The sequence below is a fragment of the Massilia aquatica genome (assembly GCF_011682045.1).
Lineage (GTDB): Bacteria > Pseudomonadota > Gammaproteobacteria > Burkholderiales > Burkholderiaceae_D > Telluria_A > Telluria_A aquatica.
The window spans coordinates 285,804-334,504 of sequence record NZ_VVIW01000006.1 but is presented as its reverse complement, the minus strand read 5'-3'; the positions used below and the strand labels follow the sequence as shown (position 1 = coordinate 334,504).

Annotated in this window: 46 protein-coding genes (1 of these 46 only partly in view); 28 read left to right on the top strand and 18 right to left on the bottom strand. The window is 64.4% G+C overall.

The window, feature by feature from the left end; all coding sequences use genetic code 11:
• Positions 1 to 87: 87 nt before the first annotated feature.
• Complete coding sequence (locus F1609_RS13940) at positions 88 to 978, bottom strand: LysR family transcriptional regulator (RefSeq protein WP_167077010.1); 891 nt, start codon at positions 976 to 978, stop codon at positions 88 to 90.
• Positions 979 to 1,083: 105 nt separating this feature from the next.
• Between F1609_RS13940 and F1609_RS13935 the strand changes: the two genes are divergently transcribed.
• On the top strand, positions 1,084 to 2,298 hold the full coding sequence (locus F1609_RS13935) for an MFS transporter (RefSeq protein WP_167077009.1): 1,215 nt from the start codon (positions 1,084 to 1,086) through the stop codon (positions 2,296 to 2,298).
• Positions 2,299 to 2,325: 27 nt separating this feature from the next.
• On the opposite strand, the gene F1609_RS13930 is transcribed toward F1609_RS13935, so the two are convergent.
• Positions 2,326 to 3,129, bottom strand: coding sequence for a leucine-rich repeat domain-containing protein (locus F1609_RS13930; RefSeq protein WP_167077008.1), 804 nt, complete (start codon positions 3,127 to 3,129; stop codon positions 2,326 to 2,328).
• A gap of 40 nt (positions 3,130 to 3,169) precedes the next feature.
• Positions 3,170 to 4,414 (bottom strand): CaiB/BaiF CoA transferase family protein, encoded by a 1,245-nt coding sequence (locus F1609_RS13925; RefSeq protein ID WP_229421874.1) that lies wholly within the window; start codon positions 4,412 to 4,414, stop codon positions 3,170 to 3,172.
• A gap of 238 nt (positions 4,415 to 4,652) precedes the next feature.
• Between F1609_RS13925 and garD the strand changes: the two genes are divergently transcribed.
• From garD to F1609_RS13910, 3 genes are read left to right on the top strand one after another with little or no spacing between them, the layout of a single operon-like run.
• The gene (gene garD, locus F1609_RS13920; RefSeq protein ID WP_167077007.1) at positions 4,653 to 6,203 is read left to right on the top strand and encodes a galactarate dehydratase; all 1,551 of its coding nucleotides are present in this window, start codon (positions 4,653 to 4,655) and stop codon (positions 6,201 to 6,203) included.
• A 2-nt stretch (positions 6,204 to 6,205) separates the two neighbouring features.
• Positions 6,206 to 7,012 (top strand): NAD-dependent epimerase/dehydratase family protein, encoded by an 807-nt coding sequence (locus tag F1609_RS13915; RefSeq protein WP_167077006.1) that lies wholly within the window; start codon positions 6,206 to 6,208, stop codon positions 7,010 to 7,012.
• Positions 7,005 to 7,889, top strand: a complete 885-nt coding sequence (locus tag F1609_RS13910; RefSeq protein ID WP_370661627.1) for an aldose 1-epimerase — start codon at positions 7,005 to 7,007, stop codon at positions 7,887 to 7,889. The genes F1609_RS13915 and F1609_RS13910 overlap by 8 nt, the downstream gene beginning before the upstream one ends.
• A gap of 1 nt (position 7,890) precedes the next feature.
• On the opposite strand, the gene speD is transcribed toward F1609_RS13910, so the two are convergent.
• Genes speD through F1609_RS13885 form a run of 5 tightly spaced genes read right to left on the bottom strand, consistent with a single transcriptional unit; the run spans position 7,891 to position 11,465 of the window.
• Positions 7,891 to 8,265 (bottom strand): adenosylmethionine decarboxylase, encoded by a 375-nt coding sequence (gene speD, locus F1609_RS13905; RefSeq protein ID WP_167077004.1) that lies wholly within the window; start codon positions 8,263 to 8,265, stop codon positions 7,891 to 7,893.
• Complete coding sequence (locus tag F1609_RS13900; RefSeq protein WP_167077003.1) at positions 8,262 to 8,462, bottom strand: hypothetical protein; 201 nt, start codon at positions 8,460 to 8,462, stop codon at positions 8,262 to 8,264. Before F1609_RS13900 ends, speD begins: the two co-directional genes overlap by 4 nt.
• A complete protein-coding gene (locus F1609_RS13895; protein WP_167077002.1) occupies positions 8,459 to 9,979 on the bottom strand; it encodes a DUF4178 domain-containing protein in 1,521 nt (506 codons plus the stop codon). Before F1609_RS13895 ends, F1609_RS13900 begins: the two co-directional genes overlap by 4 nt.
• Positions 9,980 to 11,026, bottom strand: a complete 1,047-nt coding sequence (locus F1609_RS13890) for an SPFH domain-containing protein (RefSeq protein WP_167077001.1) — start codon at positions 11,024 to 11,026, stop codon at positions 9,980 to 9,982. It lies immediately after the preceding gene.
• A gap of 52 nt (positions 11,027 to 11,078) precedes the next feature.
• Positions 11,079 to 11,465 carry a DUF350 domain-containing protein gene (locus tag F1609_RS13885; protein WP_167077000.1) on the bottom strand — a complete coding sequence of 129 codons (387 nt, stop codon included), beginning with the start codon at positions 11,463 to 11,465 and terminating at the stop codon, positions 11,079 to 11,081.
• A gap of 63 nt (positions 11,466 to 11,528) precedes the next feature.
• Here F1609_RS13885 and F1609_RS13880 point away from each other — a divergent pair, with 63 nt between their 5' ends.
• Entirely contained in the window at positions 11,529 to 13,040 is a 1,512-nt protein-coding gene (locus tag F1609_RS13880; protein WP_167076999.1) for a polyamine aminopropyltransferase, read from the top strand.
• Positions 13,040 to 14,656, top strand: coding sequence for an FAD-dependent oxidoreductase (locus tag F1609_RS13875; protein WP_167076998.1), 1,617 nt, complete (start codon positions 13,040 to 13,042; stop codon positions 14,654 to 14,656). Before F1609_RS13880 ends, F1609_RS13875 begins: the two co-directional genes overlap by 1 nt.
• An 18-nt stretch (positions 14,657 to 14,674) precedes the next feature.
• Here the strand turns inward: F1609_RS13875 and F1609_RS13870 are convergent, their stop codons facing one another.
• A complete protein-coding gene (locus tag F1609_RS13870) occupies positions 14,675 to 15,415 on the bottom strand; it encodes a substrate-binding periplasmic protein (protein WP_167076997.1) in 741 nt (246 codons plus the stop codon).
• Positions 15,412 to 17,193, bottom strand: a complete 1,782-nt coding sequence (locus F1609_RS13865) for a cation:proton antiporter domain-containing protein (RefSeq protein ID WP_167076996.1) — start codon at positions 17,191 to 17,193, stop codon at positions 15,412 to 15,414. Before F1609_RS13865 ends, F1609_RS13870 begins: the two co-directional genes overlap by 4 nt.
• Positions 17,194 to 17,536: 343 nt before the next feature.
• Between F1609_RS13865 and F1609_RS13860 the strand changes: the two genes are divergently transcribed.
• Complete coding sequence (locus tag F1609_RS13860) at positions 17,537 to 18,019, top strand: T6SS effector amidase Tae4 family protein (RefSeq protein WP_167076995.1); 483 nt, start codon at positions 17,537 to 17,539, stop codon at positions 18,017 to 18,019.
• A gap of 17 nt (positions 18,020 to 18,036) precedes the next feature.
• On the opposite strand, the gene F1609_RS13855 is transcribed toward F1609_RS13860, so the two are convergent.
• Positions 18,037 to 20,337, bottom strand: coding sequence for a sugar nucleotide-binding protein (locus tag F1609_RS13855; protein ID WP_167076994.1), 2,301 nt, complete (start codon positions 20,335 to 20,337; stop codon positions 18,037 to 18,039).
• 223 nt (positions 20,338 to 20,560) lie between these two features.
• Between F1609_RS13855 and F1609_RS13850 the strand changes: the two genes are divergently transcribed.
• Complete coding sequence (locus F1609_RS13850; protein WP_167077034.1) at positions 20,561 to 21,208, top strand: DUF642 domain-containing protein; 648 nt, start codon at positions 20,561 to 20,563, stop codon at positions 21,206 to 21,208.
• 114 nt (positions 21,209 to 21,322) lie between these two features.
• Here F1609_RS13850 and F1609_RS13845 read toward each other — a convergent pair whose 3' ends face one another.
• Both F1609_RS13845 and F1609_RS13840 read right to left on the bottom strand, forming a co-directional pair.
• Positions 21,323 to 21,724 carry a DUF3597 domain-containing protein gene (locus F1609_RS13845; protein ID WP_167076993.1) on the bottom strand — a complete coding sequence of 134 codons (402 nt, stop codon included), beginning with the start codon at positions 21,722 to 21,724 and terminating at the stop codon, positions 21,323 to 21,325.
• 55 nt (positions 21,725 to 21,779) lie between these two features.
• Positions 21,780 to 22,301 carry a hypothetical protein gene (locus F1609_RS13840; RefSeq protein WP_167076992.1) on the bottom strand — a complete coding sequence of 174 codons (522 nt, stop codon included), beginning with the start codon at positions 22,299 to 22,301 and terminating at the stop codon, positions 21,780 to 21,782.
• A 210-nt stretch (positions 22,302 to 22,511) separates the two neighbouring features.
• Between F1609_RS13840 and F1609_RS13835 the strand changes: the two genes are divergently transcribed.
• Positions 22,512 to 22,871 (top strand): DUF1294 domain-containing protein, encoded by a 360-nt coding sequence (locus F1609_RS13835; RefSeq protein WP_167076991.1) that lies wholly within the window; start codon positions 22,512 to 22,514, stop codon positions 22,869 to 22,871.
• 19 nt (positions 22,872 to 22,890) lie between these two features.
• Here the strand turns inward: F1609_RS13835 and F1609_RS13830 are convergent, their stop codons facing one another.
• Complete coding sequence (locus F1609_RS13830) at positions 22,891 to 23,553, bottom strand: DJ-1/PfpI family protein (RefSeq protein ID WP_167076990.1); 663 nt, start codon at positions 23,551 to 23,553, stop codon at positions 22,891 to 22,893.
• An 88-nt stretch (positions 23,554 to 23,641) separates the two neighbouring features.
• Here F1609_RS13830 and F1609_RS13825 point away from each other — a divergent pair, with 88 nt between their 5' ends.
• The 7 genes from F1609_RS13825 (at position 23,642) to F1609_RS13795 (ending at position 32,479) form a co-directional block, all read left to right on the top strand.
• Positions 23,642 to 24,670 carry a GlxA family transcriptional regulator gene (locus F1609_RS13825; protein WP_167076989.1) on the top strand — a complete coding sequence of 343 codons (1,029 nt, stop codon included), beginning with the start codon at positions 23,642 to 23,644 and terminating at the stop codon, positions 24,668 to 24,670.
• 9 nt (positions 24,671 to 24,679) lie between these two features.
• Complete coding sequence (gene ugpQ / locus F1609_RS13820; RefSeq protein ID WP_167076988.1) at positions 24,680 to 25,432, top strand: glycerophosphodiester phosphodiesterase; 753 nt, start codon at positions 24,680 to 24,682, stop codon at positions 25,430 to 25,432.
• A gap of 94 nt (positions 25,433 to 25,526) precedes the next feature.
• Positions 25,527 to 28,136, top strand: a complete 2,610-nt coding sequence (gene alaS / locus F1609_RS13815; RefSeq protein WP_167076987.1) for an alanine--tRNA ligase — start codon at positions 25,527 to 25,529, stop codon at positions 28,134 to 28,136.
• A gap of 295 nt (positions 28,137 to 28,431) precedes the next feature.
• Complete coding sequence (locus F1609_RS13810; protein WP_054268154.1) at positions 28,432 to 28,659, top strand: sulfurtransferase TusA family protein; 228 nt, start codon at positions 28,432 to 28,434, stop codon at positions 28,657 to 28,659.
• Positions 28,660 to 28,865: 206 nt separating this feature from the next.
• Positions 28,866 to 29,615 (top strand): electron transfer flavoprotein subunit beta/FixA family protein, encoded by a 750-nt coding sequence (locus F1609_RS13805; protein WP_167076986.1) that lies wholly within the window; start codon positions 28,866 to 28,868, stop codon positions 29,613 to 29,615.
• Between the two features lie 40 nt (positions 29,616 to 29,655).
• Positions 29,656 to 30,588: an electron transfer flavoprotein subunit alpha/FixB family protein gene (locus F1609_RS13800; protein ID WP_167076985.1), complete on the top strand. Its 933-nt coding sequence runs from the start codon at positions 29,656 to 29,658 to the stop codon at positions 30,586 to 30,588.
• Between the two features lie 100 nt (positions 30,589 to 30,688).
• On the top strand, positions 30,689 to 32,479 hold the full coding sequence (locus F1609_RS13795) for an acyl-CoA dehydrogenase (RefSeq protein WP_167076984.1): 1,791 nt from the start codon (positions 30,689 to 30,691) through the stop codon (positions 32,477 to 32,479).
• A 134-nt stretch (positions 32,480 to 32,613) separates the two neighbouring features.
• Here the strand turns inward: F1609_RS13795 and F1609_RS13790 are convergent, their stop codons facing one another.
• Positions 32,614 to 33,063 carry a glycine zipper 2TM domain-containing protein gene (locus F1609_RS13790; protein ID WP_167076983.1) on the bottom strand — a complete coding sequence of 150 codons (450 nt, stop codon included), beginning with the start codon at positions 33,061 to 33,063 and terminating at the stop codon, positions 32,614 to 32,616.
• Between the two features lie 169 nt (positions 33,064 to 33,232).
• Between F1609_RS13790 and F1609_RS13785 the strand changes: the two genes are divergently transcribed.
• Entirely contained in the window at positions 33,233 to 35,239 is a 2,007-nt protein-coding gene (locus tag F1609_RS13785; protein WP_167076982.1) for a hypothetical protein, read from the top strand.
• Positions 35,240 to 35,309: 70 nt separating this feature from the next.
• Here the strand turns inward: F1609_RS13785 and F1609_RS13780 are convergent, their stop codons facing one another.
• Positions 35,310 to 35,726, bottom strand: a complete 417-nt coding sequence (locus F1609_RS13780; protein ID WP_167076981.1) for an NINE protein — start codon at positions 35,724 to 35,726, stop codon at positions 35,310 to 35,312.
• A gap of 244 nt (positions 35,727 to 35,970) precedes the next feature.
• Between F1609_RS13780 and rpsP the strand changes: the two genes are divergently transcribed.
• The 10 genes from rpsP to F1609_RS13730 all read left to right on the top strand — a co-directional run bounded on the left by rpsP (position 35,971) and on the right by F1609_RS13730 (position 44,758).
• Entirely contained in the window at positions 35,971 to 36,228 is a 258-nt protein-coding gene (rpsP, locus tag F1609_RS13775; RefSeq protein WP_099874747.1) for a 30S ribosomal protein S16, read from the top strand.
• Positions 36,229 to 36,264: 36 nt separating this feature from the next.
• A complete protein-coding gene (rimM, locus tag F1609_RS13770; RefSeq protein ID WP_188130279.1) occupies positions 36,265 to 36,795 on the top strand; it encodes a ribosome maturation factor RimM in 531 nt (176 codons plus the stop codon).
• 23 nt (positions 36,796 to 36,818) lie between these two features.
• The gene (gene trmD / locus F1609_RS13765) at positions 36,819 to 37,565 is read left to right on the top strand and encodes a tRNA (guanosine(37)-N1)-methyltransferase TrmD (RefSeq protein WP_167076979.1); all 747 of its coding nucleotides are present in this window, start codon (positions 36,819 to 36,821) and stop codon (positions 37,563 to 37,565) included.
• A 117-nt stretch (positions 37,566 to 37,682) separates the two neighbouring features.
• Positions 37,683 to 38,069, top strand: a complete 387-nt coding sequence (gene rplS / locus F1609_RS13760) for a 50S ribosomal protein L19 (RefSeq protein ID WP_054266855.1) — start codon at positions 37,683 to 37,685, stop codon at positions 38,067 to 38,069.
• 67 nt (positions 38,070 to 38,136) lie between these two features.
• The gene (locus F1609_RS13755; protein WP_167076978.1) at positions 38,137 to 38,802 is read left to right on the top strand and encodes a CoA pyrophosphatase; all 666 of its coding nucleotides are present in this window, start codon (positions 38,137 to 38,139) and stop codon (positions 38,800 to 38,802) included.
• A gap of 116 nt (positions 38,803 to 38,918) precedes the next feature.
• Positions 38,919 to 39,896, top strand: a complete 978-nt coding sequence (locus F1609_RS13750; RefSeq protein ID WP_167076977.1) for a CobD/CbiB family protein — start codon at positions 38,919 to 38,921, stop codon at positions 39,894 to 39,896.
• A 268-nt stretch (positions 39,897 to 40,164) separates the two neighbouring features.
• The gene (locus F1609_RS13745) at positions 40,165 to 40,509 is read left to right on the top strand and encodes a DUF3579 domain-containing protein (RefSeq protein ID WP_167076976.1); all 345 of its coding nucleotides are present in this window, start codon (positions 40,165 to 40,167) and stop codon (positions 40,507 to 40,509) included.
• 122 nt (positions 40,510 to 40,631) lie between these two features.
• On the top strand, positions 40,632 to 41,081 hold the full coding sequence (locus F1609_RS13740; RefSeq protein ID WP_167076975.1) for a CBS domain-containing protein: 450 nt from the start codon (positions 40,632 to 40,634) through the stop codon (positions 41,079 to 41,081).
• Positions 41,082 to 41,173: 92 nt separating this feature from the next.
• Positions 41,174 to 43,879: a M16 family metallopeptidase gene (locus tag F1609_RS13735; RefSeq protein WP_167076974.1), complete on the top strand. Its 2,706-nt coding sequence runs from the start codon at positions 41,174 to 41,176 to the stop codon at positions 43,877 to 43,879.
• A gap of 99 nt (positions 43,880 to 43,978) precedes the next feature.
• Positions 43,979 to 44,758: an SDR family oxidoreductase gene (locus tag F1609_RS13730; protein WP_167076973.1), complete on the top strand. Its 780-nt coding sequence runs from the start codon at positions 43,979 to 43,981 to the stop codon at positions 44,756 to 44,758.
• 39 nt (positions 44,759 to 44,797) lie between these two features.
• On the opposite strand, the gene F1609_RS13725 is transcribed toward F1609_RS13730, so the two are convergent.
• Together F1609_RS13725 and F1609_RS13720 are read right to left on the bottom strand one after the other, a co-directional pair.
• Positions 44,798 to 44,986 (bottom strand): hypothetical protein, encoded by a 189-nt coding sequence (locus F1609_RS13725; protein WP_167076972.1) that lies wholly within the window; start codon positions 44,984 to 44,986, stop codon positions 44,798 to 44,800.
• 127 nt (positions 44,987 to 45,113) lie between these two features.
• On the bottom strand, positions 45,114 to 45,854 hold the full coding sequence (locus F1609_RS13720) for a GntR family transcriptional regulator (RefSeq protein ID WP_167076971.1): 741 nt from the start codon (positions 45,852 to 45,854) through the stop codon (positions 45,114 to 45,116).
• A gap of 390 nt (positions 45,855 to 46,244) precedes the next feature.
• Between F1609_RS13720 and F1609_RS13715 the strand changes: the two genes are divergently transcribed.
• Positions 46,245 to 48,701, top strand: partial view of a TonB-dependent receptor gene (locus F1609_RS13715; protein WP_167076970.1) — the 5' portion only. It continues 321 nt past the right edge of the window; the window shows 2,457 of its 2,778 coding nt (coding positions 1-2,457); it begins with the start codon at positions 46,245 to 46,247; its stop codon lies beyond the right edge, outside the window.

The window sequence follows — 48,701 nt, the reverse complement described above, 5'->3', positions numbered from 1 at the left end:
GGGAATCCATAGCACTTGTAAGCATAGGTGCTATGGATTCCCGCCAAGGGGGCCGCCGAGGCCGGGAACGACGAGGGTGCGGGTAACTCAAACCGCCGCCTCGCTCGCCAGCGCCAGAAACGCCTGCACCAGCGGCGCATGCTCGCCCTTCCTCTGCGCCAGCAGCAAGGTGGTGGTCGCTCCCGCGTCGAGCAGCGGCCGGTAGCACACTCCATCCATCCTGATCCGCTCGAACGACCCTGGCAGCACCGACACCCCGCATCCGGCCGCCACCAGCCCGATGATGGTCGACGCTTCGCCAGCCGTCTGCTCCACCCTCGGCACGAACCCGGCATCGCGGCACAACCTGAAAATCTGCGGATAAATCCCGGTCCCCGCGCTGTGCGGATACATCACGAACGGCAGCCCGGCCATCTCGCTGAGCGCGACCGCTTGCTTGCGCGCCAGCGCCAGCCCGGTCGGCAGCACCGCCACCAGCGGATCTTCGCGCAGCGCCGTCAAGCCGATATTCTCGGGCAGCCCATTTTCCGGCGGGCGCACGAAGCCCAGATCGAGCTCGCGCCGCGCCAGTTTGTCGAGCTGCGGCACGGTGGCCATTTCGTGCAAGGTCAAGGTCACCGCCGGATACTGCTGCCGATAGCGGTTGATCACGTTCGCAAACAAGGGCGTGAGCGGCGTCGAGAAGGTGAAGCCGATGCGCAGTTCGCCCGCCTCGCCGCGTTCGGCCCGGCGCGCGGTGCTGGCCGCCTGCTCCGACAGGGCCACGATGCGGCGCGCATCGTCCAGGAACAGTTTGCCCGCTTCGGTCAGCCTCACCCAGCGCTTGGTGCGCTCGAACAGCTGCGCGCCGACGTCGGCTTCCAGCATCTGGATCGCATGGCTCAGCGGCGGCTGGCCGATGTGCAGGCGCTCGGCGGCGCGCGTGAAATGCAGTTCCTCGGCCACGGCGATGAAGTAGCGAAGCTGGCGAAATTCCATGTTTGTTATCTAGTCAGTGTATGAGAAACGAGTTAAATATATATTGGACAGTATAAAAGCGCAAACCTAAGATGACTCCAGTCTATTCACTTCGGGTTGTCCATCATGTCATCGAGCGCCGTTACCGCCGGTTCCCCCGCTTTCAAGCGCATTAACCGCGCCATGCTGTGCGGCGGCTTTTCCGCCTTCGCGCTGCTGTACTGCGTGCAGCCGCTCATGCCGCTGCTGGCGCACCAGTTCGCGCTCACGCCGGCCCAAAGCAGCTGGTCGCTGTCGATCGCCACCCTGGCGCTGGCGGTGTCGCTGGTGATCAGCGGCGCGCTGTCGGACCGCATCGGCCGCAAAAAACTCATGACCTTCGCGCTGGTCGGCGCCGCCGTCTTCACCGTGCTGACCGCCGTCGCCCAGAACTACGTTCAACTGCTGGTGCTGCGCGCCTTGCTCGGCTTTTCGATGGGCGGCGTGCCGGCGGTGGCCATGGCCTACCTGAGCGAAGAGATCGAAGGGCCATCGCTCGGACTGTCGATGGGCCTGTACATCAGCGGCACCGCGCTCGGCGGCATGGCGGGCCGGGTGATCGCCTCGGTCGTGAGCGACCATTACTCGTGGCGCCTGGCGCTCGGCGCGATGGGCGCCGCCGGCATCCTCGCCGCCTGGGAGTTCGCGCGCAGCCTGCCGGAGTCGCAGAACTTCAGGGGTGGCAAGCCGGGCGTGCGTGGTTTGCTGGAAGGCGCGCGCACCCATTTGCGCGACGACGGCATGCCGTGGCTGTTCGCGCTGGGCTTCCTGGTGATGGGGGTGTTCGTGAGCCTGTATAACTACATCGGCTACCGCATGCTGGCCGCGCCGTTCCATATGAGCCAGAGCGCGGTGGGGGCGATGTCGGTGCTGTACCTGATCGGGATGTTCAGTTCCGTGTGGGCCGGCCGCCTGGCCGACCGCATCGGACGGCGCAATGTGCTGTGGATGGTCACCGTGATCATGCTGGCCGGGCTGCTGCTGACCCTCTCCAGCCACCTGGTGCTGATTCTGGCGGGGATGAGCCTCTTTACCTTCGGCTTCTTCGGGACCCACTCGGTCACCAGCAGCTGGGTCGGACGGCGGGCGAGGGCGCCGCAGGCGCTGGCCTCGGCCATGTATCTGTTCTTCTACTATATCGGGTCGAGCGTGATTGGCGCGGGGTCGGGGATGGTATGGAGCGCGGCCGGCTGGAACGGCGTGGTGGCGCTGCTGGCACTGGCCCTCGGCCTGGCCCTGGCGATGGCGCTGCGCCTGCGCGGGCTGGCGCCAATCGAGGCGGCCGGCCTGAAGGCCGCGTAAGCGCAGCGATGGTGGAAAGGCAGGTGCTTACCTCTCCCAGATTTTCCATATCGGCTTGAGCAAGGGGCGCTTGGACATGGGTGTTGGCTCCGTGGCGGTGCCGGCGGCGGGCGCCTGCACCGCTGCCGGCACTGGCACCGGCACCTCCTTGGCCTGAAGCTGTTCCAACTGCCACCTTGCATGTTCGTCGGGCGGCTGCGCAATCGACGTGCCGCCACGGTGCGCCTGCTGTACGTAGTTGTGATGCGGCGTGGGCAAGGACTCCGAGCACTGCTTGGAACAGGAATTGACCAGCATCGGAAATACGTCGGTGCCGACTTTTAAGCTGATCCAGAGCTGCAAAACTTTGTCGTAGCCGGTGTCGGCGCTGCATACGCTGCACTTGAGCGTGTCGCCGTGATAGCGGACCGGATTTCCCTTCAGTAGCGGAAAATGCAGGCGGTGCTTGTAGTTCCCGTACAGGGCGCGGGTGCTGACCCGGCTGTCGATCAGGTTTGTGCAGCGCGTCAGCTCATACGGAAACCACTGCAAGCCATACGAGGTGTAGACGTCGAAGTGCGTCAACGCCGTCATGCCGCCGATTTCCGGAGGAATGCGCTTGAGCTTGCTACCGTAGAGATGCACCTTGGTGACGCGTTTTAACTTGCCGATCGATTCCGGCAGCGTAAAAATGGCGGCGTACAGTTCGGGGCCGAGTGCCTCGCGCGGCGCGAATTCGTCCGCGCCACTCGCTTCAAGTTCATCGATATAGCGGCACAGCGCCTTCCAGGCATCGGAAGAGCGGTCCTGGACCTCATTGTCGATCGCGGAAACGTGGCGGTTGAATTTCATGGCATGTGCTTTCGGGCTTGGGCGACACGACGACGGCGAGTCAGATTGCCCCCTTGGCCCGCAAGACCGCAATCTCTTCATCGCTGCGCCCCAGCAGATCGCGCAGCACTTCGTCGGTATGCTGCCCCAGCATCGGCGGCGGCAGATCGGCCTGGGCCGGCGTGAGCGACAATTTCATCGGACTGCGCACCAGCTTCACCTTGCCCGCCGCCGGATGATCCATCTCGATGGCCACGCCGCGCGCTTTCACCTGCTCGTTCTCGAACACTTCACCGACATCGTTGATCGGCCCGCACGGCACGCCGACCGCTTCGAGCTGGGCAATCCACGCGTCGCGCGTGCGCGTGGCGACCATGTCGGCCAGCAGCGGCACCAGCACGTCGCGGTGCTGCACGCGCAGCGGATTGGTGGCGAAGCGCGGGTCGCTCAGCAAATCGTCGCGCCCGCCCGCTTCCACGAACTTGCGGTACTGCCCATCGTTCCCTGTAGCGACGATGATATGCCCGTCGGCGCAGGCAAAGGTCTGGTACGGCACGATGTTGGCATGCGCATTGCCCCAGCGCTTGGGCGGCTTGCCGCTGTTAAGGTAATTGCTGCCTACATTGGCCAGCATCGCCACCTGCGTGTCGAGCAGCGCCATGTCGATGTACTGGCCCTGGCCCGAGCGGTCGCGGTGCGTGAGCGCGGCCAGCACCGCCACGGTGGCGTACATGCCGGTCATCAGGTCGGTCAGCGCCACGCCGGCCTTTTGCGGACCGCCGCCGGGCAGGTCGTCGCGCTCGCCGGTGACCGACATCAGCCCGCCCATGCCCTGGATCAGGAAGTCGTAGCCGGCGCGGTGCGCATACGGCCCGTCCTGCCCGAACCCGGTCACCGAGCAGTACACCAGGTCCGGCTTGATTTCCTTGAGGCTGTCGTAATCGAGGCCGTAGCGTTTCAGCTGGCCGACCTTGTAATTTTCCAGCACCACGTCGGCCTCGCGCGCCAGCTCGCGCACGATCGCCTGGCCCTCGGGCGTGGCAATATCGACCGTCACCGAGCGCTTGCCGCGGTTCGCGGTCAGGAAGTAGGCGGCCTCGCTGGTGTTGTTACCGTCGGCGTCGCGCGCGTACGGCGGGCCCCAGGCGCGCGTGTCGTCGCCCACGCCGGGTCGTTCGATCTTGATCACATCGGCGCCGAGATCGGCCAGGTTCTGGGAGCACCAGGGACCGGCCAGTACGCGCGACAGATCGAGTACGCGGATGTGGCCGAGCGCCTTGGGCATGCCCGAAAATGCTTGAGTCATTGTGTCTGCCTTGTTGCAAATCAGGCAGCAATTATATCGGCTCGCGCCCCTCTGTGGCCAAGCGCGCAACGCGGCCGGACCGCCCTGACCATTTTGTGATGAAAAGTGAAATTGGTCTGACCAATAAAGTAAATTGGACTAGCCGATTCTGAAGTTTGCTGGCATACTTAGCAAACCGACCGCAATCGCGTCCGCAATGTCCGGGCGTATGCGGGTACGGGCAGACAAGGCTATCAAAATGACGACACCCGAAAAAACCCCGCTCCATATCCGCATGCACGCGGACGACAACGTGGCCATCGTGGTCAACGATGGCGGCTTGCCGGCGGGGACGGTGTTTCCCGACGGGCTGGTGCTGGTCGACGCGGTGCCGCAGGGGCACAAGGTGGCCCTGAGCGATTTCGCCGAGGGCGATGCGGTCACGCGCTACAACGTGACGATCGGTTTTGCCGCCCGCGCCCTGCCCAAGGGCAGCTGGATTTCGGAAGCGGTGCTGCGCATGCCGGCCGCGCGCGAACTCGAAGGCTTGCCGATCGCCACCCGCAAGGCGCCGGTCATGGCCCCGCTGGAAGGCTACACCTTCGAAGGCTTCAGGAACGCCGACGGTTCGGTCGGCACGCGCAACATCCTGGCCATTACCACCACCGTGCAATGCGTCTCCGGCGTGGTCGAACACGCGGTCAAGCGCATCAAGAGCGAACTGCTGCCGCAGTACCCGAACGTGGACGACGTGGTCGGCCTCGAACACACCTACGGCTGCGGCGTGGCGATCGACGCGCCCGGCGCCGAGATCCCGATCCGCACCCTGCGCAACATCACCCAGAACCCCAACTTCGGCGGCCAGGCCATGGTGGTCAGCCTGGGCTGCGAAAAACTGCAGCCGGCGCGCCTGTTCCCGAAAGGCTCGATCCCCATTCTCAGTGGCGCCGACCCCGCCCACGTGTGCCTGCAGGATGACGGCCACGTGGGCTTCCAGTCGATGATCGACTCGATCATGCGCACCGCCGAGGTGCAGCTCAAGGCGCTCAACGCGCGCCAGCGCGAAACCTGCCCGGCGTCCGACCTGGTGGTGGGCGTGCAGTGCGGCGGCAGCGACGCCTTCTCGGGCGTGACCGCCAATCCGGCGGTCGGCTACGCCACCGACCTGCTGGTGCGGGCCGGCGCTACGGTGATGTTTTCGGAAGTGACGGAAGTGCGCGACGGGATCGACCAGCTCACTTCGCGCGCCGCAAATGCCGACGTGGCCGAGGCCATGATCCGCGAAATGGCATGGTACGATGCCTACCTGACGCGCGGCGGCGTCGACCGCAGCGCCAACACCACGCCGGGTAACAAGAAGGGCGGGCTATCGAACATCGTCGAAAAAGCGATGGGATCGATCGTCAAGTCGGGATCGTCCGCGATCACCGGCGTGCTCTTGCCCGGCGAAAAACTCAAACAGAAAGGGCTGATTTACGCAGCCACCCCCGCCAGTGACTTCATCTGCGGCACCTTGCAGCTGGCGGCGGGAATGAATATCCACGTGTTCACCACGGGGCGCGGCACGCCGTACGGCCTGGCCGAATGCCCGGTGATCAAAGTGGCCACGCGCAACGACCTGGCGCGCCGCTGGCACGACCTGATGGACGTGAACGCGGGCCGCATCGCCAGTGGCGAAGCGAGCATCGAAGACGTCGGCTGGGAGTTGTTCAAGCTGATGCTCGATGTGGCCAGCGGCCGCAAGACCTGGGCCGAACACTGGAAGCTGCACAATGCCCTGACCCTTTTCAATCCTGCACCGGTGACCTGATTATGAGCAAACCCTTCAAACGCATTTTGCTGACCGGCGCCGCCGGCGGCCTCGGACGCCAGCTGCGCGAGCGCATCAAACCATGGGCCGACATCGTGCGCCTGTCCGACCTGGCCGACCTTGGCCCGGCCGGCGAGGGCGAAGAAGTCGTGCAGTGCGACCTGGCCGACAAAGCCGCTGTGCTGGCGCTGATGGAAGGCGTGGACGTGGTCCTGCACTTCGGCGGCATTTCGGTCGAAGCGCCGTTCGACGCCATCATGCAAGCGAACATCCTCGGCATGGCCAACCTGTATGAAGCGATCCACAAGTGCGGCGTCAAGCGCGTGGTGTTCGCCAGCTCGAACCACACGATGGGCTTCTACAAGACCACCGACCTGGTCGACGCCGAGATGCCGCCGCGCCCGGACGGCATGTACGGCATCAGCAAGGTGTTCGGCGAATCGCTGTCGCGCTACTACTTCGACCGCTTCGGCATCGAAACCGTGTGCCTGCGCATCGGCTCCTGCTTCCCCAAGCCGGGCAGCGCGCGCATGATGATCACCTACCTGAGCCTGGACGACCTGGTCGAATCGCTGCGCTGCTCGCTGTTCGCCGCGCGCGTGGGCCACACCATCGCCTTCGGCGTGTCCGACAACAAGGCCAAATGGTGGGACGACCGCCATTCGCGCCATCTCGGCTTCGTGGCCAAGGACAGTTCGACCCAGTTCGAGGGCATGTTCCCGTTCACCGGCACCTACGCGCCGGACGACGACCTTGCCATCACCTACCAGGGTGGGCCTTTCCTGCTGACCGGGCCGAAATATAACTAAGCCGGCGTCGCTGGTCCTGCGCAGCGCGCAGCTGTCCGCCGAGATCCTTCCGGGTGTCGGCGGCGCTTTGTCGCGCCTGGACTGGACCGGCGGTGCCGAGCCGGTGCCGGTGCTGCGCCCGTACGCGGGCGGGGAGGGCGACGCCGCGCCGCGTCCGAACCAGCTGGCCTGTTTTCCGCTGGTGCCGTGGTCGAACCGCATGGCCGGCGGGTTTTCGTATGGCGGCGAGCGTTACCCCATTGCGCCGAACCGCGAAGGCGATCCGTTTCCGATGCATGGCGAAGGCTGGCAGCGGCCATGGACAGTGGCGTTCCAGTCGGCCAGCCAGGTGCTGCTGATGCTCGAACGGCGCGACGGCGCGCCGTTCTCGTACCGCGCCGCGCTCGATTACGCCCTGCGCGCCAATGTGCTGGTAGTGACGCTGGAGGTGACCAACACCGGCGCGCTGGCGCTGCCCTTCGGCCTGGGTTTGCATCCGTGGATGCCGCGCACCGCCGGCACCACCTTGCAAGCCGTGGCGCGCAGGGTGTGGATGGCGGGGCCGGACAAGCTGCCGTCGCACGCGCAGGCGATTGCCGGCGCGTGGTCGTTCGAGCGTGAACGCGCGCTGCCCGAGGGCGCGATCGACAATATCTTCGAAGGCTGGGACGGCAAGGCGCGCATTGCCTGGCCGGAGAATGGTTTGACGCTGGCGATCGAGGCCGATAGCGGCTACTACATCGTATATGCGCCGCCCGGCGGGGATTTTTTCTGCTTCGAACCGGTGGATCACCTGATCAACGCGCACAATATGGCGGGCGGGCCGGCCAGCCACGGCCTGACCATCCTGGCGCCGGGGCAGCGCTTGCGGCGCACCTTCCGGTTAACGGTGACCTGAGCTACGTCAACATCTGGGCCACGCCGCGCTCGATGGTCTGCACCACGCGCGAAGCCGGCTTGAATGCCAGTTCCATCACCTGCAACGCCAGCTGCGGCTGGGCGTCGCCGCACATGAAAATATCGGCCGCCGCAAAGCCGTATTCGGGCCAGGTATGAATCGAGATATGCGACTCGGCCAGCAGCAGCACGCCGGTTATGCCCATCGCCTCGCCGAAGCTATGAAAATGACTGTGCAGGATGCGCGCGCCGGCCGCTTCGGCGGCCGCGCGCAGCAGCGCGTCGATCTGCGCGCTCACCGTCAGCAGCGCCGCGTCGACGCCGTGGAAATCGGCCAGCAGATGAATGCCGGCGGGGCGATGCGCGGCCACCGTCATTTGTGCCCGCCGCCGCCGCCGCCGGAGCTGCCGCCGCTGGAACTCCAGCTGCTGCCACCGCCACTGCCACCCCCGCTACCGCCACTACTGCGCGAGCTGCTGCGCTCATTGGACGAGGAATCGAACATCGCAACCCAGCTGATGACCGTGGTGAGCACCGTCACCGCGATCGCATACATTAAATAGCGCGCGTTCATTCGTCATCCTTGTCGGCGATGCCCAACTGGGCGGGGAAATAAATCGCCAGCATTCCCAACACCACGAACACCAGCGACTTGCCGAAATTGACAATCAGCGGAATCAGGTTCAATCCGAGCATGACAAGGAAAAATATCCACAGGGCGCCCGACACGCCGCTGGCCTTTGCCGCTGGTACAGGCACGGGCGGCGTGGGCGAAACGGGAAGCGGCGGCACCTTGGGCGGCTTTGGCGGTTTTGGCGGCTTGGTTTTTTTGGGCGGGACAAACCACGCCATGACCTGGTCGGTGGCCACGAATTTGGAGCGCGACCAGTTCATCTCGTCGCTGGTGATCTCGGCCGCCAGGCTGGCCGCGCCATATTTGAATTCCACCACGCGGGTGCGGTCGCCGGCCTTGACGCGCCAGTTGAACGCTCCCGCGGCGGCCACCACCCGCGCCATGTAGTCATCGGACTTCTCGTAGGTGAACTTGTCGTCCCGGGCCACGTCGGGACGGTCGGGGTCCCACTCCGGCCAGTCGCTCATGACATCGGCGCGGAACCAGGCATGCGCGGTTTCGACCAGCCAGAAAAACCCCGCGCGCGGGCTGTACACCAGGTATTCGGTCCATTTGGTGCCGTCCTCGGACTCGAGGATCATGGCGCCGATCACGCTGCACTGGCTGCCCTGGATGTTGGCCGTGGCGCCGATCGCGATCGTGGTGCGCATGTTCGCGACTTTCTCGCCGGCCGCCAGCACCTTCGCTTCGGGGCCGGCGGCGTCGAGCTGCGCCTTGCAGGCCGGGCACACCAGGTTGGTCGCCACGCCCGGCAGGTAGCCGATGGTGCTGCCGCACGACGGGCAGTCGAGGGCGTCGATCTTGCCGCGGTACTTGCCGGCGCTGGCGCGGATCTGTTCATCGTCGCGCAGCAGCTGGCAGCGCATCCCGGCCAGGGTGACCGCCACGCCGGTGTACACCAGCGGTACTTCGCCGCCGGTGTAGTCGAGCGTGAGAAAGCGCGGGCCGCTGCGAAAATCGGCTACCCGGATGCGCCAGCCCGTGCCGACCCGGAACGGCAGCTCGCCCTGGCCGGCGATGCATTCGCCATTGCGCTTGTCCGCCGCCAGCCAGCGCTCGCCGTCGATGCGGCAGGCGGCGGCCATGCCGATCGCGTTAAAGCCGGGCAGCTCGCCGGCCACGGCGCGCACGCTGGTGAGCGTGTACAGGCCGGAAAAGTCGCCCAGCCAGGCGTTGCTGCCGTCGTCGTACAGCACATACCACTCGTTCCACATGCCCCTGGCGTAGCGCAGCTGGATGCGCCCGACCACCGTGAAATGGCGTCCGCCGGCGCTGCCGCTGGTGCCGATCTGGATCGGCGAATAGTCTTCCAGCACGGACGACATGGTGCCCAGGTTCTTGACCGCGTCGGCATCCTTGAGCAAGGTGGCGCGGCAGTACTCGCACACCGCCATGACGGCGGCGTGCGATTTGAAGCGGACTTCGGCGCCGCAGCTGGGGCAGGAGACAATGTGCATTTAGCCGAGCAGTTTTTTGAGCAGCTCCGTCTTGGTGCTGTTGTAGTCGTCCTGCGAGATCAGGCCCTTGTCGAGCAATCCCTTGAGTTTGATCAGGCGCTCCTCGATCGGATCGACCTCGGGCACCGGCACGTGCAAGGGCGCGGTCGGCGCCGGCGGCACCTGCGGAATCATGGAGCCGCTCATGCCCTGCGCCATGGCGTGGCCCAGCATCGCGCCGGCCCCCAGGCCCGCGCCGATGCCGGCCAGGCCGCCCTCGTTCTGCGCCGCCAGCGGAATGCTGGTGGCGACCTGGAACTGGGTAAAGCCGCCCATCTTCTCGCTCGACAGGCCACCCTTCATGCCGGCCGAGATACGCTCGTCGAGCGCGGCCTGCAGTTCTTCGGGCAGGCTGACGCTGGCGACGTTGAATTCGTCGAGCCCCACCCCGTAGCGCCCGAAAGCGGCGTACAGGTCGCCCTTGACCTGCTGCGCCATCAGCGCCTGGTTGGCGGCCATGTCGAGGAAGGCCACCTTGGCGCTGCCGAGCGACGAAGCCATGGTGGCCATCAGGATGCCGCGCAGCTGGTCTTCGACTTCGTCGCGCGTGTAGACTTCGCGCGTGCCGCTGATTTCGGTGAAGAACAGGCGCGGATCGGCCACCCGGTACGAGTACATGCCAAAGGCGCGCACGCGGATCATGTCGAAGTCGGCATCGCGGATCGTGATCGGCTGCGGCGTGCCCCATTTGCGGCCGGTCTGCACGCGCGTGCTGAAGAAGTACACGTCCGACTTGAAGGGCGAATCGAAGAACTTGTCCCAGTTTTTCAGGTTGGTCAGCAGCGGCAGCGTGTTGGTGGTCAGCTTGTGGGTGCCGGGGCCGAAGACATCGGCGATCTTGCCCTCGTTGACGAACAGCGCCATCTGCGACTCGCGCACATTGAGGATGGCGCCGTTCTGGATTTCGAAGTCCTGCATGGGAAAGCGCCACGCCAGCACGCCGTCGTTCTCTTCGTTCCATTGCAGGACATCGATGAACTGTTTTCTGATGAATGAGCCAAGGGACATGTCGGTCTCCGGTAGGAATGCGTTAAATGAGGGCAGGGCAGGGCGGGGCAGGTCAGGAAACGGCGCCGGCGTTGACCAGGCCGACCGAGATCGCGATGGCGCCGAGCAGGCCGCCGAAGGCCGAATTATCGGCTTCGATCTGCTCGGACGCCATTTTCAGCAGGCGCGTGGTGACGTAGTACACCAGCACCTGGACCAGCATGGCGCCGGCCGCCCATCCGAGGAACTGGTAGTAGTCGCGGGTATGCATCATGGCCGAGGTGATGGTCAGGGAAAAGCCGATCAGGGCGCCGCCCAGCGCCAGCGCGGCCGCATGGTTGCCACCGCGGATCAGCTTCACTTCGTCGTAGGGCGTCATGCGCGTGTAAATGACAAAGAACACCATCACCAGTGCAACCGCTGTTGCAAGGTGGAGCAGATAGTTTAGGATGGCGGGCACGAAGTTTCCCCTGAAAGATGGTCGTAATGGCAGCGCACGACGATCTTAGAGCAAAAAGACAAGATGACCAAAAAAATTTTGATACTGTCCGTGTTCGTGGTGGCCTCCTGCGGGCTGGCCTACGAACTCATTGCCGGCGCCTTGTCGAGCTATTTGCTGGGTGATTCGATCCTCCAGTTCTCCACCATTATCGGCTGCTACCTGTTCGCCATGGGCGTGGGCGCGCACTTTTCCAGGTACGTGGCCGAAGAAGACGTGCTGTCGCGTTTTATCGACATCGAGCTGGCCGTGGGCCTGATCGGCGGCGTCTCGGCGGCGCTGCTGTTCATGACGTTTTCGTGGATGACGGCGCCGTTTCGCACCCTGTTGTATGTGCTGGTGTTCATGATCGGGGCGCTGGTCGGGATGGAAGTGCCGCTGGTGATGCGCGCCCTGAACGCGCGCGACACCGCCTTCAATGACCTGGTCAGCCGCGTGCTGACCTTCGACTACCTGGGCGCGCTGGCGGTGTCGCTGCTGTTCCCGCTGGTGCTGGCGCCCTACGTGGGGCTGGTGCGCACGGGCTTCCTGTTCGGGATGCTCAACGTCGGCGTGGGCTTCTGGACCCTGTACGTGTTTCGCGCCGAACTGACCAACATCGGCGCTCGCGTGCTGCGCGCATCGTTCGTCATGTTCGCGCTGGTGATGGGTTTCGCCCTGTCGGACCGCATGGTGCAGTGGGGCGAACATGGCCTGTTCGGCGACCAGATCGTGTATTCCACCACCACCCCCTACCAGCGCCTGGTGATCACGCGCTGGAAGGACGACACGCGCCTGTACATCAACGGCAACCTGCAGTTCTCGTCGCGCGACGAATACCGCTACCACGAAGCGCTGGTGCATCCGGCGCTGCAAGCCTTGCCGTGGGCGCGCAGCGTGCTGGTGCTCGGCGGCGGCGACGGCCTGGCGCTGCGCGAGGTGCTGCGCTACCCGAATATCAGGCAGGTCACCGTGGTCGACCTGGACCCGGCCATGACGCAGGCCTTCACCACCCGCCCGGAGCTGGTCAAGCTCAATGGCGGCGCGTTCGCCGACCCGCGCGTGAAAGTCGTCAATGCCGATGCCGCGATCTGGCTGCAAACCACGGGCGAGATGTTCGACGCGGCCATCATCGACTTTCCCGATCCGTCCAGTTTCGCGCTCGGCAAGCTGTATTCGGTGCCGTTCTACGGCATGCTGAAAAAACACGTGGCGGCCAAGGGGCTGATGGTGGTGCAATCGACCTCGCCCTTCTTTGCGCCGCACGCCTACTGGACCATCGACGCCACCCTGCGCGAGGTCGGCATGCGCACCTGGCCGTACCATGCCTACGTGCCCTCGTTCGGCGAATGGGGCTTCATCATGGCCTCGCCCGAGCATGAGTATGCGCCGCCGACCAGCTACCGGCTGCCGATGCGCTTTCTGAACGAAGCGACCACGCGCGAGATGTTCGCCTTCCCGCCCGACATGCCGCGCCTGGAAATGGCGCCGAACCGGCTCAATACGCAGTCGCTGGTGCACGAATTCGGCCAGGACTGGCGCCGGGTGATCCGCTGATGGACCGGCGCACCTTCCTGGCGCTGGCCGGCGGCGCGGGGGCGGCGGCGGCCAGCGCGGGGCTGTTCCGCCAATGGCTCGAAATGACGCCGGCCGTGCATTATCCGGGCCGCGCCGAAGGCCATTTTTTGCGGGATCTGCGCGATCGCGGCAAGCTGCTGGCCCCGAGCCAGGTGATCGAGACCGACATCGTCATTCTCGGTTCCGGCATCGCCGGCCTGACCGCCGCCTGGAAGCTCGAACGCGAAGGCCAGCGCAAAGTGCTGATGATCGACGGTCCGCAGCCGTTCGGGAACGCCGCCGGCGGCAAGTTTGGCGAACTGGCCTATCCGACCGGCGGCTATTACCTGCCGCTGGCGTCGGCCGAGTCGCTGCATGTGCGCGAGATTTTGTTCGACCTCGGGGTCATTACGCGCGACCCGTACGGCGACAAGCCTTACTACGACGAGCGCGCCATCCTGCACGGCCCCGCCGAGCGCCTGCTGTTCAAGGGCCGCTGGCAGGAAGGCTTGATTCCGGCCGACGGCGTGAGCGCGCAGGAACTGGCCGAGCACGCGCGCTTTTTCGCCGAGGTCGAGCGCCTGCGCACGCTGCGCGGCAGCGACGGCCAGCGCGTGTTCGCGTTCCCGAGCGCGTCGTCGTCGCGCGACCCGGCCTTCGACGCGCTCGACCGTATCACCTTCAAGGACTGGCTGGAGCAGCAGGGCTACCGTTCGCCGACCCTGCACTGGTACCTGAACTACTGCTGCCGCGACGACTACGGCACCCGGTACGACAAGGTGTCGGCCTGGGCCGGACTGCATTACTTCGCCAGCCGCGGCGGGCAGGCGGCCAACGCCGGCAACGGCGCCTGGCTCACCTGGCCGGGCGGGATGCAGGCGCTGGCCGACAAGCTGGCCGCCGCATCGGGCGTGCGGCGCCGCCCCGGCAGCGCCGTCTCGCTGGGGCGCAGCGGGGATGGTGTCGAAGCCCTGTGCTTCACGCTCGACGGCGGCGTGGCGCGCACCACGCTGGTACGGGCGCGCAAGGCGATCTGCGCGATGCCGCTGTACGTGGCCGCGCGCGTGGTCGAGAACATCGGCGCGTATGGCTTCGATGCGAAGCGCCACATGCCCTCGTACGCGCCGTGGCTGGTGGCGAACTTCCTCATGAAGGACTTCCCGCGCGAGCTGCCGCAGGCGCCGCTGTCGTGGGACAACGTGGTGTACCAGGAACCGGGCCTGGGCTACGTGGTCTCGACCCACCAGGATATCCGCGTCGCGCCGCCCGACAAGACCGTGTTTTCCTCCTACGTGGCGCTGTCGGACCGCACTCCCGAGGCGGCGCGCAAGTGGATGATGGGCGCCAGCCCCGGCGAACTGGTGGCGCTGGCCAGCGCCGACCTGGCCAGCGCCTACGGCTGGAAGTTCGCGGCCTGCGTCGAGCGGGTCGAGATCACCCTGCGCGGGCACGCGATGGCCGCGCCCCTGCCGGGCTTTCGCAGCAATGCGGGGCTGAAGGCCTTGCGCGACGCCGATGACCCGATCGTGTTCGCGCATGCCGACCTGTCGGGTTTTTCGGTGTTCGAGGAAGCCGCGTGGTGGGGCGTGCAGGCCGCGCTGAAGGTGTTGAAATAGGCGCTTGCTGATTGCCGCTTACTGATAAGTGGCGACGATGCGCTGCCAGGCCGGATCGCTCTTGAGTTGTTTGAGCACCGGCGCGATTTTTTCGAAAGCGGCGGCGTGGCTGCGCGGCGCCAGCATGCGCCGTTCGGTGGGCGCACTGGCCAGGGTGGCCAGGTGCAGCCTGGCCGTCATGCCGTGCGCGCGCATGAAGTAGCGCGCCATCGATTCGGCCACGATCACGCAGTCGACCCGGCCAAGCAGCATTTTTTCGATGTTCTTCTCGTCGCTCGGTCCTTCGCTGCGCAGCATGCCCGAGCGGGCCAGCCAGGCGTCGATGCCGGGATAGTGGTAGCCGAAGGTGACCCCGACCGAGGCGCCGACCAGGCTGGCCGGCGCGTCCGGACTGACCGGTTTTGCCGCCATCGACACCAGCGCGTAACGGTCAATGGCGAAGGGCGCCGACCACAGGTATTTTTTCTGCTCCACGTCGTCGAACCACTCCGGCATCATGCCGATCACCATGCCGTCGATGCTGCCGTCTTCCAGCTTGACCTGCAGGCGCTTGCGCGGCATGTACTGGAGCCGGAAGGTCAGGGTGCCGAGCTTGCGCTGGTTCAGGTAGGCGATCAGGTCGGGGTACATGCCACGCCCGTCGGCCAGCATCAGCGGGGCGAAACTGGCGCTGGTGTAGACCGTGACCTCCTGGGCCGGCGCGCTTTTGGCCGGCAGCAGCGCGCACAGGACCAGCAGGGCCAGGGCCAGGTGCTTCATGATGCCGGCGCCGCCTGGCCGTGTTTCACCGCATGCGCCTCGGCGTCGAGCGTGGCCAGGAACAGGTCGCGTTCGGCGTCGACGATGCGGTCGACCCGGTCCTCGTCCATGCCGAGCGCTTCGAACACGAAGGCCGACAGTTGCAGGCTCGCCTCCAGCGTTTCGGGCACGACGATGGTGGCGCCGGCGCGTTTCAGTTCGCGCGCATGCGCTTCGTCGCGCGAGCGCGCCAGCAGCGGCACGTCGGGAAATTCGCGCCGGATGCCGCGCACCGCGTGCAGGGCCGACGCCGGATGGTCCATCGTCAGCACGATCGCGGGCGCCTCGCCGGCGTTCACATGGCGCAGCAGCTCGGCGCGCGCGGCATTGCCGAAGTAGACCGGCAAGCCCTGGCCGTGCATTCTGGTGGCCAGGCGCGCATCGTTTTCAAAGGCGATGTAGCCGATGCCTTCGGCCGTGAGCAGCTTGGCCAGCTGCTGGCCGACCCGCCCGAAGCCGGCGATGATGATGTGGCCGCGCGCGGCGGCGAGTGCCGCCTGGTTGGGCGTGGCTGCCTGCTCGTCGCCGCGCGGCTCCCAGCGCGTGCCGATTTCGCGCCCCAGGCGCGCCAGCATGGGCGTGACGAACAGCGACAGGCCGACGGCCAGCATGACGCGCGCGCCCAGGTCGGCGTCGACCAGTTTGCTGGCGGTGGCGTAGCCGATCACGATGAAGGCGAACTCGCCGCCCTGGCCGAGCAGCAGGCCGCCTTCGACCGCGCGGCCCCAGCTCAAGCCGCCAATGCGGAACAGCACGGCGATCACCAGCGCCTTGATGGCGATCAGGCCGAACACGGCGGCGGCCAGCCACAGCGGCGCGTCGATGATCTGGCGCGCGTCCATGCCCATGCCGACCGTCATGAAGAACAGGCCCATCAGCAAGCCCTTGAACGGCTCGACCATCAGTTCGACTTCGTGCTTGAATTCGGTTTCGGCCAGCAGCAGGCCGGCGATCAGGGCGCCGAGCGCCATCGACAGGCCGGCCGCCGCGCTCAGGCCGGCGATGCCGAGGGTCGAGAGCAGCACCAGCGCCATGAACACGTCGGGCTGGCGATGCCGTGTGAAGATGCGGAACAGCGGGTGGATCAGGCGTCCGCCGACCAGGTAGATCAGGGCGATGGCGGCTGCCGCCTTGACCATGGTGATGGCCACCAGCGAAACGATGCCGTCGGACTCGCCCTTGGCCATGACGCCGATCAGGATCAGCAGCGGCACCACCGCCAGGTCTTGCAGCATCAGGATCGAAAAACCGGCCTGGCCGAGCGGGGTGTTGGTGCTGTGCTGTTCATTCATCAGCGCAATGACCACGGCGGTCGACGAGAGCGAGAGCACGATGCCGAGGATGACGGCGCTCTCGACCCGGTGCCCGAGCAGGTGGATGACCGTGCCCAGCACGGCGGCGCTGATGCAGACCTGGGCCGTGCCGGCGCCGAACACCCAGCGCCGCAGCGACCACAGGCGGGCGGCCGACAGTTCCAGGCCGATCATGAACATCAGGAACATGACGCCCAGTTCGGCCAGCGCCACCACGCCTTCGGCGCGCGGGAAGGTGAGATAGGCCAGCCACGGATGGCTGTCGGCGAACAGGCCGAGGCCGAACGGGCCGAGCAGGGCGCCCACGGCCAGGAATCCGAGCACCTGGTTGATGCGCAGGCGTTGCAGCGTGGGAATCAGGATGCCCGCCAACGAGAGGAACAGGAGGATTTCGCGCAGGAAGGGGAAGGCGTGTTGCTCTTGCACGGGTAGGGCCTGTCGTGTGGTTGGTCGCGCTTGCCATTCTATAACAGGGGGTACGCCGTGGCGGGGCGTTTCTGCCGGTGGCTAGCAGCCTGTCGGACTTGGGATCGTCGGCTGCAAAAATACCCGGGACGGTCCATATTTCGCCGCTTTCTCGGCCAATAGCTAGCTATTGGCACTGCGAAATCGTCAAAATCTGGCCTCGCCCAGCTATTTTTTCGCTTCGACTCCCCAAGTCCGACAGGCTGCTAGGCTGGCGGCCGTGCTGTTGCCTTGCGACCGCGCAAAAGCTTGAATGTATCTGCAAGGCAAGATGATGGACCTGCCGCCTCATCGGAGTTACTGTATGAAGCCTTCGTTTTTCGCCGTCCGCACCAATTATCCGAGCCGCGCCTTGCTTGACCGCGCCGCGCTGTACAAGGCAATCGGCTGGGATGCCCTGATCGGCGTGACGGCCTACCAGAACACCTGCGCCACCCGGGTCAGCCTGGCGCTGGTGCGCGCCGGCATGCGCCTGCCGGGACGCCTGTCCATCCTGAAAGGCGAGTACAAGGGCAGCCTGATCGAACCCGGTCATGCGCGCCTGTCGATCCTGTTGCAACGCCGCAACCTGCTCGGCCTGCCCGAGATGTATCGCGCCGGCCTGGCGCGCCAGGCCATCGGCAAGCGCAGCGGGATCGTGTCGTTCTGGCGCATCCAGGACGGCGAGGGGCCGGACGAAGGGCACATTGATATCGTCTATCCGGACCCGAACGCGGACGGCAACCCCGCCTGCGGCACCGAATGCTACTGGCAAGCCCAGGAAATCTGGTTCTGGCCGCTCGATTAAGCGGCGTGGAATTTTGTTCAGCTCGCTTGCTGGCGCCTCCCCGTATTGGCCTGCTGGCGCGTATCGGTGCAGTGGATCGGCTGCGCCAGTTCGATGGTGTCGCCGCGCGCCTGCCCGCCGCGCGCGTGCAGAAAGCGCTGGAGCGCGTCGTCCAGGCCCGGCATCAGCATGCCGCGCTCGGTGTGCAGGGCGCTGTAGGCCGGGCGCGGCGCCAGGTAGCGGCAGGCGGCGCCCGGCTGGGCTTCGAGCCGGCTGGCGTCGACCCCGGCCTGGCGCGCCGCCTTGCCGGCCAGTTCGGCCCAGGTGAGCGGGTCGCCATTGGTCAGGTGCCAGACCCCGCTTTCCTTGTCGATGGCCAGGTCGAGGCAGGCGTTGACCAGATCCGGCACATAGGTCGGGGTGACCGTGATGTCGCTGGCGGCCGCGAACGGCTCGCCGCTTTCCAGGCTGGCCAGCGCCTGGGTCACGAAGTTGTGGCTGTCCCAGGGGCCGAAGAAGGAGCTGGTGCGCACCACCAGCGCACCCGGTTGCCGCCCGAGGACGGCGCGCTCGGCGGCGGCCTTGCTTTTGCCGTAGATGTTGATCGGGGTGACGTGGTCGCTTTCCATATAGGGACTGTCGCGGCGGCCGTCGAACACCAGGTCGCTCGAAAAGGTGGTCAGGTGCACGCCGTGGCGGGCGCAGGCGGCGGCCAGCACCGCCGGGCCGGCGACGTTGTCGCGAAAGCAGCGTTCCACATCGTTCTCGGCCTCGTCCACCCGCACATAGCCGCTGGCGTTGATGACCGCCCAGGGCTGGTGGCACTGCATGGCTTGCTCGACCGACACCGGGTCGGCGATATCCATCTGCTGGCGGCTGAGCAGGCGGTAGGCCAGGTTGCGGCGCGCGCAGATGCGGGCGAAGGCGCGCCCCAGGGTGCCGGTGGCGCCGGCGATCAGGATCGGGGCGGACGCCGTGCCGACCAGGCTGTGGCCGTCCGCCGTGATCGAGGTCGGCGCTTCGGGCGTGGCCACCGGCGGGCACAGGCAGCGCCCGGCGCGGCGCCACCAGCCCTGGCCGCGCAGCACCGGGTGGGTGGGTGCGCGCCCGGCGGCCAGTTCGCGCATCATGGCCGCCAGCGCGGTGGGACGCGGCAGCGGCGAACGCACGTCGAACGGCCCCGGTTCGTAATAGCCGCGGCAGGCGGTGACCAGGCAGTTCCAGTCGAACGAGCCGAGCAGCGCCCAGACGGTGACGGCGCGCAGGTCGATGCCGTTGCGCCGCGCTTGCTGGCCGGCTTCCCACACTTCCAGCAGCCAGCGCAACTGGTCTTCGCGGTTGGCGTCGATGTGCGCTTCGGTCACCGCCAGTGCAATGCCGTAGCGGTCCCAGGCTTCTTGCAGTAGCGGGCCGATGCCGGGCGTGGGCGTGGCCAGGGCGCGCGCGGTTTCGATGTCGGCGCAGGGCACGCCGTTGGCGTCGCCGCGAAAATTGGCGGGATAGCGCTCGACCCGGTGGTCCAGCCAGCGTTCGCTGGTGACGTAGTAATTGGCGCCGATGATGTCGGGCGGGCAGGGATTGTCGCGCAACCAGAGCAGCCCGGCCGGGTCGGCGCCGTGGCCGGTCAGGTAGTCCCACAGGGCATGCCCGCGGTCGACCTTGCCGCACAACAGGTCCCAGGCCAGCCAGCGCCGCTCGTTGTAAAAGCTGGCGCAGCGGGCCATGGCGGGCGTGCTGTAGGTCTTGCCGAGGTCGTCGGTCTGGACCAGGCGCGCATGCGGGTTGACGCGCCGGATCGCGCGCATTGACAGCACGGTGGCGCGGCACTGGATCAGCAGCGCCTGCACGAAACTGCGGTCGTCGCGGCCGTGCGGGTACCACAGGCCGTACAGGCCGGAAAAACGCGCCGTGGTGAGCGGTTCGTTGACGGGGGTGTAGGCGTCGATCCACGGGTAGCGCGCGGCTACCGCGCCGGCGTACCCGGCCAGCCCGGTGGCAAAGCCGGGGTCGGTCAGGCAGGTCGTGCGCGGGCCGCTGCCGTGGTGCACCAGCCCGGCGATGGGGCCGATGCCGGCCTCGCGCAGGGCTTGCAGGCGCTGGTCTGGCCAGCGCCAGTCGGCGCGTGCCAGGCCGTCGGGCGCCACCCGTTCCCATAGCAGCGGGTAGCGGATCGTGCCGATTCCCAATGAGGCGAAGCGGGCCACATCGTCGGCGCGCTCGTGGTGTCCATTCCTTTCTATCTGGCTGAAGTAGTTGTCTCCCACACGGTTGACCGTGCATTCGAGCCCGCCCCAGAGGGCGAGCGGCTGGCGTGTTGCATCGCTGTCAATTGTTTGCATAGGCTCACTCATACCATTTAAGCAATTTGAAATTTAGATATCCGGCGCTGCGGAAAGTTCAGTTTGTTGATGCGGGATCGGTGGTGGTGGCAAAAAACAACGAGAAATTGCTTTTGGGAAGGGGATTTTTGTTAACTGTGCACAAACATGATATGGATCAATGATATGATTCGCTATCAATTACGTAACAATAATTTCCTTCAGGATAACAGTTAGGGTCTTCATGAAATTCACAGCACTCCTGGGCGGCTTGTTTGCCGCCGCCATGCTCGTCAGCGGCGCCGCGCGCGCTGAACTGGTCACCAACGGCAGCTTCGAAGTCAACAAATCGTCCGGTTCGTGGCAGCAATTCAACGCCGTCAATGGCTGGACCTCGAGCAACGGCGTTTTCGAAATCCAGAAAGGCGCCAAGCAGGGCGGCGAGGCTGGTTTCAATGCGTACGCAGCCAATGGCCGCCAGTACCTGGAACTGAACAGCACCGGCCTGAGCTCGGTGTGGCAGATGATCAACACGTCGGAAGCCGGCCTGTATTCGGTCTCGTTCGCGTTTTCGGGCCGTCCGGACACCGCCGGCGGCGCCAACAGTGCGATGAATGTGTACTGGGGCGACACCAAGCTCAACGATTCGCTGTTGATGGGCGGCACCAACGGCCAGTGGAGCTTCTTCAGCATCACCGACCTGGTCGCCACCAGCGCGCTGACCAAGCTGCGTTTTGAATCGGTGGGCCCGGGCTCGGCGCCAACCTACGGTTCCTACCTCGACGCCGTCTCGGTGGAAGTGAGCGCCGTACCTGAGCCGGAAACCTATGCCCTGTTCCTGCTGGGCCTGGCTGTTGTCGGCTTCACCACCCGCCGCAACAAAAAAGCCTGAGTTTCAGCGGCGAAACGCCAATAAAAAACGCCGCCGGGTTGATCGCCCGGCGGCGTTATTTTCGTTCTGGGCAAGGCGGGAGCGCAGTCCCGCGCGCCGTGCCTAGCTTGTGTCTTAGTCTTTCAGGTCGGCCGGCACTTTGCCGCCATTGGCTGCCAGCTTGTTCATGACCTGGCGGTGCAGCCAGATATTCATGGAAGCCGAATCGCTGGTGTCGCCCGTGTAGTGCAGTTCGGCGGCCAGTTCCTTGCGCGATTGCAGGCTGCTGTCGAGGTTCAGCAGCTTGAGCAGGTCGACGATCGAGGTGCGCCAGTTGAGCGCCTGGCTTTGCGGCATGCCGTTCAGGATCGCTTCGACATCAACCTGGTCCAGCGATGCTGGTGCTGGTGCTGCCGCAGGCGCGGCCGCTGGTGCTGCGCCGGCCGCAGGCGCTGGTGCCGCCTGAGTCGCTGTTGGCTGCACGGCTGGGTGGGAGGAAGGGAAGATTTTGTGGAAAATATTGCTGAGAATGCCCATGTAATACCTCTTTTGTTGTTGGTGAATAAGTTAATTGTAGCGGAATACTAATGGATCAGCGTTTCATGCCTTCGGCTACGCGGCCGAGCACGATTGCCAGCGCCGCGCCGCCGATGGTCTTGACCAGGGTCGGATGCTCGGCGTAAAAGTCGCCCATGCGGTCGACGATGCTTGGATTGTTGCGTTCAGCGTCTTGCGCGATCTGCTGGACTTGCTCGGGCGTGAGCTGGGCTGCTTGTTCCGGCGTAATCGCCGCTGGGGTCTGGCCGCCACGGAACAGGTTGCCGAGGGCGCCGCCCGCGATCGAGCTCAGCAAGCCAGGGCCGACGTTGCCAATCAGCTGGTTGAGCATGCCGGCGCGCTGGTTCGCATCGCTGTGGCCGAACAGCTGGCCGACCATTTGCGGGAAGGGCGGGGTCTGGTCGGAACGCAATGCTTCCGTGACACCCTGGGCCACCGTGCTACGCGGCGCGTTCTGCGCGACCTGGTCGAAGTCGTCGTCCACGGCACGCCCGCCATTGTTGCCGGCGGCGCCGCCCAGGTATTGCTGTAACAGATTGCCTAGATCGAAAGACATAGTACCTCCACGTGAATTAAGAAGACTTGCGCTGTTGGCAAGCGCGAAGCCGATGCGGGAGCTTAGGCCGGTGCCCAGGCGACATCTGTACGGCAGCGCACCGTGGGGTGCTTTAAGCTGCTAATCAAGCAAGTTTCCCCCCCTTTATTGGAAATGGTTGCGTGGCAAGCCGGCGCGCTCTAAGCTGGCGGTTTTCCCGAGCTCAAGCCAATGCCTGTTCTGTCGATCCTGTTGTTTGGCGCCGTCTTTGCGGGCGCCGTGCTGGCCTGGCATGTTCCGCTGTGGGCGGCTGCGCCGTATGCGCTGGCCAGCATCGTCTGCTTTGCCGCCTACGCGCGCGACAAGGCGGCGGCGCGCGCCGGACAGCGCCGTACCCCCGAACGCAGCTTGCTCCTGCTCGGGCTGCTGTGCGGCTGGCCGGGCGCGGTGCTGGCTCAGCAGTGGCTGCGGCACAAGTCGTCCAAGCGGGCGTTTCAAGTGGCGTTCTGGATGACGGTGGTGTGCAATATGGCGGCCTTTGCCTATCTTGTTTCGCCGCTGTCGTTCATGCGCACGCTGTCAGCGGCATAGGCCATAGCGGCGCGTGCCTTCAGAACGGGATGACACGCGCCGCCAGCCGCGCGGCGGCGCACTGCTCGACGTGGCGAATCACGTCTTTGGCCGCTTGCGGCTGGTCGTCCGGCGTGCCATTGCCGAATGGCGGGGCGGGATAATATTCGATGCCGAGTTGAATCGTGCGGGCCAGTTGTTCGCCGCCCAGCAAGGCCGCGAGGAACAGTCCGGCATCGATACTGGCCGAGACCCCGGCGCCGGTGATCAGCTTGCCATCGCGCTGGTAGCGTTCGGTGCCGACCAGCGCGCCACAGGCGGCAAGCTGCTCGCGCGCGAACCAGTTGGTCGTCACCTTCTTGCCCTTGAGTAGTCCGGCGGCGCCCAGGATTTCGGCCCCGTTGCAGATGCTGACGGTCCAGGCGCTGCTCGCGTGCAGGCGCCGCACGCAGTCCATCAGCGCTGCGTTGCCGAGCGCGGCGGCAACGCCCGGGCCGCCCGGCACGTACAGGATATCGGTCGCGTCCAGCTGGTCGAAGCGGCGGTAGGCGGCCATGCCGAGGCGCCCGCTGTCGCTGGCGACCAGTCCGACCTGGTCCGACACGAATTCGACTTCCATGCCGGGAATGTTCACCAGCACTTCATAGCCGCCCACCACGTCCAGCGCGGTAAAGCCATCGAACAATAAAATCGATAATCGCATGGTTTTCTCCTGAAGAGTGCCCATTGTCGGCGTACCGGTCAGCGGCGCAAAGAGGCGATATCGCCCATTTCCATGGCATACTCGCCACATGAAAACAAAGCGCATCGCGATCCTGGCCTACCACGGCTGCATGGGCATGGAAGTGTTTGGCCTGTGCGATACCTTGTTGCTGGCAAACCGGGTCAGCGCCGCGCTGGACGCTGCGGCGCCGCCCCCGTTCGAGGTGATCGTCACCAGCCTCGGCGGTGGAATGGTCGGCGCGGCTGGCGGCATTCTGGTCGGCACGCGCACACCGGTCGCCAGCCCGGATTTGCTGGTGGTGCCGGGCATGGCTCTGGCCGACCGCCATGGCTGCCTTGCGCCAATCGCTGCGCTCGCCCCCGAAATTGCCTATCTCGCCACAGCGTTCGCGCGCGGCACGCCGGTGGCCGCCGTGTGCGTGGGCGCATTCCTGCTGGGCGATGCCGGCTTGCTGGACGGGCGCCGCGCCACCACGGCGTGGCTGTTCGCACCCGACCTGGCGCGGCGCTTTCCTGCGGCCATGGTCGATCCGGCGGCCATGCTGGTCGAGGATGGCGGAGTTTGCACCACCGGCGCGTTCAGCGCCACCTTCGACCTGGCGATGCACCTGGTCAGGCAGAACGCCAGCGCGAAGGTGCAGCGCGCCGTGGCGCGCATGGGTTTGCTGGACGGGGCGCGCACCAGCCAGGCACCCTTTGTCGATACGCGCATGCTGGCGCGCCCCGACGGCACCTTCGCCGCCAGCGTGCGCGCCTGGCTCGATCAGCGCTTGGCCGCTCCGTACGACCTCAAGCGGATGGCGGCGGCGTTTCACGTCAGCGACCGGACCTTGCTGCGCCGGGTGAAGGACGAGACCGGGCAGACCCCGCTGGCGTATTTGCAGCAGGCCCGCGTCGGCAAGGCCAAGCTGCTGCTGGAGTCGACCTCGCTGAGCGTGGCGCAGGTGACCGAACGGGTCGGCTACGCGGATGCCGCCACCTTCGGGGCGCTGTTCAAGCGCAACATCGGGCAGTCGCCAGCCGAGTACCGGCGCCGTTTCCGCGCCGATGGCAGGGGGCAAACCGCCGATGTGGCGCGGCCAGATGCACTATGTTAAGGTGCGCTTATGTGGAACTACCCTAAATTCCTGGCCCATCGCGGCGGCGGCAAGCTGGCGCCCGAAAACACCATCGCCGGCCTGCGCTGCGGCCTCAACCACGGCTTCCGCGCGGTCGAGTTCGATGTCATGCTGGCGCGCGACGGCGTGCCGGTCGTCATGCACGATCCCTATCTGGGCCGCACCATCGCCGGTTCCGGCAATGTGTTCGATTACGACGCCGCCGAACTGGTCACCATGGACGCCGGCAACTGGTTCAGTGCCCAATTCAAGGGCGAAACGGTGCCGCTGTTCACCCAGTTCGTCCAGTTCTGCAAGGACCACGGCATCTGGATGAACATCGAGATCAAGCCAGCCCCCGGTTTTGAAGAGGAAACGGGCAGGGTAGTGGCCAAGCTCACGCGCGCCCTGTTCGGGCTGGAAATCGCCAGCGACGACCCGCGCCGCATCCCCTTGCTCTCCTCCTTCAGCCCGGTCGCGCTGGGCGCCGCCATGCAGGCCGCGCCCGACCTGCCGCGCGCCTTGCTGCTCGACCGCCTGGACGACGGCTGGCAAGCGCAGGCCCGTGCTGTGGCTGCAGTGGCGATCCACACCAGCCACAAGCACTTGACCGAAGCGCTGGCGCAGCAGGTCAAGGCCGCCGGCTACGGGCTGTTTTGCTATACCGTCAACGAACCCGTGCGCGCGCGCGAGATCCTGAGGTGGGGCGTGGATGCCTTCTGCACCGACCGCATCGACCTGATCGGGGCCGATTTCGCGTAACGCGGGGCCGGTGCGGCCCCACCCGCTGTTGACTCCAGTTCCATACGCTATAATCGTTTTTTTATAGCATGCTGCCTTCTTGCGCCCATACGACATGAAATCATCCGAAATCCGCGACAAATTCCTGAAGTTCTTCGAATCCAAAGGCCACACGATTGTCCGTTCGAGCTCACTCGTACCGGGCAACGATCCGACCCTGATGCTCACCAACAGCGGCATGGTGCAGTTCAAGGATGTGTTCACCGGCACCGACAGCCGTCCGTACACCCGCGCCACCTCGGTGCAGCGCTGCGTGCGCGCCGGCGGCAAGCACAATGACCTGGAAAACGTCGGCTACACCGCGCGTCACCACACCTTCTTCGAAATGCTGGGCAACTTCAGCTTCGGCGACTACTTCAAGCGCGACGCCATCAACTACGCGTGGGAGCTGCTGACCAAGGTCTATGGCCTGCCGTCCGAGAAGCTGACCGTCACCGTCTACATGGAAGACGACGAAGCCTACGACATCTGGGCCAACGAAGTGGGCGTGCCGAAAGAGCGCATCATCCGCATCGGCGACAACAAGGGCGCGCGCTACGCGTCGGATAACTTCTGGCAGATGGCCGACACCGGCCCGTGCGGTCCGTGCACCGAGATCTTCTACGACCACGGCGCCGATATTCCCGGCGGCCCGCCAGGCTCGCCCGACGAAGACGGCGACCGCTTCATCGAAATCTGGAACCTGGTGTTCATGCAGTTCAACCGCGACGACGCGGGCGTGATGCACAAGCTGCCGAAGCCCTGCGTCGATACCGGCATGGGCATGGAGCGCCTGGCCGCCGTGCTGCAGCACGTGCACTCGAACTACGAGATCGACCTGTTCCAGGCATTGATCCGCGCCGCCGCGCGCGAAACCGGCGCCACCGACCTTGAAAACAAATCGCTGCGCGTGATCGCGGACCATATCCGCGCATCGGCCTTCATGATTGTCGATGGCGTGATTCCCGGCAGCGAAGGGCGTGCCTACGTCCTGCGCCGCATCATCCGCCGCGCGCTGCGCCATGGCCACAAGCTGGGCCAGACCAAGCCGTTCTTCTTCAAGCTGGTGGAAGACCTGAACATCGAGATGGGCGCGGCCTATCCGGAACTGGCCGCCGTCAAGAAGCGCGTCGCCGACATGATCGAAGGTGAAGAAGTCAATTTCGGCAGGACGCTCGAAAATGGCATGAAAGTGCTGGAAGCGCAGTTGGCCAAGAACGCCGGCAAGCTCGATGGCGCCACCGCTTTCCTGCTGTACGACACCTACGGCTTCCCGCTCGACCTGACCGCCGACATCTGCCGCGAGCGCAACATCGAATTCGACGAAGCCGGCTTTCACGTCGCCATGGCGCGTCAGAAGGAACTGGCCGGCGCGGGCGCTGGTGGCGCCAAGCAGAAAAACGTCGAGTACGCGGGCGAGAAGAATAAGTTCGTCGGCTACGACAGCCTGGTGCACGCCAGCCGCGTGGTGGCCCTGTACGCCGACGGCAGCGCAGTGCAGGAACTGGCGGCCGGCCAGAGCGGCATCGTGGTGCTCGACACCACCCCGTTCTACGCCGAATCGGGCGGCCAGGTGGGCGACCAGGGCGTGCTCACCTCAAGCAGCGCCACCTTCTCGGTGGACGACACCCTGAAAGTGCAGGCCGACGTGTTCGGCCACCACGGCGTGCTGAAGACCGGCGTGCTGAAAGTGGGCGATGCGGTCGACGCCAGTGTCGACGAAGCCAAGCGCGCGCGCACCATCCGCAATCACTCGGCAACGCACCTGATGCACAAGGCGCTGCGCGAAGTGCTGGGCGAGCATGTGGCGCAAAAAGGCTCGGTGGTCGATCCGGACCGCACCCGTTTCGACTTCTCGCACAATGCACCGCTGACGGCGGACCAGATCGCCCAGGTCGAAGTGATCGTCAACCGCGAGATCCTGGAAAACCACGCAACGGCCGCGCATAACATGAGTTTTGACGACGCCGTCAAGCATGGCGCCATGGCGCTGTTCGGCGAGAAGTACGGCGACGAAGTGCGCGTGCTCGATATCGGCTCGTCCAAAGAGCTGTGCGGTGGCGTCCACGTGGGCCGCACCGGCGACATCGGTCTTTTCAAGATCATCGGTGAAGGCGGCGTCGCCGCCGGTATCCGCCGCGTCGAAGCGGTGACCGGCGAAGGCGCGCTGGCGCTGGTGCAGTCGCTCAACCGCCGCGTGCAGGAAGCCGCCAACGCGCTGAAAACCACGCCCGATGAACTGACCAGCCGCATCGGCCAGGTGCAGGATCAGGTCAAGTCGCTGGAAAAAGAACTGGCCGCGCTGAAGTCGAAACTGGCGGCGAAGCAGGTCGATGAACTGGTGACCACGGCGGTCGATGTGAACGGCATCAAGGTCGTCGCAGCGGTGCTGGACGGCGCCGATGCGGCGCGCCTGGGCGAGGCCGTGGACAAGATGAAGGACAAGCTCAAGACGGCCGCCATCTTGCTGGCCAGCGTGACTGACGGCAAAGTGGCGCTGGTGGCCGGCGTGACCGCGGATGCGATTGGCAAGGTCAAGGCCGGTGAGCTGGTCAACTTCGTCGCGCAGCAGGTGGGCGGCAAGGGCGGCGGCAAGCCGGACATGGCGCGTGCCGGCGGCACCGATCCGAGCGGCCTGGATGCGGCGCTGGCGGGGGTGACCGCCTGGGTGGCCGAACGCGCGTAAGCGTTAGCCGCCCCTCCGTCGCCCCCGCCTTCGCGGGGGAGACGGAGGATGAGCGACGGCTAACCATACGTCACAGTACGGCGCGTACCGGCTGGCAAGTTCACTTCAGACTTTTCTTACACGCAGCTTACAATTATCATTGCAGCACTGTTATTGTCGTTGTGACCATGCAACAAGCAGTTTTAATATTGGTGCGGTGCGTCAAATTTGCGGATTTGGAGTATATTTGTTGGGTGAGTAGTCTAATCCACCCTAAGAGCAAGCGATGAGCGATACAACTTTCGACAGCGAGATCATGGAATACCAGAAGGAACTCGACGCACGGGGACTCAATTGCCCACTGCCGATCCTGAAGGCCAAGAAGGCACTCGCGGAAATGGAAACCGGGGAAGTGCTGCGCATTGTCGCCACCGATACCGGCTCCGTGCGCGACTTCCAGGCCTTTGCCAAGCAGACCGGCAATGCACTCGTTTCCCACACCCAGAACGGCCGCGAATTCATCTTTTTGATGCGCCGCAAATAACCTTCCCGGATGGGGCGACGCATCAGCACGCCCCTCGGTTTTCCTCGAACAATTTCCCGATTTCATGACAAAGCCCGATGATTAGGTGTTTTCCTCTAGCTAAAAATCGCACGATCGTGCTTTAATTTAGCGGGAAAACGGTTTTTCTCTTATAATCTAGGCCACTTTAGTCAAGTCACCCTATTTATTCTTCCAAAGGCACCCCTATGAAAGTCCTGGTTCCCGTCAAACGCGTGGTCGACTACAACGTCAAAGTGCGCGTGAAATCCGACGGCAGCGGCGTCGATATCGCCAATGTCAAAATGTCGATGAATCCTTTCGACGAGATCGCGCTGGAAGAAGCGATGCGCCTGAAAGAAGCCGGCAAGGTCACCGAAGTGGTGGCAGTGTCGTGCGGCGTGACCCAGTGCCAGGAAACCCTGCGCACCGGCATGGCCATTGGCGCCGACCGCGGCATCCTGGTCGAAACCACCGCCGAGCTCGAGCCGCTGGCCGTGGCCAAGCTGCTCAAGGCGCTGGCCGACAAGGAGCAGCCGCAGCTGATCATCCTGGGCAAGCAAGCCATCGATGACGACTCGAACCAGACCGGCCAGATGCTGGCCGCCCTCTTGGGCTGGCCGCAAGCGACGTTCGCCTCGAAAGTCGTGCTGGAAGACGGCAAAGTGACCGTCACGCGCGAAGTCGACGGCGGCCTGGAAACCCTGTCGCTGACCCTGCCGGCGATCGTCACGACCGACCTGCGCCTGAACGAGCCGCGCTACGTCACGCTGCCGAACATCATGAAGGCCAAGAAAAAGCCGCTCGACGTGGTCAAGCCGGAAGAGCTGGGCGTCGATATCGCCCCGCGCCTGAAGACCCTGAAAGTCGTCGAGCCAGCCAAGCGTTCGGCCGGCATCAAGGTGCCGGATGCGGCGACCCTGGTCGCCAAGCTGCGCACCGAAGCCAAAGTTATCTGATCGCGGCCTGGCCGTCTCACCTAAAAATACAGGAAACATCATGGTCGCATTAGTCATTGCTGAACACGACAACGCCTCCCTCAAGGGAAGCACCCACCACACCGTCACCGCTGCCGTTCAATGCGGCGGCGAAGTGCACATCCTCGTTGCTGGCTCGAACTGCGGCGGCGCAGCGGCGCAGGCAGCCGCCATCGCCGGCGTGACCAAGGTACTGGTCGCCGACGCTCCGCACCACGCCGACGGCCTGGCCGAAAACGTGGCCGAACAGGTACTGGGGCTGGCGCAATCGTACTCGCACATCCTCGCTCCGGCGACCGCGTACGGCAAAAACATTCTGCCGCGCGTGGCCGCCAAGCTGGATGTGGCGCAGATCTCCGAGATCACCAAGGTCGATTCGCCGGACACCTTCGAGCGTCCCATCTACGCCGGTAATGCGATTGCCACCGTGCAGTCGTCGGACAAAATCAAGGTCATCACCGTGCGCACCACCGGTTTCGATTCGGCTGCGGCCGAAGGCGGCACGGCCGCCACCGAAGCCATTGGCGCGGTTGCCGATTCGGGCAAGTCGACCTTTGTAGGCCGCGAACTGGCCAAGTCCGATCGTCCTGAACTGACCGCTGCGAAAATCATCGTCTCCGGTGGCCGCGGCATGGGCTCGGGCGACAACTTCAAAATCCTCGAACCACTGGCCGACAAGCTTAACGCCGCCATGGGCGCCTCGCGCGCAGCGGTCGACGCCGGCTTCGTGCCGAACGACTGGCAGGTTGGCCAGACCGGCAAGATCGTCGCACCGTCGCTGTACATCGCGGTCGGCATCTCCGGCGCCATCCAGCATCTGGCCGGCATGAAGGATTCGAAGACCATCGTCGCGATCAATAAAGATCCGGAAGCGCCGATCTTCTCGGTGGCCGACTACGGCATCGTGGGCGATCTGTTCGAGGTGGTGCCTGACCTGGTCAAGCAACTCGGCTAATCCGCTCGAAGTAATACCGCAGTAAACACCTGTAGGGTGGGCACGGGAACCCTGTGCCCACCCTACACGTCCATTGGAAGCGCAATTTTAGGAGATCAAGGTGACTTACAAAGCCCCGCTGAAAGACATGCTGTTCGTGATGAACGAACTGGCCGGACTGTCCACCGTCAACACGCTGCCCGGTTGCGAAGACGCCACCGCCGACACGGTCGAAGCAGTCCTCGAAGAAAACGCGAAATTCTGCGCCAACGTGGTCGCGCCATTGAACTACGCCAGCGACAAGGACCCGAGCTTCTGGCACGACGGCCAGGTAAGCACCTCCAAGGGCTTCAAAGAGGCCTTCAAGGGCTTTGCGGAAGCCGGCTGGCAGGGTGTGCAGCATCCGGTCGACTTTGGCGGCCAGGGCTTGCCCAAGCTGGTGGCCACGCCGTGCATCGAGATGCTCAACGCGTCGAGCATCTCGTTCGCGCTGGTGGCCTTGCTGTCGGACGGCGCGATCGAAGCGCTGCTGACCGCTGGCTCCGACGAGCAGAAGGCAACCTACCTGGAACCGCTGGTATCGGGCAAATGGACCGGCACCATGAACCTGACCGAGCCGCAGGCCGGGTCGGACCTGGCCGCCGTGCGCACCCGCGCCGAGCCGCAGGGCGACGGCACCTACAAGGTGTTCGGCACCAAGATCTTCATCACCTACGGTGAGCATGACCTGACCGAAAACATCGTCCACCTGGTGCTGGCGCGCACCCCGGATGCGCCTGCGGGGGTGAAGGGCATTTCGCTGTTCATCGTGCCGAAGTTCCTGGTCAACGCCGACGGCTCGCTGGGCGCGCGCAACGACGCGCACTGCGTCTCGATCGAGCACAAGCTCGGCATCAAGGCCAGCCCGACGGCCGTGCTGCAGTTCGGCGACCATGGCGGCGCGATCGGCACGCTGGTGGGCGAAGAGAACCGCGGCCTCGAATACATGTTCATCATGATGAACGCGGCGCGCTTCGGCGTGGGCTTGCAGGGCATCGGCCTGGCCGAGCGCTCGTACCAGCAGGCCGTGGCCTTTGCCAAGGACCGCGTGCAGTCGCGCGACCTGGCCGGTTCGGCCGGTCCGGTATCGATCATCCACCACCCTGACGTGCGCCGCATGCTCATGTCGATGCGCTCGCAGGTCGAGGCGGCGCGCGCGCTGGCGTATGTGGGCGCGGGCATCAGCGATGTCGCCCACCACCACGAAGACGCGGCCGTGCGCGCGTCCAACCTGGCGGTGTACGAGTACCTGGTGCCGATCATCAAAGGCTGGTCGACCGAGATGTCGCAGGACGTCACGCGCGACGGCGTGCAGGTGCACGGCGGCATGGGCTTCATCGAAGAAACCGGCGCGGCGCAGCACTACCGCGACGCCAAGATCCTCACCATCTACGAAGGCACGACCGCGATCCAGGCCAACGACCTGGTGGGCCGCAAGACGGTGCGCGATGGCGGTGCCGTGGCCAAATCGATCATCGGCCAGGTGCGCGACACCGAAGCGCTGCTGGCGGCGCAAGAGGGCGCGGACTTCAAGGCGATCCATCGCGCACTGGTTGACGGCAGCGTGGCGCTGGAAGCGGTGGTGGAGTACGTGGCCGGGAACATGAAGACGGACATCAAGGGCGTGTTCTCGGGCAGCGTGCTGTACCTGAAACTGGCCGGCATCGTGCTCGGTGGCTGGGTGATGGCGCGCGCGGCGCTGGTGGCGCAGGCCAAGATCGACGGCGGCGCCGCCGATGCCAGCTTCTACAAGGCCAAGATCGCCACGGCGCGCTTCTTTGCCGACCACATCCTGACGCAGGCGGCAGGCTTGCGTACGGCGATTGTGGAAGGTAGTGCAGGGGTGCTGGCGCTGACGGAAGATCAGTTCTAGGCAAATCGTCAGCGTTTTACGCGTTCGCTACTGTTTGTTCCGTCGTCCCCGCGAAGGCGGGGATCCATAGCACCGATGAGCATAGGTGCCATGGATCCCCGCCTTCGCGGGGACGACGGGTAGGGGTTTGGCTCCTACGACCGCCGAATTGAATTCCCCGCATTACGCACGCGGTCCCCGCGCTGCAGCCCCGGCTGGTCATTGAACTTGAACGAGCGGCGCTTGCCGTTGTCGTACTGGACATCCACCGTCCACACCGTGCGCGCATTGGCGCGTTCCTGGATCTTCTTGCCCGCATACGCACCACCGATCGCCCCGGCCACGGTGGCAACCGTGCGTCCCGAACCGCTGCCGACCTGGTTGCCCAGCAGCCCGCCCACTGCACCGCCACCCACCACGCCCAGCGCATTGGACTTGCCATTCTGGCGCGCGCTGCGTACCGCCGTCACCTTGCCGCAGTCGCGGCATACCGGGCGCGCATCATGACGATCGCCGCGCCCCTGTCCGGACGACGCCTGCGCCGTCCCCATCACGCTGCCGAGCGCCAATACCAGCGCCAGTGCCACATTCCATTTCATCATCATCTTCTCCTGATCAATTTATCGTGCCAGCCAACGCGCTGCATGCCGCATTGTAGAGCACGCGGGAAGCGGCAATTATTCGCGGCAAGGATGTGCTTCGTCCTCGCCCATCTGTTTATAATCGACGCATGGTAGTCACACCCCTCTCATGCCTCATCCAACAGGACTCATCTTGAACATTCATCAATACGCAGTGCGCCTGCCCGCAGCCCTGGCCATCGCCACCCTGTTTGCCGCCTGCGGTGGAGGCGGCGGCAATCCAAGCAATGTCCCGGGCAAGGTCGACACCCCGACGCCCACGCCCACCCCCACCCCCATGCCCACGCCGGGCGATGGCAAGCCCGATGGCTGCAAGGCCTATATCGTGGCCGACAAAACCGTCGCCGCCGGCAAGGCCGGCGGCGCCAGCGTGCTATCGTGCGGCGGGCCGCTGGCCGATGTGAGCTGGAGCCAGGTGAGCGGTCCGGCGGTCACGCTGCAGGCGGCGCGCGCGCCCACCGTGTCGTTCGAAACGCGCGAGAAGGGCGTGATCGTCCTGCGCGCCGATGTCACCCTGGCCGATGGCGCGCGCCTGGCGCTCACGACCGAGGTCACCGTCAGCGACGCGCCGGCGGGCAGCTTCATCAACCTGCGCGCCGATCATTCCGTGCGTCCCGGCGTGCAAACCTCGGTGCGCGCCTGGCCGACCCTGGCCGAAGGCGACAGCGTCGCCAGCATCGTCTGGACCCAGGTCGGCGGCCCGGCCGTGACCATGGACACCGACAACCGCCAGCTGCTGATGTTCAAGGCGCCGGCGTCCGGCACCGACGTGGCGCTGCGTTTCCGCGCCACCATGACCACCAGCGGCGGCGTGAAGGATAGCGACGAGGTGTTGATCAGCCTCGACCAGCAGGTGGCGGGCAATGCCGACAGCCTGTTCGATGCTCCCACCGCGCGCGTGCATGCCTACCGCCAGGCCGGCGCCTACGCGGGCGTGCTGGCCAGGTGTACCTACGACGTCAAGGTGTACTACGCCACCTCGGCCAACAACACGCTGTGCCGCGCGCAGGAGTTGCCGCCGCTGCAAACCGAAGCGGGTGTGGGCGTGGTGCCGAGCGTGGCCCAGATCATGGGCCGGGTGCTGGTGTCGCACGACTTCCTGGGGGCGAATTTCGAGCAGTTCCTGCTGACCCAGGACCCCGACAGCGACTTCCGCCGCCTGCTGGCGAGCACGTCGGCCATCGTCATCGGCTCGCACGTGCGGCCGAGTTTCTACAGCGCCGGCACCGGCGCGATCTACCTCGACGCCAACAACCTGTGGCTGACCGCCGAGCAGCGCGACGTGGTCACCGAGGTGCCCGATTACCGCTCCGCCTTCGACGATGAACTGAACTTCATTCCGCTGGGCCGTTCGGTGAAAAACAACGAATACGCGCGGCGCAGCTATCCATCGACCACGCGCATGACGCGCACCACCGACGACCTGATGTTCGACCTGGGCCGCCTGCTGTACCACGAGCTGGCGCATGCCAACGACTTCCTGCCGTCGGTCAACCGGGCCATCAATCCGCAGCGTTCGATCTGGGAAAATATCGCCGAGCGCGTCGGCGGCCGCACGCTGCCGTCCGACGCGCTGGCGTCGCAGTACCCGCTGCAGTCGGCCGAGATGCTGGGCATGGGGCAGGTGCTGTACCAGGGCCAGACGGCCACGCCCGTGCAGAAGGCCTACACGGCGGCCGAGGTCGGCAGTTTCTTCGGCGCCGACCGTGCCTCGGACGACTACGCTTATTCGATCTACAAGACCGACAGCTCGCGCGAAGACCTGGCGATGCTGTTCGAGGAATTCATGATGAGTTACCGTCACAACGTGCGCTACGACGTGGCCTACGCCAACCAGACCACGGGCAGCGACCTGGTGATCGGCTGGGGCCAGCGCGGACGCATCGGCGAAGCGGCCATCAAGCCGCGCATCAAGCTGGTGTTGCAGCGCATTGCGCCGTGGATCGACGCCAGCGCCGTGGATCGCCTGCCGGCGCCTGTCATGATGAAGCCGGGCGCGAGCTGGGAAGCGAACCTGGTGCTCAATCCATCGAGCATGGCCAAGCAGTCAGCGCTGCGCGTCGAATCGGCTGACGAACGCGCCGCGCGCCTGAAAGGCGACATCAAGCAGCGCGAACGGCACGGCAAGATGACGCCGTAGGTGCGTCACGACAGTGCGTCACGACAGTGCGTCACGACAGTGCGTCGCGACAGTGCGTCGCGACAGTGCGTCAGCCGTAAGAGCCGCCGGTGTACAGCAGGTCGTTCAGGCGGGCGAGGGTGGCGATGCCCATCGAGGCCGCCACCAGCATTGTGCAAACCAACAACAATGCCAGTATCCAGGTCGATGCCGACTGGCGGCCTGAAGCGGGGTTGAAGGCGGCGTCGAATTTTTCGTCGGGCATCAGGCCGATCACCAGCGCTTCGATGAAGCCGGCGAGGCCCGAGACCACCAGCGGCAGGATCTGGTAAAACCAGTTGGCATCGGGCGCCAGGCCATACACCAGGCCGGCCACGGGCAGGCTGGCCATGTGCAGCAGGCCCAGTTTGTCGAGGCTGCCGCGCAGGTAAAAGCGGTGCGCGCCGAGGGCGCCGAGGATCACGGCCAGGAAGGTGGCGAAGGTTTTGTTTTTGTGCGATGTGGACATGAGGCGGGCCAGGGAAGCGGGAAAGCAGGCAGTATCGGTCAATTCCGCAAGGAACGCACGGCCGCATGCCAGCCGCTTCCGGCGACATCCTCCACGATGCAGTTGGCGGTTCGCCCCAAAATAGGCGATAATCTTCAATTCGCCCCGAAGTGCGCGCCCTGTTGTCATTAACGCTTGCTGCTGCGCGGCATTGCGCGCTATAATTGTCGGCTTTTTCCGCCCAGCACAACTTTTTGGAATTATTATGGTCGTTATTCGTTTAGCTCGTGGAGGCGCCAAGAAGCGCCCGTTCTTCAACATCGTTGCAACGGACTCGCGCAATCGCCGCGACGGCCGCTTCATCGAGCGCATCGGTTTTTACAACCCGATGGCAGCTGGTGGCGAAGTCGGCCTGCGTATCACCGCAGACCGTCTGGCTTACTGGCAAGGCGTTGGCGCACAATTGTCGCCAACCGTTGCACGTCTGGTGAACAGCCAGCCAGCAGCTCCAGCAGCAGCCTAAGCAGGTCCGGGTTTGAGCGGTCCAGCAGCATCCGGGGTGCAAATCCCTGACGACCTGACGCAAGTCGGGTATGTGTCCGGCGCCTTTGGCGTCACCGGTTCGATTCGGGTCACCCCGTTTTCCACCGACGCGGATGGGTTGCTGAGCGTGAAAACCTGGTGGCTGGATAAACCCAGCCTGCAATCCGTCTCCGTACGGACTGCGAAAATACACGGCGGCGACGTCGTGGCCCAGTTGGCAGGTACGCTTGGGCGGGATGCCGCGGAGGCGCTGAAAGGCGCCGCTGTTTCCATCCCGCGCAGCCAGTTCCCGCAACTGCCGGCCGATGAATTTTATTGGTCCGATCTGATCGGGCTGAATGTAGTGAACCTGCAAGGCGAGGCCTTGGGGCTGGTGTCCGACATGATGCATAACGGCGCGCAATCGATTTTGCGCATTACGCCGGTGCCGGACCCCGCAAATGATGCAAAGGCGCCCGAGCGCCTGATTCCGTTTGTGGACCAGTTCGTTATAACAGTTGACCAGGCAAGCAAGACCATCACGGTGGACTGGGGTCTGGATTATTAAGACCGCAACAAGGCGAGAGCGCCATGCAATTTGATGTCGTGACCTTGTTTCCCGAGATGTTTGCCGCGCTGACGCAGTCGGGTGTGACCCGCCGCGCGTTCGAGCAGAAACGCTGGGGCCTGTCGACCTGGAATCCGCGCGATTTCACGAGCGATAACCACCGTACCGTCGACGACCGCCCGTATGGCGGCGGACCGGGCATGGTGATGCTGGCCAAGCCGCTCGAGGCCGCCATCGGCGCCGCCAAGCAGCGCCAGGTGATGCTCGATCTGCCGGTGCCGCGCGTGGTGTTCATGTCGCCGCAGGGCAGGGCGCTGACGCACGAGCGGGTGATGGATCTGAAAGATGAAGCGGGCTTGATCGTGCTGTGCGGACGCTACGAAGCGGTCGACCAGCGCTTGCTCGAGCGCTGCGTCGACGAGGAAATCAGCCTCGGCGACTTCGTGCTGTCGGGCGGCGAACTGCCGGCGATGGCGCTGATGGATGCGGTGGTGCGGCAGTTGCCGGGCGTACTGAACGACGACGCCTCGGCGCTCGAAGACAGTTTCGTCAACGGCCTGCTCGATTCGCCCCATTACACCCGTCCCGATACGTACGAAGGCGTGGCGGTGCCGCCGGTCCTGATGGGCGGCAACCATGCCGAGATTATCAAGTGGCGGCGCGAGCGCATGCTCGAAGCCACCGCCAACAAACGGCCCGATCTGCTGGCCCGTGCGCGCAGCGCCGGACTGCTGAGCAAGGCCGATGAAAAGTTTCTTGCAGGTTTGTAAATCTGCTGTAGTTAGTACCAGGCAGTACCACTGTGCAGGCAATCTCGCCTGTATCAGTAACCCCATCCTCTACTGGGCGAATGCAGCGCCAGCAAGATGGTTATCGGAGTCCTAAAAATGAATTTGATTCAGCAACTTGAGCAAGAAGAAATTGCCCGTCTGGGCAAGACTATTCCTGATTTCGCACCTGGCGATACCGTTATCGTCAACGTCAACGTGGTCGAAGGCACCCGCAAGCGCGCCCAGGCATACGAAGGCGTCGTGATCTCCCGTCGTAACCGTGGCCTGAACTCGAACTTCATCGTTCGCAAGATCTCGTCCGGCGAAGGCGTCGAGCGTACGTTCCAGCTGTATTCCCCGCTGATCGCATCGATCGAAGTCAAGCGTCGTGGTGATGTTCGCCGCGCCAAGCTGTACTACCTGCGTGAGCGTTCGGGTAAATCGGCACGTATCAAAGAAAAACTGCCAAACCGTCGCGCTGCAACTCCAGCTGCTGCCAAGTAATCGGCATCTGCGTTGCAAAAAAGGCATCCTATCCGGATGCCTTTTTTCGTTTTAGAGGACAATACCTTTGCCCAAGATTATTTTCGATCCAGAAAAATTGCCTGTCGAAGCCCTCGGTGGCGAAGCGGCGCTCGACCCCGAGCGCCTCACGCCGGCCTGGCTGCGCCAGCGTTTCGCCAGTCCTCCCGACTGGCAGCCCGAGCCGCCGGGCGAATCCTGGGGCGCGCGCGAAGAAATGATGCCGGCCTCGGTGCTGCTGCCGCTGGTGCAGCGCGAGGGCGGGCTGACCATGCTGCTGACCGTGCGCACCGCGCACCTGTCGGCGCACGCCGGGCAGATCAGCTTTCCGGGCGGGCGCGCCGAGAGCTACGACGCCTCGGCCATTGCCACGGCCCTGCGCGAGAGCGAGGAAGAAATCGGCCTGCAGCGCCGCCATGTGGACGTGATCGGCACCTTGCCCGACTATATTACCGGCACCGGATACCGGGTCACGCCGGTGGTGGGCCTGATCGCGCCGCCGTTCGAGCTGGCCGCCGACGCCAACGAAGTGGCTGAAATCTTCGAAGTGCCGCTGCAATTTTTGATGGACGGCATGAACCACCAGCGCCTCTCGCTGGAACTGCCCGAGGGGGCGGGACAGCGCAGCTTCTACGCCATGCCGTATGATCGCTTCTTTATCTGGGGCGCTACCGCCGGCATGCTGCGCAACCTGTTTCACTTCCTGCGTGCCTGAAGCGCAAATCGGCCGAAGCGCCAATATGTTTGATTGAATCGGTGCTCTGCGCTATCGTAGCGGGCATTGATGAATTGCTCTGCTGCTTCATTTCAAAAAGTACAAAAGGACGTTCGATGACATTTCTCTCCATTCTCTGCGCGCTGCTGATCGAACAGCTCAAGCCGCTGCGGGCAGACAATCTGATATATGCGGAGATCAAGAGTTTTGCGATGCGCATGGAGGGCTGGTTCAACGCGGGCGACGCCAGCAACGGACGCATGGGCTGGGTGCTGGTGATCCTGCTGCTGGTTGGCCCGACCGGCCTGATTTCCTGGCTGCTGTACAACTACCAGCTGGTCTTCATCGCCTTTGCGTGGAACGTGCTGATCGTGTACCTGACCCTGGGTTTCCGTCATTACAGCCATTATTTCAGTTCGATCCAGGGCGCGCTGAGCGCGGGCGATGAAGCCGGCGCCCGCGCGCTGCTGGCCGAGTGGGCGCGCATCGACACGGTTGGCATGGAAGCATCGGAAGTGGCCCGCATCGCTGTTGAAAAGTCGCTGGTGACCACGCACCGCAATGTATTCGGGGTGTTTTTCTGGTTCTTGATCATCGGGCCGGCCGGCGCGGTAATGTACCGCGTGTCGGAATACCTGGCGCGCGCCTGGAACGAGCCGGATCACATGCGCAATGAAGCCTTCGGCCAGTTCGCCGCGCGCGCGTTTTACTGGATCGACTGGCTGCCGGTACGCCTGACGGCGGTGGCGTTCGCGGTGGTGGGCAATTTTGAAGATGCCATTTATGCATGGCGCAATTTCGCCCATCGCTGGAGCGATGAAGCGCGCGGCATCATTTTGTCGGCTGGCGGCGGCGCCATGGGCGTGCGCCTGGGCACGCCGAACGAGAATGCTTCCAAGGTCTTGCCGCCGGACGCGGCGACCGTCGACAGCACGTACAGCGAAGTGGAAGTCATGCCGGGGGAAGAGCCGAACGCCCGGGCCCTGCAAAGCACGGTCGGATTGGTGTGGCGGGCGTTGCTTTTATGGATGCTGCTGCTGTTGCTGTTGTCGGGGGCGGTTGGTTTGGCTAATATTGGGCAAGTGGCGACCTGATCGATGAGGGGGACGGGAGCGGTGATGACGTAAGCTGTAGCGTCTTCTTCCCGCCTATCCACCGTCATTCCCGCCTTCGCGGGAACGACGGGGCGGGGGGGCGGAGACGACGCTATCAGTGAGCGCCTCCCGCATCCAGACTGCATCATTCTGCAAGCTCAACTCTTCTATAAGATATAATACTCACGTTGCACAGCAGCACCTGATTCACTGGCCCGGCGCTTGCGCCTTCGTCTCCACGCATCTTCTTGTTCCCACGACCCGCCCTATGGCCGAGTTATCCGAAAGCAAGAAAAAACTCGCCGACGAGTTTTTCATTCTTGGCCTCACCAGCGATGGCAGGCAGTTCCGCCCCAGCGACTGGGCCGAGCGGCTGTGCGGCGTCATGTCCTGCTTTCGCCCCGAAGGCTCGGGCGGGCGCAATGCGCACCTCCAGTTCTCGCCCTATGTGCGCCCGACCATGCTCGACGGCGTCAAGGCCGTGGTGGTCAACAACGACCTCCAGAAGCTCGAACCGCTGGCCTACCACTTCGTCCTCAATTTCGCCAAGGACAATGATCTCCAGATCATCGACGCCTGCATCCTGCCCGAACCGGGCGAGCCTAAAATCTGAAAAGCATCATCGCTGTTTTGAGCAAGATCAAACTGGCGACAGAAATAGCGCGTTAGCTTAAGTCTTTTGCGTGCCCATCTGCGCGCGCACATGACAAGCGCTCAGACGCTCGGGAGAAAACAATGCGCATAGGCGAAATCTGCACTGTCCAAACCATTTACTGCCAGGGCGACGAAACGGTCCAGGCCGCAGCCTTGCTGATGCGGAAGCATCACGTTGGCGACCTCGTCGTCGTCGAACACATCAACGACGAACGCATTCCGGTCGGCATTCTCACCGACCGCGACATCGTGGTTTCCGTCATTGCGCTCGGACTCGATCCGGCCAGCCTGCTGGTCGGCGACCTCATGAGCGCCGACCTGCTCACCGCGTCGGAAGACGACGACGTCTACGAAACGATCGACCGCATGCGTTCCCGCGGCATCCGGCGCGTTCCTGTGGTCAACAACGCCGGCGGACTGACCGGCATCGTCAGCGTCGACGACCTGCTCGAATTTTTGGCCGACGAAATGGGCGAGCTGTCGCGTATCAGCTCGCACCAGCAATCCCACGAGAAACGCGCGCGCCAGTAGCACATCTGCGCAACTGCCAGCCTCTGGTATGATGGCTCGCGCCGGGGTCCTTGTGGGCACGGCAAACCGTGTCCACTCTGAAAAAAGACCTCATGACTCACATTCGCTGGATCTGCGCCGCCGCCTACCTTGTTACGGGCGCCGCGCTCGCCCTGCCTTTGCCGAAAGGCGTGGTGCAGGGCCCTTCCGTCGAAGGCATTACAGAATACCGCCTGCCGAACGGCCTCAAGGTGCTGCTGTTTCCCGACTCGTCCAAGCCCACCGTCACCGTCAACGTGACTTACCTGGTCGGCTCGCGCCACGAGAATTACGGCGAAACCGGCATGGCCCACCTGCTCGAACACCTGATGTTCAAGGGCGCCCCCAACAACCGCAACATCGCGCAGCAGTTCTCGCAGCGCGGCATGCAGTTCAACGGCACCACGGCGCTCGACCGCACCAATTACTACGAAGTGTTCCAGGCCGGCGACGACAACCTGAAATGGGCGCTGCAGATGGAAGCGGACCGCATGGTCCATTCCTACATCGCCAAAAAAGACCTCGACTCCGAAATGACGGTGGTGCGCAACGAGTACGAAAGCGGCGAGAACTCGCCCGCCGAGGTGCTGATGAAGCGCATGCAGAGCCTTGGCTACGACTGGCACAGCTACGGCCGCTCGACCATCGGCAACCGCAGTGACATCGAGAACGTCAGGATCGAGAACCTGCAAGCGTTCTACCGCACCTGGTACCAGCCCGATAACGCGGTGCTGCTGGTGGCCGGCAAATTCGACCCGGCCCGCGCGCTGGGCTGGATCAGCAAGAGCTTCGGCGCCATCCCCAAGCCCAAGCGCGCCTTGCCGCAGTTCTGGACGGTGGAACCGACCCAGGACGGCGAGCGCAGTTTTGCCGTGCGGCGCCAGGGCGACGTGCAGATGATCGCGGTCGGCTACAAGGTGCCGGCCGCCCTGCATGACGACAGCGACGCCTTGAGCTTCGCCTCCGAAGTGCTGGGCGCGGCCACCACCGGGCGCCTGCACAAGCTGCTGGTTGAAAGCGGCAAGGCCAGCGACGTCTTCGCCTACGCCGAAACCGGCTACGCGCCCGGCATGCTGTATTTCGGCGCCGTGGTGAAGAAGGGCGACCCGATCGAACCGGTGCGCGAGGCCCTCACGGCGGCCGTCGAAGACTTCGTCAAGACCCCGCCCACCGAGGCCGAGATCGAGCGCGTGCGGCGCAACTACACCAACAGCATCGAAAAAAGCCTGAACGACCCGCAGCAGGTCGGGGTGGCCTTGTCCGAAGTGATCGCGCTGGGCGACTGGCGCCTGTTCTTCGTCGGGCGCGAGCGCATCGCCAGCATGACCCCGGCCGAAGTGGCCGAAGCGGCGGGGCGCTACCTGCGCCGCGACAACCGCGTCACCGGTCACTTCTTGCCGGACGACGCCCCGCGCCGCGCCGAGATTCCGCCTGCGCCGACCCTGGCGAGCGTGATGAAGGACTTCAAGCCGAAAGCGGCCAGCCAGAAGTCGGAAGACTTCGACCCGAGCCAGGCCAACATCATGAAGCGCACCACCCTGGCCAGCGTGGGCGGCGTGAAACTGGCGCTGCTGCCGAAAAAGAACCGTGGCGAAGCCGTCTCGGTCGACCTGAACCTGCATTGGGGCGACGAGAAAAGCCTGTTCGGCAAAGGCATGTTGCCCGCCATGACCGGCGCCATGCTCACGCGCGGCACCACCAAATACACGCGCGAGCAGCTGTCGGACGCCTTCGACAAACTGAAGATCAGCGGCGGCCTGCTGGAATTCGAAACCACGCGCCCCAACCTGAACGAGGCGCTGCGCCTGATGGCCCACGTACTCAAGGAACCGACCTTTCCGGAAGCCGAATTCGAGCAGTTGCGCCAGCAATGGCTGGTGAGCCTGGAGTCGGGCCGCAGCGAGCCGCAATCGGTGGCCGCGCGCACGCTCTCCGAACACTTCGACCATTATCCGAAAGGCGACGTGCGCGCCACCCGCACGCTCGACGAGCAGATCGCCGAGGTCAAGGCGGTGCGCCTGGAAGACGTGAAGGCGTACTACCGCGATTTTTACGGCGCCTCGCACGGCGAACTGGCCATCGTCGGCGACTTCGACGCCGCGCCGGTCGCGCCGCTGGTCGACGAATTGTTCGGCAAGTGGCAGAGCCGCGCCAGCTACGCGCCGGTGCTGCGCACCAATGGGAAGGTGGCGCCTTTGACGAAAACCATCAACCTGGCCGACAAGGAAAACGGCGTGGTCATGGCGCGCCTGAACCTGGACCTGCAGGTCGACGATCCGGACTATCCGGCGCTGATGCTGGCCAATTACATTTTCGGCGACGGCGGCCTGGAATCGCGCCTGATGAACCGCATCCGCCAGAAAGACGGCCTGTCCTACGGCGGCGGCTCGCAACTGGGCGCGGGCGACCTTGACCGCGCAGGCGGCCTGACCATGAGCGCCATCGCCGCGCCGCAGAACCTGGCCAGGCTCGATGCGGCCATGCGCGAGGAACTGGTGCGCGCCGTCAGCAAGGGGTTTACCGCCGGTGAACTGGCGGCGGCCAAGTCGGGCCTGCTGCAACAGCGCGCGCAAAACCGCGCCGAAGACAGCGTGCTTGCAAGCGGCTGGACCGCGCTGCTATACCTCGGCAAAACCTTTGAATGGAGCGAGCGCTTCGAGCAAAAACTCGCGGCTGTGTCATTGGAGCAACTAAATGCCGCCTTCCGCAAGGCGATCGATCCGGCCGCGCTGAGTGTGGTCATCGCGGGCGACCAGGAAAAAGCCAGGCCCAGGAAGTAGAGAGAGCAATACTTGCTGGCGGGATAGCAACGTTTACGGTATTCTGTTGCTTGGAGGAAGCATTTGCTTCCTCCGCAGAACATACGGAGATGTTGGATCATGGCCAGGGAGAAGCAGAAGGACACCTCGTTCGAGGGTAAGGTTGTTCTCGTAACGGGCGCGGCGGGCGGCATCGGACGCGCTGCCGCAGTGGCATTCGGGCGCGCGGGCGCCTGCGTGGTGGTGGCCGATACGTCGGTCGACGGCGGGCATGCGACGGCGGCGATGATCGTCGAAAATGGCGGCAAGGCGCTGTTCGTGCAGTGCAACGTGACGCGTGCGGCGGAAGTCGAAGCGCTGGTTGACAAGACGGTGGCGTATTACGGCAAGCTCGATTGCGCGTTCAACAATGCGGGGATCGAAGAAGAGCACCTGCCGCTGGCGGACGCCGACGAGGCGCTGTTCGACCGCATCATGAACGTCAACGTCAAAGGCACCTGGCTTTGCATGAAGTACGAAATTCGCCAGATGCTCAAGCAGGGCAGCGGCTCGATCGTGAACACGGCGTCGGTGGCCGGCCTGGTGGGCGCGCCGACGCAGCCGATCTACGCGGCCAGCAAGCACGCGGTGGTCGGCATGACCAAGACCGCCGCGGCCGAGTATGCGCGCGAGGGGATTCGCATCAACAGCGTGTGCCCGGGCGTGGTCAATACCCCGATGATGGGCCGCGCGCTGGAACGCGAACCGCTGCGCGAGAAAAAGCTGCGCAATGTGCATCCGATGGGCCGCTTCGCCGAGCCGGTCGAGATTGCGAATGCGGCGATGTGGCTGTGTTCCGAACAGAGTTCGTTCGTGACCGGGCATCAGCTGGCGGTTGATGGCGGCTTGACGGCGATTTAAGCAATCCTATGGCTTCGCGACGGGTGAAACCGGCCAGCCTTAGTCCGTGATGATCGTTGGAAAGTTGCGCCGCGCAGTCGCTGGCCTTCTGGCGGCTGCTTCCAGCCGGGCGCGCGATTCGGCGCTGACGCGTGGGATTTCTTGGAGAGAAACAGAAAAAATTCGCCCGGCAGTCTCTGTTGACTGAGGCTTTTGCTGGATCGATTCAGCGTTGACTGGCTTGGTCACGGTCCTCTCCAAGATCTGGCGGCAGGTGTGCTTTTCATTGTATCGAATCGGTCCGTGCGAGCACGCACGACAAATCATCTGTAGTGATTTGGGAGCCAGATTATGCGTTGAATGTCCGGGGTTACAACTACGCCGTACTCAACTCCGCCACAAAATCATACATATCCCCCCTGAAGTACGAGCGGCAAAACTCCACCGCCCGGCCATCCCTCAAGAACGCCAGCCGTTCCACGCACAATCCCGCATCGCCTTCCTTCGACTGCAGCAGCTTGGCCTGCTCCGCGTTGAGCAGTAGCGCCGATAAGCGTTGCAGCGCGCGCGTGGGCCGGTTGCCGGCCGCTTCCAGCGCCTCGTACATCGACACGCCCACCACATCGAGCGACGGCAAACACGATGCCACGATGGTCGCGTACTCCAGGCACATCGGCAGTTCGTCCGCGTAGCGAATCCGGTTGAAGCGGTACACCGGCGCCCCCGGCGACAGGCGCAGGCGCAGGGCTTCTTCGGGCGTCACCGTGCCCTCCGAACGCTTGAGCCACACGCTGCGCGGCGTGCGTCCGCGTGCCCGCATGTCTTCCGAAAACGAGGTCAGCTTGGCGAAATTCTTCTCGATCCGGGTATTGATGAAGTTGCCCGAGCCGGGCCGCTTGACCAGTAAACCCTCGCTCACCAGCCCATCGATCGCCTTGCGCACCGTGATGCGCGAGATCGACAGGTCGAGCGCCAGCTGGCGTTCGGCCGGCAAGGCTTCGTCCGGGCCGAACAGGCGCTGGTCGATCGCTTCGCGCAAGGCGCGCTGCAATTGCTGGTACAGCGGCTGGGAGCTGGTCTGCGCCAGCGTCTGCATGATCTGGGCGAGCGATGTCATACCAATGGCGCTTTCTTTTGTAAGGATGGGACCACTTTTCCCGGTCTTTGGCGCAAATCCGCCACATCATGCAGTTGTCGTATTTGCATATAACGATAATACCAAAAAAAGACCGCTGTAATACCCCTCCCTCTCACAACTACGCCAAATTCGCCACGGATGACCAGACCACTTGGCCAATTTCCCAGTCCACCCCTGTATTAGCGAAACAACATATGAAAAAAATCACTTAACTGGTAGTGTTCTGGTATTAAAGAGGAGTATATTGGCGTTAGATTGGTTTTAGACGTGGTGGTACCCGTAGCACATAAAAAGTCGTTGTTAAAAATGAACTGGCTTACTCACGGAGCCAACATCAAGGGGGAAGTAATGAAGCGCAATCAGTCAGTAGTGAATAAGAACGCAGAGCGTCCTGTATCGACCAGCCTGACGCCGGTAGCGTCGGCGGCAGCTATTCTGGTGTTGAGCATCGCGATGTCGGCCCAGGCGCAAGCCCAGGCCCAGGCCGCGACCGTGCCGGCCGTGGACCCGGACGCGAAGACCGAAGTGGTGGTCGTCACCGGTATCCGCGCGGCCATGCAGCAGTCGCTGAACCAGAAGCGCAATTCGGACACGATGGTCGAAGTCATTACTGCTGAAGACGTGGGCAAGATGCCCGACAAGAACGTCGCCGACTCCCTGCAACGCCTGCCGGGCGTGAGCGTGGCCGCCGCCGGCGGCTCGGAAGGCAGCTTCGGCGAGAACGACCGCGTGGCCCTGCGCGGCACCCCGTTCGGCCTGACCCTCACCACCCTCAACAGCCACACCGTCTCGAGCGGCGACTGGTTTGCCGATAACATCATCGGCGGTGGCCGCAGCGTCAGCTTCTCCCTGTTCCCGTCCGAACTGATCGGCCGCGTGACGGTGCACAAAGGTTCGCAGGCCAACCTGCTCGAAGGCGGCGCGGTCGGTGTGGTGGACATCGAAACGCGCAAACCGCTGGACTTCAAGAAGGGCATCAGCGCACAGGTCAGCCTGGGCGCCGTGAATTCGCAAAACTCGGGCAAGAACGATGGCCAGTTCAACGGCCTGGTGAACTGGAAGAACGAGGCCGGCAACCTGGCCGTGATGGTCCAGGGCTTCCATGAAAAACGTACCCTGAGCCGGGTCGGCCAGGAAAACGGCCTCTGGTACGATCCGGTCGACGCCGGCTCGTCCATCGACAAGGGCGTGCCTGGTTCCTCGACCGCCATCAAGACCGATCCGGTCAAGGGCGCCAAGGCCAACTACCTGGGCGGCACCGCCTGGTTCGAGCAGGAGCGCACGCGCAAGGGCGGCCTGGTCGACGTGCAGTTCAAGCCGACCAGCGACATCTCGCTCGACCTTTCCGTGTTCCGTTCGCACCTCGACGCACCGAACATCAACCACAATTTCATGCAGTCGCTGGGCCGTTTCCTGGCGCCGAACTGGGCGGCCAAGGGTTTTCCGGCGGGTAACGTGAGCGGTACTGTCAACAACGGCGTGCTGACCCAGCTGACCGGCACCGTGCCGGCCAACTGCGGCGCGGTCTGCGGCACCATGTCGAGCGCGGTGCAGGAAGAATTCAGCCGTCCGGTCGCCGAGAGCCAATCCAAGTTCGTCAATCTGGACGGCAAATGGCGCGTCAACGACAAGCTGACCCTGGCCGGCAAGGTCGGCTCGACCAAAGGCCTGGGCAATACCAAAAGCGGCGCGCTGGGCGTCTGGATGCCGTACACCGGCGGCAGCTACACCATGAATGGCGTGGACAAGGCAGTCACCTACGTGATTCCGGGTGCCGACAAATTCTCGATCGGCGGCGGCCCTGACGGCACCGGCAATGTGCCTTATACCTACGGTTCGCACGTGACCGCGATCGACAAGGAAGTCTACGGCCAGATTGACGGCACCTACAAACTCGACCTGGCCAGCGTGCAGTCGATCCAGTTCGGCGTGCGCGGTGCGGAGCACAAGCGCGACCTGACCGCCATCGGCATCAACGCCTTGCCGAGCCTGAGTTTGGTCAGCAACCTGCCGATGAGCGGCCTGACCTCGTTCCCGACCGAGTTCAACGACCTCGACGCCAATGGCGCCGGCTGGTGGACGTTCTCGCGCGAAGCCGTCAACAACTGGCTGAGCACCCATGCCAAGTACGAAGGCCACTTGAAGCAAAACGAATTCAAGATCAAGGAGCCGACCCGTTCGGCCTACGTGATGGCGAACTTCGGCGCCGACGGCATTTCGGGCAATATCGGCGTGCGCGTGGTGCACACCAAGGAAGAAGTCGAACGCAACGAGATCGCGCCGAGCGGCACGTTCGAGCCGCGCCTGTACACCAATACCTACCTCGACTTCCTGCCAAGCGCAAACTTCCGCATGGACCTGTCGAAGAACCTGGTGGCGCGCTTTTCGACCAGCCGCACCATGGCGCGTCCGGAACTGGGCCAGATGGCCGGTACCGACCTGCTCGACGTGCAGGGCACCGGCAAAGCGGGCAATCCGAACCTGCGTCCAATCCGCGCCAATAACTTCGACCTGGGCGTGGAGTGGTATTTTGCCGAGAAGTCGCTGCTGGCGGCCGGCGCGTTCTACTCGGCGCTGGACGGCTACGTGACCTACGGTTCGGGCACGGCAACCTTCTACAACCAGCTGCAGAAGAAGAACACCGAGTACAAGATCGACACCCCGCTCAACACCACGGCGGAAGTGAAGGGCCTGGAGTTCTCGTATCAGCAGGCGCTGCCGGCAGGCTTTGGCGTGAATGCGAATTACACCTACACCCTGGGTAAAGAAACCGGCAAGGCGCCGGGTTCGATGTGCGGCGCGCTCACGTATGCCGATTGCACCCTG

Coding starts and splice junctions, on each gene's coding strand:
- F1609_RS13940 (WP_167077010.1), bottom strand. CDS start 978: ATGGAATTTCGCCAGCTTCGCTACTTCATCGCCGTGGCCGAGGAACTG.
- F1609_RS13935 (WP_167077009.1), top strand. CDS start 1,084: ATGTCATCGAGCGCCGTTACCGCCGGTTCCCCCGCTTTCAAGCGCATT.
- F1609_RS13930 (WP_167077008.1), bottom strand. CDS start 3,129: ATGAAATTCAACCGCCACGTTTCCGCGATCGACAATGAGGTCCAGGAC.
- F1609_RS13925 (WP_229421874.1), bottom strand. CDS start 4,414: ATGACTCAAGCATTTTCGGGCATGCCCAAGGCGCTCGGCCACATCCGC.
- garD (WP_167077007.1), top strand. CDS start 4,653: ATGACGACACCCGAAAAAACCCCGCTCCATATCCGCATGCACGCGGAC.
- F1609_RS13915 (WP_167077006.1), top strand. CDS start 6,206: ATGAGCAAACCCTTCAAACGCATTTTGCTGACCGGCGCCGCCGGCGGC.
- speD (WP_167077004.1), bottom strand. CDS start 8,265: ATGACGGTGGCCGCGCATCGCCCCGCCGGCATTCATCTGCTGGCCGAT.
- F1609_RS13900 (WP_167077003.1), bottom strand. CDS start 8,462: ATGAACGCGCGCTATTTAATGTATGCGATCGCGGTGACGGTGCTCACC.
- F1609_RS13895 (WP_167077002.1), bottom strand. CDS start 9,979: ATGCACATTGTCTCCTGCCCCAGCTGCGGCGCCGAAGTCCGCTTCAAA.
- F1609_RS13890 (WP_167077001.1), bottom strand. CDS start 11,026: ATGTCCCTTGGCTCATTCATCAGAAAACAGTTCATCGATGTCCTGCAA.
- F1609_RS13880 (WP_167076999.1), top strand. CDS start 11,529: ATGACCAAAAAAATTTTGATACTGTCCGTGTTCGTGGTGGCCTCCTGC.
- F1609_RS13875 (WP_167076998.1), top strand. CDS start 13,040: ATGGACCGGCGCACCTTCCTGGCGCTGGCCGGCGGCGCGGGGGCGGCG.
- F1609_RS13870 (WP_167076997.1), bottom strand. CDS start 15,415: ATGAAGCACCTGGCCCTGGCCCTGCTGGTCCTGTGCGCGCTGCTGCCG.
- F1609_RS13860 (WP_167076995.1), top strand. CDS start 17,537: ATGAAGCCTTCGTTTTTCGCCGTCCGCACCAATTATCCGAGCCGCGCC.
- F1609_RS13855 (WP_167076994.1), bottom strand. CDS start 20,337: ATGCAAACAATTGACAGCGATGCAACACGCCAGCCGCTCGCCCTCTGG.
- F1609_RS13850 (WP_167077034.1), top strand. CDS start 20,561: ATGAAATTCACAGCACTCCTGGGCGGCTTGTTTGCCGCCGCCATGCTC.
- F1609_RS13845 (WP_167076993.1), bottom strand. CDS start 21,724: ATGGGCATTCTCAGCAATATTTTCCACAAAATCTTCCCTTCCTCCCAC.
- F1609_RS13840 (WP_167076992.1), bottom strand. CDS start 22,301: ATGTCTTTCGATCTAGGCAATCTGTTACAGCAATACCTGGGCGGCGCC.
- F1609_RS13835 (WP_167076991.1), top strand. CDS start 22,512: ATGCCTGTTCTGTCGATCCTGTTGTTTGGCGCCGTCTTTGCGGGCGCC.
- F1609_RS13830 (WP_167076990.1), bottom strand. CDS start 23,553: ATGCGATTATCGATTTTATTGTTCGATGGCTTTACCGCGCTGGACGTG.
- F1609_RS13825 (WP_167076989.1), top strand. CDS start 23,642: ATGAAAACAAAGCGCATCGCGATCCTGGCCTACCACGGCTGCATGGGC.
- ugpQ (WP_167076988.1), top strand. CDS start 24,680: ATGTGGAACTACCCTAAATTCCTGGCCCATCGCGGCGGCGGCAAGCTG.
- alaS (WP_167076987.1), top strand. CDS start 25,527: ATGAAATCATCCGAAATCCGCGACAAATTCCTGAAGTTCTTCGAATCC.
- F1609_RS13810 (WP_054268154.1), top strand. CDS start 28,432: ATGGAATACCAGAAGGAACTCGACGCACGGGGACTCAATTGCCCACTG.
- F1609_RS13805 (WP_167076986.1), top strand. CDS start 28,866: ATGAAAGTCCTGGTTCCCGTCAAACGCGTGGTCGACTACAACGTCAAA.
- F1609_RS13800 (WP_167076985.1), top strand. CDS start 29,656: ATGGTCGCATTAGTCATTGCTGAACACGACAACGCCTCCCTCAAGGGA.
- F1609_RS13790 (WP_167076983.1), bottom strand. CDS start 33,063: ATGATGATGAAATGGAATGTGGCACTGGCGCTGGTATTGGCGCTCGGC.
- F1609_RS13780 (WP_167076981.1), bottom strand. CDS start 35,726: ATGTCCACATCGCACAAAAACAAAACCTTCGCCACCTTCCTGGCCGTG.
- rpsP (WP_099874747.1), top strand. CDS start 35,971: ATGGTCGTTATTCGTTTAGCTCGTGGAGGCGCCAAGAAGCGCCCGTTC.
- trmD (WP_167076979.1), top strand. CDS start 36,819: ATGCAATTTGATGTCGTGACCTTGTTTCCCGAGATGTTTGCCGCGCTG.
- rplS (WP_054266855.1), top strand. CDS start 37,683: ATGAATTTGATTCAGCAACTTGAGCAAGAAGAAATTGCCCGTCTGGGC.
- F1609_RS13750 (WP_167076977.1), top strand. CDS start 38,919: ATGACATTTCTCTCCATTCTCTGCGCGCTGCTGATCGAACAGCTCAAG.
- F1609_RS13745 (WP_167076976.1), top strand. CDS start 40,165: ATGGCCGAGTTATCCGAAAGCAAGAAAAAACTCGCCGACGAGTTTTTC.
- F1609_RS13740 (WP_167076975.1), top strand. CDS start 40,632: ATGCGCATAGGCGAAATCTGCACTGTCCAAACCATTTACTGCCAGGGC.
- F1609_RS13735 (WP_167076974.1), top strand. CDS start 41,174: ATGACTCACATTCGCTGGATCTGCGCCGCCGCCTACCTTGTTACGGGC.
- F1609_RS13730 (WP_167076973.1), top strand. CDS start 43,979: ATGGCCAGGGAGAAGCAGAAGGACACCTCGTTCGAGGGTAAGGTTGTT.
- F1609_RS13720 (WP_167076971.1), bottom strand. CDS start 45,854: ATGACATCGCTCGCCCAGATCATGCAGACGCTGGCGCAGACCAGCTCC.